The organism is Roseomonas genomospecies 6 (assembly GCF_008365375.1).
Classification (GTDB): Bacteria; Pseudomonadota; Alphaproteobacteria; order Azospirillales; family Azospirillaceae; genus Azospirillum.
The window spans coordinates 56,080-111,835 of record NZ_QOKW01000007.1; the positions used below are offsets into that span (position 1 = coordinate 56,080).

The following is a 55,756-nucleotide window of genomic DNA, read 5'->3' on the forward strand; positions in this document are numbered from 1 at the left end:
CTTCGCGGCGTCCAGGCCGGTCCAGCGGCGGTGGTCGTGGAAGATCCAGGGGTAGATGTGCTGCCCGACCTCCGGATCGACCATGTTGATGGTGATCGTGACGTGGTCGATGTTGTAGTTGGCGATGGTGTCCACATGGTCGGGCAGGGCCAGACCGTTGGTGGACAGGCACAGCTTCAGGTCCGGCGCCTTCTTCGCCAGCATCTCGAACGTCTTGAAGGTGTTCTTGCCGCCCGCCGCGAGGCTGTCGCCGGGGCCGGCGATGCCGATGACGGAGAGCTGCGGGATTTCCTTGGCGACGGCCATGATCTTGCGGATCGCCTGATCGGGGGTCAGCTTCTCGGAGACCACGCCCGGCCGGCTCTCGTTCGAGCAATCGTATTTCCGGTTGCAGTAGTTGCACTGGATGTTGCAGGCCGGCGCCACCGCGACGTGCATGCGGGCGAAATAGTGATGCGCCTCCTCGGAGTAGCAGGGATGGTTCTTCACCTTCTCCCACACCTCCGGCGCCATGTCGGCGGGGCCGTCCGACGACCCGCAGGAGGAGGACGCGCAGCCGGCGGCGGCGGCGGGCGGGGCCTCGGCGGGAGCCTTCAGCTCACCCATGCCCAGGATGCTGTCGAGCGAAATAACGTTGGCCATCGTCCACTCCCTTCCCAGCCGCGCCATCGGCGCCCTTGGTCGGGCTTGTCAAAAGCAAGTTCGGGGCCAACCGGGTGAATTTAGGAGATTCAAAGGGTTATGCCGATGTGTCGGGTCTGCGGACCATGTCGGCATTGCGACAAAGGCGGACAAAGCCAAACAATGGCCGACAAAGCGGAGCGTCTGTCGGGGACCCGACACGGGGTTCCTATGGGGTGAAAGGATGGCGCCAGTTTCCCCTCTCCCGCCCCGGGAGAGGGTGGCGCCAAAGGCGCCGGGTGAGGGTTGCACGAGGATCAGCGCACCCTTTTCGGCGGTACCCTCACCCTCCCGCCGCTTGCGCGGCGGGCCCCTCCCTCTCCCGGGGCGGGAGAGGGTTCATCACACGGTCCCGACCTGGAAGGCCAGGACATGGTCCTCGTCCGGCCGTAGCGGTTCTCCCCCGAAGCCGATCAGCCCGCTGCCGGTCAGCTTCGTCGAATCGCGGCGCAGCAGCAGGGAGGGGGAGTCGCCCGTGCGGATGCCCGTGCGGATAAAGGTGCCGTTGGTCGAATGGTCGGTCAGCAGGAAACCGCCACGGCTGAAGTCGATCACCGCGTGCTGGCGCGAGGTCCGGCGGGAGGGGATGCGCAGGCCGCAAGTCTCGTCGCGGCCCACCGTGACGCGGGGCAGGAGCGGGGTCAGGGTCGCCTCGGCGCGGCGCCCGGACAGGCGCAGGGACGGCAGGCCGCGCCCGCTGCCGTGTTCCGACAGGGTCAGCCCGATGGTCGCGTTGTCCTCGGCCTCCGGCGGGGCGTCGCCGCTGCGGATCTGATGGACGCGGACGGGCGCCGCCTTCCCCTTCACCGCGACGCTGTTCAGAAGGCGCGCCCGCTTTCGCAGGGGAGGGGAGAGCCGGTCGACCAGATCGTCGGTCGCCAGGATTTCGCCGGGGCGGGCGATGGACTCCAGCCGGGCGGCGACGTTGCAGGCGTCGCCGTAGAGGTCACCGGGGCCGGAAATCACCGGGCCGAAATGCAGGCCGGCGCGCAGGCGCAGCCCGAAGTCCCCTTGCCGATCCATCATGGCAAGGGCGGCACGGGTGGCGCCGTCGGTGATGGGGAAGGAGGCCAGCAGCCCGTCACCCAGGCTTTTCACGACCGTGCCGGCGTTCTCCCCGACGATCCGGCCCAAGCTCTCCAGCACCCGCTGGGTCAGCGCCGCCGCCTTCCGGTCGCCCGCCAGTTCATAGAGCAGCGTACTGTCGGCGATATCCACAAAGAGGAGCGCGAGGGGCTTTTCCATCTCGTGCAAAGCTCTGAAGCTGGAGATTGCGGGAGGCGGGGCGCAGCGTACAGCCGGTGGTCCACCTTCATAACACAACCGTTTGTAACGGTCACAGGACCCTTGAGCCACAGGCGGGGCAAGCGTCCTGCGGTTGTCAGACCTCCTGACCGTCCTGGGACCCGCCGTCGAAAGCCGTCAAGGGTGAAGTGATGCCAAAGGCACCTGAAGGCGCCGTTGGCATCACCCTCTCAATCAACGCTAACGCGTTGGCCTATCAGGCATTGCCACCGGCAATGCCCTGCCGGCCCGAGGGATCTGACGGGTTTCACGGTTGGAAAATGATGGAAGTCATCATTTTCCAACCGTATGAGATGTGGATTTTCTCCCTCCTGAACTGCGTCATGGCGTGTCGGCGGCGGCTGGAAGCGCTCCGCTGAGAGCGTCCGCGTCGCAGAGGGATCAGCCTTCCGAGACTGTCCCCGTGCCCTCGTTCCGCGCGCGCTGCTCGGCCAGACGCTGCTTCAGTTCCTTGACGGTGACACCCCCCACCGCGATGTCCTCGTCCGGCAGTTCGTGGATCGACACCAGGAAAAGCTCCTTCGGGATTCCGGTGATCCGCACGGAAACGTCCGTCAACTGCCGGATCAGCTCCGCCTTGACCTCCTTGCTCAGCGCTCCGGATTCAAAAACGATCACAGGCATGGCCTGTCCTCCGACATGGGTGGTCGCAGCGACGGAATGAGAATCCCGGACGCCGCAGGCAGTTATCAAAAGTAGAGAAAATCATCAATCAACACACCCGGCGGCCATGTGACCGTTCGTCTCACGGCGGCCGGTTTGGCCAACTGCTATCGAGAGGCCGCCATCGGGGGTGATGGCGGAGGCACCGGTCGTCAGAAGCGCTTGATCTCGATGTTGTACTTGCGCAGGGCGTAGCTGACCTGACGGGTGGTCATGCCGAGCAGGCGGGCGGCCTTGGCCTGCACCCAGCCGGTGCGCTCCATCGCCCAGAGCAACCGGTCGCGCAGCGATCCGGACTCAGGCTCGTCGAGCGGCACCTCGGCGGCGGGCGGCGGTGCGGCAGCGGGGGGTGGCGGGACCGTGGCAGCGGGAGCGTTCGGCTCGGGCAGGGGCAGCGGGATCAGGGGAACCGGAGCCATCGGCTGGGCGGCGCCGCAGACCGGCGACGGGCCGGCGGAGCAGCCGGACGCGCAGGCGGGCCAAGCCCCTCCGCCGGAACCCACAGGTTCCGGCACCGGGGCCGGCATGGCCGGCGTCTTCGGCGCGTCGGCCGGCGCCGGACCACCGGGGCGTCCCGGAGGCGCGCGATTGATCGCCCCCGGCCCCATGGACGGCGCGAGTCCGCCGACCGAGGCGCCCAGCGTGCGGTACTGGAACAGGACCGAGGAATTGCAGAGGTTCAGGCTGCACGACAGCGACTCCGTGCGGATGACGCCGTCGCGCGACTGGGTGGCCGCGCGCTCGATGCAATTTTCCAGCTCGCGCACGTTGCCGGGCCAGGTGCAGCGGTTCAGCACCTCCAGCGCCTCGTCCTCCATGACGAGGGTCATGCCGTTGTCCTTGGCGAACTTCGCCACGAAATGGCGGGCCAGCGGGCCGATGTCCTGGCGCCGTTCGCGCAGCGGCGGCAGGTGAATGGTCACCACGTTGATGCGGAAATACAGGTCGGCGCGGAACTTGCCGTGGCCGACCGCTTCCTCCAGGTTCAGGTTGGTGGCGCAGATCAGGCGGACGTCGGTCTTGATGGTCTTGGACCCGCCGACCCGCTCGAACTCCTGCTCCTGAAGGACGCGCAGCAGCTTGGCCTGGAAGTTGGGGGAGATGTCGCCGATCTCGTCCAGGAACAGCGTGCCGCCGGACGCCAGCTCGAACCGGCCCTTGTGGTCCTTCTGCGCGCCGGTGAAGGCGCCCTTCTCGTGGCCGAACAGTTCCGATTCCAGAAGCGATTCGGGCAGGGCGGCGCAGTTCACGCGGATGAAGGGGGCGTCCTTGCGCGGCGACATGTTGTGGATGGCCCGCGCGATCAGCTCCTTGCCGGTGCCGCTCTCGCCGCGGATCAGCACGGTGGACTTGAAGGGCGCCACGCGGTGCACCTGGGCCATCACCTCCAGCATGTTGGGGCTGGTGCAGACCACGTCGTTGATCGGGGCGGCGAGGGGCCGCAGTTCCTTCTGCATGCGGAAGGTTTCCCGCATCATGAAGCGGCGTTCCTCCGCCACGGTGCGGTGAAGCCGCACGGTCTGGCCGATCAGGTTGGCGACCATGGTCAGGAAGCGCACGTCGCTGCCGAAATGGCCCTGCGGCCCCTCGTCGGAAATGCGGTCGATGGTCAGCACGCCGACCACCACGCCCGCCGCCTTGATCGGCACGCCGACCAGCGAGGCGACCTGCTCGTCCAGATCCTCGCGCCCTCCGGTGCGGTTCAGGAACAGCGGCTCTTCCGCCAGATTCGGGACGACGACGGGCATGCCGGTCTTCAGGATGCGGCCGGTGATCCCTTCCCCCTCGCGGAATTCGAACTGCGCCGCGGCCTCGTTCGACAGGCCGTTCGCGGCCACCAGGCGCAGCACATTGTCCTCGCCGACCAGATAGATGCGTCCGCGGTGCATCTGGAGCTGGTAGGCCAGCGCGCGGAGCACCTCGCGCAGGGTCTGCTGGAGGTCGAGAGAGGAACCCAGGATCTTGCTGACTTCGTAAATGGTCAGCAGTTCCAGGTTCGATGTGGACTGGCGCATTGCACCCGGCATGATCGACACCCCCTGCTCAACCGGAACTCCGCACGTCCGCGCCTTCCTGCGCGCCCGTCGGCCTGGTTCCGGCACGGCGCCTTGAACCGTTCCTCCCGGGGTGGGGTGTGCGCTCGTTGCGGATCGGCGCCTTTGACCACCGGTGTGTTCGCCGCGGACGGGTCCCGAGGGGAAGCCGTTCGCTCTGCGGACTGTCGAAAGTTTCGGAAACTCTCGCCGGAAAGGCAAGCCCTTTTGCATATCAATTGCTGCGCCGCACAATGACTTAAGGCTGCGGCAGATCGGCGCAGCCCTTGTGGGAACTGGCGTTTCGGGCGCCGCCGATTTAATAACTGACCGGTCAGTAATATTTTCTCCACCTCGGAGACGGCCATGCCGGAAGACGACTCCGCCACCCCGCGCTGGCGCCGCCGGAAGGAGGCGCGCCCCCGGGAAATCGTCGACGCGGCGCTGACCGTGTTCGGTGAACACGGCTTCGCGGCGGCCCGTCTGGAGGACGTCGCGGCGCGGGCCGGGGTCAGCAAGGGCACGCTCTATCTCTACTTCCCGAACAAGGAGGAGCTGTTCAAGGCGGTCGTTCGGGAGGCCATCCTGCCCAATCTAGAGATGGCCGAGCGCCTGCTGGCCGGCGCGCAGGGGCCGAGCTTCGCCGTTCTGGAAACGCTGCTGACCCTGTTCGCGGCGCGCGTCCTGAAGACCCGCGCCGGGGCCATCCCGAAGCTGATCATTGCGGAGGCCGGCAATTTCCCCGACCTCGCCCGCTTCTATCACCGGGAGGTGATCCGCCGCGCCTTCGCCCTTCTGGCGGCGGTGCTGGAACGCGGCATCGCGCGCGGGGAGTTCCGCCCGGTGGACGTCGACTCGACCGTCCGGCTGATCGTCGCGCCGATGCTGATGAGCGCGCTGTGGCGCTCGTCCTTCGAAGCGCTGGAGGACCGCCCGCTGAACGTGACCGCGCTGCTGAACGCCCATCTCGACGCGCTGCGCCGCGCGCTCGCTCCGGAAGGAGGGCCGGCGTCGTGAGCTGGGTCTCCGAAACGCTGGCGGCGGTGCTGGCCGTCCTGGGCTTGGGTGGTGGGAACGCCGTGCCTCTGGCCCACGGCTATGCCGAGGGGGAGTATCTGCGCATCGCGGCCCCGGTGGCCGGGACGCTCGACTCCCTGGATGTCGTGCGCGGCGGGCGGGTGGAGGCGGGAAGCCCTCTTTTCGCGCTCGACCGGACCGCCGCACGGGCGGAGCGCGACCGGCTGGCCGCCGCGCTGGGACAGGCGCGGGCGCAACTCGCCGACCTGCGGATCGGCAAGCGCCCCGACGAACTGGCGGTCGTCGCCGCCCAGCGGGCGCAGGCCGACGCCGCGTTGCGCTATTCCGAAGCGGAACTGGCGCGTCAGCAGACCCTGGTGGCGCGCAAGGTCAGTTCCGACGACCGGCTGGACGCCGCCCGCGCCGCCCGCGACCGGGACCGCGCCCGGCTGGAGGAACTCACCGCGCAGCTTGCCGTCTCCAACCTGCCGGCCCGGCCCGACCAGATCCGCGCGGCTGAGGACGCCGTGGCCCAGGCCGAAGCGGCCCTGGCCCAGGCGGAGAAGCGGCTGGCCGATCTGGCCCCGCTGGCGCCCGAAACGGCGCTGGTGGAGGACACGCTGTTCAACCCCGGCGAATGGGTGCCGGCGGGCGCCCCCGTGGTGTCGCTGCTGCCGCCGGGGAAGCGGAAGCTGGTGGTCTTCGTGCCGGAACCGCTGATGGCCCGCGTCCGTCCGGGGGACCGCCTGCCGGTGCGCTGCGACGGCTGCCCGCCCGGCCTGTCGGCGCGGGTGACCTATGTGGCGCCGCGGGCGGAATACACCCCGCCGGTGATCTACAGCGTGGGCAGCCGGGAGAAGCTGGTCTTCCGGGTGGAGGCGCGGCTGGAGGATGGGGCGTCGCTCAGCCCCGGCCTTCCGCCCGGCCTTCCGGTGGATGTGGAATTGCCTGTGGAACCGCGGCCATGACCGGGGATGCCGCCATCGACGTGTGCGGGCTGGTCAAGCGCTTCGGCGCCAAGACGGTGGTGGACGGCTTCTCCATCCGGGTGCGGCATGGGCAGATCTACGGCTTCCTGGGGCCGAACGGGTCGGGAAAGACGACCACCATCCGCCTGCTCTGCGGGCTGCTGACCCCCGACGCGGGGGAGGGGACCTGCCTCGGGCTCGACATCCGGACCGAGAGCGCCGCCATCAAGCGGCAGGTCGGCTACATGACCCAGAAGTTCAGCTTCTGGGATGATTTGAGCATCGCCGAGAATCTGGATTTCGTGGCCCGCATGTACGGGCTGCCCGACCGGCGGCGGAAGGTCGCCGCGGCGCTGGAGCGGCTGGGGCTGGCCAACCGGCGCGCGCAGTTGGCGGGCGAATTGTCCGGAGGCTGGAAGCAACGGCTGGCGCTGGCCGCCTGCATCCTGCACGAACCGAGGCTGCTGCTGCTCGACGAACCCACCGCGGGCGTGGACCCCAAGGCCCGGCGGGAGTTCTGGGACGAAATCCACCGGTTGGCCGGCGACGGGCTGACGGTGCTGGTCAGCACCCATTACATGGACGAGGCGGAGCGCTGCCACGCCATCGCCTACCTCGCCTATGGCCGGCTGATGACCCAGGGCAGCGTGGAGGAGGTGATCGCCCGATCCGGACTGGTGACCTACGAGGTCGGCTCCCGGGGAGCGGGCGGGCCGGACCTCGCGCGCGTCGAGGCGGCGCTGCGGGGACTCCCGGCGGTGGAAATGGTCGCCGCCTTCGGCACCCGGCTCCATGTCAGCGGCACGGACGGGGTCGAACTGGAAAAGGCGCTGCACCCCTGGTCGGGCGAGTCCGGGCTGATCGTGCAACGGGCCGAACCGACGCTGGAGGACGTGTTCATCCATCTGATGAACCGCAGCACGGACAATTTCTCGTGAAGGCCGTGGCTGCGCAGGGAACGGGAAGGCCGCGGCTCCGGTGCCGACTCCGGTGCCGCGGCCTTCCCGCCTTGCCCGCCGCCTTACTCGATGCTGGCGGAGGTCACGCCGGTGTTCTTGTTCCAGCGCAGCGTCAGCTTGGAGATCTGGCAGAGGTTCAGATCCTGCCAGACCGCCGACTCGCCGTCGTCGTAAATGACCTTCATGTCCCACTTGCAGGTCTTCTCGGCCTTGGCAAAGCTCAGGTCGAACGACTCGCCGTCTTCGAGGACATCACGGCCCAGAACGTCTTCATCCCACTTTTCATTGTCGGACTCGCTGACATAGATGTGCTTCAGCGGGTAGCCCGTCTTGTTCATGATGGTGAAATCCTGCTGCCCGGCCAGGGCAACGCCATGAAACAAGAACATGGCGGCCATCGCGGCAGCGCCCTTAACAAGAATAGACGTCAAGATATGTCTCCAGCATGCGGGTTAACGCTTTTGAACAATGCTTCAGACAATGTTCATATGTCAATGGCCGGCAAATGGTTCGGTGAGACACTGAAGTAAGCGGTTGTGTTTCTGTTTTGAAACACGCCGACCGGAAAGAGGGCGCCATGGCGGGCTTTTCCTTTGCGCGCTTCGTCGCGGTGATGGTGAAGGAGTTCATCCAGATGCGGCGGGACCGGCTGACCTTCGCCATGATGGTCGGGGTGCCGGTGCTTCAGCTCGTGCTCTTCGGCTTCGCCATCAATTCCGACCCGAAGAGCCTGCCCACCGCCGTCCACGCCGCGGATTCCAGCCCCTTCGCGCGCACGCTGGTGGCGGCCATGGCGAACTCCGGCTATTTCGACGTCACCCTCGCCGCCGACGGCCCGGCGGACCTCGACCGCCTGCTGGCGGAAGGGCGGGTGCAGTTCGCCGTCACCATTCCCGTGGGCTTCGCCCGCGACCTGCAACGGGGCGAGCGGCCCGTCCTGCTGGTGGAGGCCGACGCGACCGACCCGGCGGCGACCAGCAACGCGCTGGCCGCGCTGGCCACCATCGCGCGGCAGGCGCTGGACCCCGACCTGACCGGACCGCTGGCCCATCTTCGCTCCACCCCCGATCCCGTGGAGCTGCGCATCCACCGCCGCTACAACCCGGAGGGCATCACCCAGTACAATGTGGTGCCCGGCCTGATGGGCGTGGTCCTGACCATGACCATGGTGATGATGACCGCGCTGGCCGTCACCCGCGAGCGGGAGCGCGGGACGATGGAAAACCTGCTGGCGATGCCCGTCCGCCCCTTCGAGGTGATGCTGGGCAAGATCGTGCCCTTCATCCTGGTCGGCTACATCCAGGTCGTCATCATCGTCCTGGCGGCGCGGCTGCTGTTCGGCGTGCCCATCGTCGGCAGTCTGGCGCTGCTGTCCGCGGTGCTGGTGCTGTTCATCGCGGCCAATCTGGCGGTGGGCTTCACCTTCTCCACCGTGGCGAAGAACCAGCTTCAGGCGATGCAGATGTCCTTCTTCTTCTTTCTGCCGTCGATGCTGCTGTCGGGCTTCATGTTCCCCTTCCGCGGCATGCCCGGCTGGGCGCAGGCGGTGGGGGAGATCCTGCCGCTGACCCATTTCCTGCGCATCGTCCGCGGCATCCTCCTGAAAGGGAACGGCCCGGCGGAGATCGCGGGGGAGGTGCTTTCCCTGCTGGTCTTCCTGGCGGTGGTCACCGTCGTCGCGCTGAAGCGGTACCGGCAGACCTTGGACTGAACATCGACCTGGGGCTGGGCAGTAACCCATGCGGACAGGGGCAAGTCGTAATCGGCTGTGACATGAGCGTGAGCCTCACTTTTCGTTAACGATCATTGGCTCTAATCTTTCCCGATTGGCGGCCCGTGGGGGAAGACGATGCGGCGCTTGGCGGTTGGCCCGACGGTTGGGATGCTTGTGGCCGGGATGCTTGTGGCGGCCTTGATGGCCGCCGGACTGGCCGGTCAGGCCGAAGCCGGATCGCAGCAGAAGAAGAAGCCGGCACCCAACTCCATCGCCTGGAGTCAGGTCGGCGGCCCGGCCATGGGGCCGGCGCAGTCGATCGGCGGCTATGCCGCGGGCTGCGTTTCCGGGGCGCGGGCCTTGCCGGCGGAGGGCACCGGCTATCAGGTGATCCGCCTGTCGCGCCAGCGCTTCTACGGTCATCCGGAACTGATCGACTATCTGAAGGGCTTCGGGCGGAAGGTCGCGGCGGCCGGGCTGGGGACCGCGCTGATCGGCGACATGGGGCAGGCGCGCGGCGGTCCGATGAGCTTCGGCCACGCCAGCCACCAGAGCGGGCTGGACGCCGACGTCTGGCTGCGGCTCGACCATCCTCCGATGGGGCGCAACGCGCGGGAAAGCCTGACGGAAATCAAGTATGTCGATTACGGGCGGGTGCGCGTGACCGAGGACTGGTCGGAACGGCAGGCCCAGCTCGTCCGCATCGCCGCCAGCGACCCGCGGGTGACCCGCATCTTCGTCAATCCGGCGATCAAGCTGGCCATGTGCCGCCATTCCTGGCCGGACCGCGCCTTCCTGCGCAAGCTGCGGCCCTGGCACGGCCATGACGGGCACATGCACATCCGGCTCGGCTGCCCGGCCGGAAGCCCGCAGTGCGAGGAGCAGCGCGACCTGCCCGAGGGCGACGGCTGCGGCGACGAGGTGGAGTCCTGGCTCGGTTCCGTCTACCCGGTGGTGGAGAAGCACAACGGCAAGCCGCAGCCGCGCCACGTCAGCCTGCCGCCCGCCTGCAACGCGGTGCTGCGCGCGCCGGGAACGCGGGTGGCGTCCATGGACGACCCGCATATGGAGAAGGCGGTGCGGTAACGTGCCGCCGGTTTTTGCCCTTGCGCGAACGGGATGCCTGGATAACCTGAAGGTGGAATGAATTCGATCGCATTGCGGGACATTCCTTTCCGCCACGCGAAAGAACCGGTCGTCCGACGGTCCAGGCAGCGGGGCAGGCGTGAAGGCGCAGGCGTGAAGGCAATGAGCGACAGAAGCGACAACGATCACGCGGGGGCGCCCCGAATCACGCTCAAGACCCGCCTCCACGCCTGGTGGGAGGGCTACGACCTCTCCGGCCTGAAGGGCAGGGGCGGCGAGGACGGCGCCGCGCCGCAACCCGCAACCGAGGCCCAGCCGCCCGCCCCGCGCCAAGGAAGCGGACTCAACCGCTGGGGAAAGCCCCTGTGGACCGCCACGCGGATCGAGGTGGCGGAGAAGCTGTGGGGCGAGGGCTTCAACACGCCGGGCGGCCACGACCACATTCCCTATCTGGTGAAGCCGCTGGGCCTGAACCCGGCGATGAGCGTGCTGGACCTGTCCGCCGGCCTGGGCGGCACCAGCCGCACCATGGCGAGCAAGTACGGCTGCTGGGTCACCGGGCTGGAGGCGTCGGAGTTCCTGGCCAAGGAGGGGATGGTCCGCTCCTTCAAGGAGGGGCTGGAGAAGAAGGCCCCGATCGAGACCTACGACCCGGAGAATTTCAGCTATCCCAAGCGCGTGGACGCCATCGTCTACAAGGAGGGGATGTTCTCCGTCCACGGCAAGGACCAGCTTTTCGACGGGATGGAGCTGGCGTTGAAGCCGCGCGGCCATCTGCTGATGACCGATTACGTGATCGACCCGGCGCTGGCCGGGGCCAAGGCCGTCCAGGCGTGGTGCGACAAGGAACCGATGCGCCCGCATCTGTGGTCGAAGGACCAGATGGCCGCCGCCTTCGCCCAGCGGAACCTGGACCTGCGCATCGCCGAGGACATCACCGACACCCACCGCGGCCTGATCCTGTCGGCCATCCAGGGCTTGGTCGAGCATCTGGAGCGCCATCATCTGGACCACGAGACGAAGGTCGTCGTGATGGACGAGGTCGAACTGTGGGTCCGCCGCGTTTCCGCCATCGAGGCGGGCATGAAGGTCTGCCGCTTCTACGCGCTGAAGCCGGCGGAATGACGGTGACGAGGAACCCGCGCGCCCGCAAACGCAACCGCGACGGGGGCCGTTGACAGAGGGGGTGCGCCGCACTATGGTGCGCGCCTTCGATCGAGCCGCCGACCGACCAGGATGAAGAACTATGAAGATCGTTAACTCTCTGAAGTCGATGAAGACGCGCCACAAGGCCTGCCGCGTGATCCGCCGCAAGGGCCGCGTCTACGTCATCAACAAGCAGAACCCGCGTTTCAAGGCCCGCCAGGGCTGAGACCGGCGGCCGGGTCCGCCCGGCCGACGGAGCATCGGGTTTCTCGCAAGAGCCGCGCCTTTCGGGCGCGGCTCTTGCGTTTTGAGGCTCCTCCGGCGTTTTGGCCGGGTCCGCCCGGCTTGTGTCCCTCCCGCCCGCAATGATACCACTGGTGACGGAATGCTTCCGGAGCCAACCGGTGCGAATCAAGGGGGAGGATGGCCGGCCATGCGAATGCCCGCGCCCGACGACGGCGTCATCGCGCGCCGCCGCGAGATCATCGCAGCGCTGCGAGCCATCGTGCCCGGCGAGGGCGTGATCGTCGATGAAAGCGAACTGCGCGCCTATGAATGCGACGGGCTGACCGCCTACCGCCAGCTTCCCATGGTCGTGGTGCTTCCCGGCACGACGGAGCAGGTCAGCCGGGTGCTCAAGACCTGCAAGGAGATGGGGGTGAAGGTCGTGCCGCGCGGCGCCGGCACCTCCCTGTCCGGCGGGGCGCTGCCGCTGGCCGACGGCGTGCTGCTGGGCATGGGCAAGTTCAACCGCATCCTGGACATCGACTTCGCGAATCGCTGCGTGGTGACCCAGCCGGGGGTGACCAACCTCGGCATCTCCAACGCGGTGGCTCATGAGGGTTTCTATTACGCCCCCGACCCCTCCAGCCAGATCGCCTGCACCATCGGCGGCAACATCGCGGAGAATTCCGGCGGGGTGCACTGCCTGAAATACGGGCTGACCACCAACAACGTGCTGGGCCTGGAGATGGTGCTGATGGACGGCACCATCCTGCGGCTGGGCGGCAAGCATCTGGAGGCCGGCGGCTACGACCTGATGGGCGTCGTCACCGGCTCCGAAGGGCTGCTGGGGGTGGTGACGGAGGTCACGGTGCGCATCCTGCGCAAGCCCGCGACCGCGCGGGCCGTGCTGATCGGCTTCCCGACCAGCGAGCAGGGCGGCGACTGCGTGGCCGCCATCATCGCCGCGGGCATCATCCCCGGCGGCATGGAGATGATGGACAAGCCGGCCATCCACGCGGCGGAGGATTTCGTCCATGCCGGCTACCCGCTGGACGTGGAGGCCCTGCTGATCGTGGAGCTGGACGGCCCGGCGGCGGAGGTGGACCATCTGATCGACCGGGTGGCGGAGATCGCGCTTTCCAAGGGCTGCTGCTACTCCCGCGTCTCGACCTCGGAGGAGGAGCGTCTGTCCTTCTGGGCCGGGCGCAAGGCGGCCTTCCCGGCGGTCGGGCGCATCAGCCCCGATTATTACTGCATGGACGGCACCATCCCGCGCAAGGCGCTGCCCCTGGTCCTGCACCGCATGCAGGAGATGTCCGACCGCTACGCCCTGCGGGTCGCCAACGTCTTCCACGCAGGGGACGGCAACCTGCACCCGCTGATCCTCTACGACGCCAACAAGCCGGGCGAGCTGGAGCGGGCGGAGGCCTTCGGCAACGACATCCTGCGCCTGTGCGTGGAGGTCGGCGGCGTGCTGACCGGCGAGCATGGCGTGGGGGTGGAGAAGCGCGACCTGATGACCGACCAGTTCGACGCGGTCGATCTGGACCAGCAGCAGCGCATCAAATGCGCCTTCGATCCCGACGGGCTGCTGAACCCCGGCAAGGTCTTCCCCAAGCTGCACCGCTGCGCCGAACTGGGCCGCGTGCATGTTCACAAGGGGGAACTGCGCTTCCCCGACCTTCCCCGCTTCTGAGCCCCCGATTTTGAGCCCCCGATTTTGAGGCTGCACGCATGACCGTGACCACCTTCAAGCCCGAGACGGCGGCCCAGGCCGCCGACGCGGTGCGCTGGGCCCTGTCGGAAGGGACGCCGCTGGACGTCGCCGGTTCGGGGTCCAAGCGCGGACTCGGGCGCCCGATCCAGACCGCCTACACGCTGGACCTGTCCGGCCTGTCCGGAGTCGTCGCCTACGAGGCGGAGGAGTTGGTGCTGACCGCCAAGGCCGGCACGCCGATGGCCGAGATCCTGCCCATGCTGGCGGAACGGCGTCAGCAACTCGCTTTCGAGCCGCAGGACCTCGGCCCGCTGTTCGGGCAGCCGGAGGGGCAGGGGACTCTCGGCGGGGTGATCGCCAGCGGTCTGGCCGGGCCGCGCCGGATCAGCGCCGGCTCCGCCCGCGACCACACGCTGGGGATCGAGGGGGTGAACGGGCGCGGCGAACTCTACAAGGGCGGCGGCAAGGTGGTGAAGAACGTCACCGGTTACGACGTGCCCAAGCTGATGGCCGGGTCCTTCGGCACGCTGACCGTGCTGACCGAACTGACGGTGAAGGTGCTGCCGGCGCCGGAGGATGGGCGGACGCTGCTGCTGGCCGGGCGGGAGGATGCCGGGGCCGTGGCGGCGCTGACCGCGGCGCTGCAAAGCCCCTACGAGGTGTCGGGCGCCGCCCATCTGCCCGCCGGGGTGGCGGCGCGCTCCCATGTGGGGGCGGTCGCCGGGGCGGGCGGGGCGGTGACTCTGGTGCGGGTGGAGGGCTTCGGCCCGTCCGTCGCCGCCCGCGTCGCCGCGCTGAAGGAGGAGCTTGGCGCCGACGCGGTGCTGGACCGGGAGGAGTCTGTTGCGGTGTGGAGGGAGGTCCGGGACGTGGCGTACTTCTGCCCTGCTCCCTCCCCTGCGTCAGCGGGGGAGGGCCGGGGTGGGGGCGCCGACTCCCGCCACGTCTGGAAAATCTCCGTCCAGCCTTCCGAAGGGCCGCGCGTGGCGGAGTCGATCCGCTGGGCGCTGGACGCGGAGCTGTATTTCGATTGGGGCGGCGGGCTGATCTGGGCGGCGGTGGTGCCGGCGCCGGATGCCGCCGCGGTGATCCGTGGCGCGCTGGGCACCGCCGGCCACGCGACGCTGGTGCGCGCGCCCGAGGACGTGCGCACCGCGGCGGAGGTCTTCCACCCGCTGCCCGATCCGGTGATGGCGCTCAGCCGCCGGGTGAAGGAGAGCTTCGACCCCTGCGGCATCCTGAACCCCGGCCGCATGTACGCGGGAGTGTAAGGCATCCATGCAGACGAACTTCACGCTCACCCAACTCGCCAACGCGGATTACCGGGATTCCGAGTCGATCCTGCGCAAATGCGTCCATTGCGGCTTCTGCACGGCGACCTGCCCGACCTACGTCCTTCTGGGCGACGAGCTGGACAGCCCGCGCGGGCGCATCTACCAGATCAAGGACATGCTGGAGAAGGGCGGCCCGCCCACCGAGCATCAGGTGAAGCACATCGACCGCTGCCTGTCCTGCCTGTCCTGCATGACGACCTGCCCGTCGGGCGTGAACTACATGCATCTGGTCGATCACGCCCGCGCCCATGTGGAGGCGACCCACGCCCGCCCGCCCGCCGACCGGGCCATCCGCGACCTGCTGGCCCGCGTGCTGCCGAACCCGCGGCTGTTCCGCCTCGCCCTGATCGCCGCCTGGTTCGGCAAGCCCTTCGCCGGGGTGCTGCCGGGGCGGCTCGGCGCGCTGCTGGCGCTGGCGCCGAAGTCGGTGCCGGGGCCGAGCCACAGCGACCGTCCGGGCAGCCATCAGGCGGTCGGGCCGCGCCGCAAGCGCGTCGCCCTTCTGGTCGGCTGCGCCCAGCAGGTGCTGGCCCCGCAGATCAACGAGGCGACGATCCGCCTGCTGAACCGCCACGGGGTGGAGGTGGTGGTGGCCAAGGGGGCCGACTGCTGCGGCGCCCTGACCCATCACATGGGCAAGACCGACCTGAGCGACGCCGCGGCGCGGAAGACCATCGACGCCTGGATCGCCGAGATGGACGGGGAGGGGCTGGACGCCATCGTCATCAACGCCTCGGGCTGCGGCACCTCCGTCAAGGATTACGCCTTCCAGTTCCGCGAGGACGCGGAGTATGCGCCCAAGGCGCTGCGCGTGGCGGCCATCGCCCGCGACGTGACGGAGTTCCTGGCGGAGATCGGCCTGACCGCTCCGGTGGTGGAGACGGGGCAGGCCATCGCCTACCACTCCGCCTGCTCCATGCAGCACGGCCAGCGCATCAAGGACCCGCCCCGCGCCCTGCTGCGCGGCGCCGGATTCCAGGTGAGGGAAGTCCCGGAGGAGCACATCTGCTGCGGCTCCGCCGGCACCTACAACATGCTCCAGCCGGAAATCGCGGTGCAGTTGCGCGACCGCAAGGTCCGCAACATCGAAAGCACGAAGGCCGACGCCATCGCCGCCGGCAACCTGGGATGCATCACCCAGATCGGCACCGGGACCGGGCTTCCCATTGTCCATACGGTGGAACTGCTCGATTGGGCGACCGGCGGGCCGAAGCCCGACGCGCTGCGGGACAGTCCGGCCTTCTCCGGCCCGGACCGCTCGCCGGGTGCTGCGGTGCGCGCGGCGGAGTAGGTCCACCGACCCGCTTGGACTTTTCGCGCCGTATGGCTAGGTTGACGCCAAAGGGACGAAGAGGCGCTCAGTGGACACCGGTTTGAAGGACGGCGGGTTCAAGGACGGCAGCTACCGCGGCGGCGGTTATGGAATCGGGCGGCGGCTGTCGGCCTGGGGGGTGCATGCCTTCACCGGCAGCGGCGTGGTGCTGGGTCTGCTGGCGCTGCTCGCCGCGGTCAACGGCGAGGCCAAGGCGTGCCTGGGCTGGCTGGGGCTGGCGCTGGTGGTCGACGGGGTGGACGGCACGCTGGCCCGCCGCGCCTCGGTGAAGGAGGTGCTTCCGGGCATCGACGGGTCGGCGCTCGATCTCGTGATCGACTATCTGACCTACGTCGTCGTTCCGGCGGTCTTCATGTACCGCTTCGGCCTGCTTCCCGACGGGTTTGGCGTGGCGCTGGCCGCCTTCATCATGATGACCTCGCTTTATTGCTTCTCGAACACCGGCATGAAGAGCGGCGACAACTATTTCGTCGGCTTCCCGGCGATCTGGAACGTGGTCGCGCTCTATCTGTGGCTGCTGGCGCTCGACCCGTGGGTCAACACCGCCGTGGTGCTGCTCCTCGGCCTGCTCACCTTCACGACCGTCAAATTCCTGCATCCCTTCCGGGTGCGCCGCTGGATGCGCCTGAACCTTCTGGTCAGCGGCGCGTGGCTGGCCTCCAGCGCGGCGCTGGTGGTCCTGTATCCGGACCGGCCCGACGCCGTCTGGGCCGTCTGGCTGGCCAGCAGCGCCTACTACGCCGCGATCTGCGTGTGGCGGACGCTGCGCGGCCCGGCGGCGGCGTGAGGAGGCATCAGGGCTTTTCGGGAGCGGTCTCCCGGTTGATGTCGTCCTTGGCGTCGCGGGCCTTCTGCTGGATGGCCGAGCCGGCGTCCTGCATCATGCGGCCGGCCTCGGCGCCGATGCCCTTGGCGGCTTCGCCCACGCGCTCAGCGGTCTGGTCCACCGCGCGCCCGATCTCCTGGCCGGTCTTCTCCGCCGACTGCTGGTCGTCGCAGGCGGCCAGCAGCGGCAGGGCCAGGAGCGGAAGGGCGAGGACGGCGGCGCGAATTCCGTTGCGATGAGTGCCATTGCGGCGGGCCATGGAACCGGTCTCCACAGTTGATCCATGGAGGGGTAACGGTTCGCGGGGGCTGTTGGTGCCCGCCCTCCATCAAAAGCGGTAGGATGCGGTGATGGCGACCACCGGCCAGAAGCGCGCGGGGCGGATCGAATCCTCCACCTCGCGGCGCTGATCCTCAAGCACGGCGGCGATGGCGGGGGTGGTCGCCACGCCGGGGGCGGTCAGGCTGACGCGCGGGCTGCCCTGGAACAGCACGCCGAGATCCACGCCGATGCTGAAATTCGGGCTGAACGCCGTGCCGTTGTAGCCGATCCCGACATAGGGGGCGAAGCGGTCGAACTTGGCCTCGCCGGTGAGCTGGCCGGCCTGCTGCGGCGTGACCACCACCCCGCCGAAGCTGCGCGGGCCGGACAGGGTGCCGGTCAGGTCGGCCTTGTTGTAATTGATCCGCGCGCCGCCGGTCAGGCGGAAGCCGGTGCCGGCGACGGGGTAGACGTCCAACACCGCGCCGAAGCTGCGCAGCTTCACATCCAGATCGTAGTCGACGCCGGAGATGCCGCGGTCGGTGCTGAAGGTGAACATGTTGCCACCCAGGCGCACCCCGAACATCGGATTCATCCGGTAGCCGGCCTCCAGCCCCAGGCCGAGCGTGCTGGCCTGCGCACCGACGTGGAAAGGCGAATCCAACGGGCCTTCCATCGTCTGGGCGGTCGCGACGGTGGTTCCGGCACAGGTGAGGGCGAAGGCGAGAAGGGCGGCGGTGCGCATGCGGCGTTTCCCCTGAGGCGTCTCGATCGGACGGGGAACGCGGGCCAAACGCAAAGGTTGCGGCCGGCGGGATGCGCCGGCCGCGTTTCAGTTGGCTGTGGCTGAAACGCCACAGCGTCGGGTTGCTGCTCGTTTAGAACTGATCCTCGCTCAGCGCCATCACCGTGCGGTGGGCGGTCAGGATCGGCAGCAGCAGGCCCGGCCCCTGGGCCAGGATCTGCTCCGCGTAGAAGCGGGCGGTGACCAGCTTGGCCTCCAGGAAGGGGGCGTTGGCGCCGGGTTGGCGCAGCCCCTCCAGCGCCTTGGCGGCGGAGCGGGCGAGCATCCAGCCACCGGCCACCGTGCCCCACAGCTTCAGATAGTTCACGGCCCCCGCCGCGGCGGCGCGCAGGTCGCCGTCGGCCTGCGTCTTGACCACCCAGGCCACCGCCTGCTCCAGCGCGTCCAGACCGGCGGACAGGTTGGTGCGGATCGCCTCCACGTCGTCGCCGGGGATGCTCTCCAGCTCCGCCACCGTGGTCCGCATCTCCGCGATGAAGGTCCGGGCCGACTCGCCGCCGTCGCGGCCCGTCTTGCGGAAGGTCAGGTCGTTGGCGTGGATGCCGTTTGTGCCCTCGTAGATCGGGGTGATGCGGGCGTCGCGGTAATGCTGGGCCGCTCCCGTCTCCTCGATGAAGCCCATGCCGCCGTGGATCTGCACGCCGGTGGAGGCCACGTCGCAGCCGATGTCGGTGCTCCACGCCTTCACGATGGGGGTCAGGATGTCCACGCGGGCGGTGGCGGCGGCGCGGGCCGCGGCGTCCTCGTGGTGGCGGGAGATGTCGAGCTGCGTGCCAGCGTAGAGAGCCAGAGCGCGGGCGGCCTCCGTCTTGGCGCGCATGTCCAGCAGCATCCGGCGCACGTCCGGATGGCGGATGATGGCGACGCCGGAGCCCTTCGGGTCGGCCAGATCCTTGCTCTGCACGCGGGACTTGGCGTAGTCGCGGGCCTGCTGGTAGGCGCGCTCGGCGATGGCGACGCCCTGGATGCCGACGCCGAGGCGGGCGTTGTTCATCATGGTGAACATGTATTCGATGCCGCGGTTCTCCTGGCCGACCAGGAAGCCGATGGCGCCGCCGTTGTCGCCGAAGGCCATCACCGCGGTGGGGCTGGCCATGATGCCCAGCTTGTGCTCCAGGCTGGCGCAGCGCAGGTCGTTGCGCTCGCCCGGCGTCCCGTCCTCGTTCGGCAGGAACTTCGGCACGATGAACAGGCTGATGCCCTTGATCCCCGGAGGCGCGTCGGGCAGGCGGGCCAGCACCAGATGGACGATGTTGTCCGTCAGGTCATGCTCGCCGTAGGTGATGAAGATCTTCTGGCCGGTGATGCGGTAGGTCCCGTCCTCCGCCCGCACCGCGCGGGTGCGCACGGCGGCGAGGTCGGAGCCCGCCTGCGGCTCCGTCAGGTTCATGGTGCCGTTCCACTCGCCGGCGATCATCTTCGGCAGGTAGAGCGCCTTCTGCTCCGCGCTGGCGTGCTCGGTCAGCAGATCGACGGCGCCCTGAGTCAGCAGGGGGCACAGGCCGAAGGACAGGTTGGCCGCCTGCCACATCTCGTTCACCGCGAAGGCCACGGTCCAGGGAAGGCCCTGCCCGCCGTACTCCGGCTCGAAGGGCAGACTGTTCCAGCCGCTCTCGGTGAACTGGCCGTAGGCCTCCTTCCAGCCGGTCGGCGTGCGGACCACGCCGTTCTCCAGGACCGAGCCTTCCTTGTCGCCGACCCGGTTGAGCGGGGCGAGAACGCCGGAAGCGAACTTGCCGGCCTCCTCCAGCACGGCGTCCACCAGATCGGGAGCCGCCGAATCGCAGTTCGGCAGCGCGGCGATCGTTTCGAGGCCGACCACCTCGTTCAGGACAAAGCGGAGGTCATCGACCGGAGCGGTGTAGGGAATCATGGATGGAGCGGCCTCCCGTGACCCGATTGACGTGGATGCTTTATGGGCGGTTTACGTGCGCGTCACCATACCGTACCGAATGGTGCATGGCGAGCCTCACCGTCGGGCATGGATATTGGCATCTGGGTTGCGGTGCGAACAGCGCGGCTGCGACGCAGGAGAGGGGGCCGCACTTGGCATCCCGGTTGCAAGAGTGGGACAGCACCGCTCACAGGGGTTCCTCCCATGACCATCGCCACCGCCCTTGCCCGTCAGGCCGAAACCGCCGTCCAGGCCGCGAAGACCACCCGCGGGCCGGCCAATGTGGAGGCGGCGGTCCGCAACGCCAGCGCCAAGACCGGGGTCGATTTTTCCTACCTCATGGAAAAAGCTGCCGTGGAGAGCGGGTACCGGACGGACGTGAAGTCCTCCTCCTCCTCGGCGACGGGGCTCTACCAGTTCATCGACAGCACCTGGCTGGCGACGATGCGCGACCATGGCGCGGATCACGGCTATGCCAAATACGCCAACGCGATCCAGACGCGCGGCGACGGGCGCCCTTATGTCGCCGATCCGGAGCTGAAGCGCGAAATCCTGGACCTGCGCAAGGACCCCGCCGCCTCCGCCCTGATGGCCGCGGAATACACCCGCGAGAACAAGGAGTATCTGGAGGACACGGTCAAAGGGAAGATCGGCTCCACCGAACTCTATATGGCGCATTTCCTGGGGGCGGGCGGCGCGGCGAAGTTCCTGAACGCCATGCAGGACAACCCCAACCGCGCTGCCAAGGAGCTGTTCCCCGACGCCGCCGCCGCCAACAAGGCCGTGTTCTTCGACAAGGAGACGGGCAGGGGCAAATCGCTGAAGGACATCTACGACCGCTTCGCGACGAAGTTCGCGGAAACGCCCGCCGCCGATTTCGCGCCGGCCCAGACCGCCATCGACCGGGTGCGCCGGCAGGACATGCCGGACGGCTTCACCACCCAGGTGCCCAGCATGCCGCAGAAGGCACTGAACGGCACGCCGCTGTCGATCTACCACGTTCTGGCCCTGAACGCGCTGGAGACTCCGGACGAGGTGGACAGCATCACCGGCAAGCCGGCCCGTGGCCGCCGCCAGGACGGCGAGGACAAGGACAACCGCCGCATGCGCGACCAGCCGGTCCGCACGGATCAGAACGAGCATACGGGGCTCGGCCTCGGGCTTGGCCTGTCCAAGGTGGTCGGGCAGACGACGACCGGGGCGGAGACGGGCAAGGCGGCCTGATCGGCTGAACGCCGGGCTAAACGTCCTTGAGCCGTTCGCGGGCGTCCGCTGCGATGGCCGCGAACACCCGGCGGTCGCCGGGCAGCAGCGCGTCGGCGGTCAGCCGGCGGTGCGGCTCGAACCGTAGGCCCGCCTGCCGCGCCGCCGCGGCACTCCCCCAGAAGGCCGGCGGTGCGTGGCACAGGGCGGCGGCGTGGAGCGGCTCGCGCAGCCGCACCTCCCGCAGCACGTTGGTCAGGTCGAAATCGACGACGCTGCGCCGCCCGCCGGGGCCGGTCAGGCGAATCCAGGCGTGGAAGGGAAAGGCTTCGGCCTCCTGCCGAGGCTGCTTCGGATCGGGAGGGCGGACGTCGGCGGGCGCCGCCGGATAGCCGAACCAGCGCGCCCGGCTGTGGACGTCATGCTTGCGGAAAGCCACGCGACCCAGCGCGACCTCCGCCCGCCCATGGCCCAGCGCCTCCAGCAGCATCGCCCCGGCGAAGGCATAATACTGGCAGCCGCCCAGCCGATGCGTGTGGACCAGTTCGCGGTGCAGCGGGTGGGCGGTCACGGCCCCATGCACCGCCCGCCGGATGCGCTCCCGCTCCGGCGGCAGACCCTCGGATGTGGAGGTGCCGTCCACCGGCGCCGTCTCGGCCTCGCCCAGCATCAGGCGCATCCACGCCGACATCGCGAGAAGCATCGCTTGCCCCCTGTCCACGGTCGATGGACCGGCGTCGCCGGCTCCCGTGCCGATGTGAACAGCGCAGGTGGGCCAGTGGTTGCCTTGAAGGGCCGGAGAGGAGTCAGGCGGCGCGGGCTTCGCCACGAAGAGCGCGCAACGCGGCAAGCGCCTCTGCAATCACGTCGGGATGCCGGGATGCGTATTGGATGTCGTAGCCGACCGGTTCACCGTCCTCGCCAAGGTCGATCACCAGATCGCGGGCGTCGTCGATCCGGCTGTCCACCCCTGGGCCGGGGCGGACCTTGACATACATGCTGTCCGTGTCCGGGTCGTAAAGAACGGGGCTGTGGGGGTCGGTCATGGTTCGAAATCCCGATCCGGAAAGGCGTTGTGGACGGTCTCGCCATCCTCCAGCGTCACGACTCTAACATAAGACCGCAGGTGTGCGACCCAACCCCAGTATCGCACGCGGCCACCCGGCTCCCGTTGCCGTTTCACCGGATTGGACAGCACGGCGAGCACATCCAGCGGATCGATGCCGCGCCGTTCCGGCTTCGCCATGACCACCAAGGCGAAATAGCGGGTCCGCCAGAAGGGCGGCGGCGGAAGACGGGACGGTTCCTCCGCCATCGCGGCGCCCCTTACGGCAGCATCTTGCCGGGGTTCAGCAGGCCCTTGGGGTCGAGCGCCGCCTTCATCGCGCGCAGCAGGTCGAACTCGACCGGGCTCTTGATGACCGGCATCTCGTCCTTCTTGAAGCGGCCCACGCCGTGCTCGGCGGAGATGGAGCCGTCCAGGTCGAAGATGACCTCGTTCACCACATGGCAGATCTCGTCCCAGCGGGCGAGATAGGCGGCGGTGTCCGCACCCTCCGGCTGGCTGAGGTTGAAGTGGATGTTGCCGTCTCCGACATGGCCGAAGGGGGTGGGGCGGATGCCGGGGCAGGCCGCGGCCACGGCGGCCTCCGCGCGCTCGATGAACTCGGCGACGCGCGACACCGGGACCGACACGTCGTTCTTGATCGAGCCGCCCTCGAACTTCTGCGCCTCCACGATGGCCTCGCGGATGAACCAGAGCTGGTTGGCCTGGGTCTCCGACTGGGCGATGGTGGCGTCGGTGGCAAGCTCCGCCTCGAAGGCCTCTCCCAGCGCCGCCTCGACATTCTCGCGGAAGGCGTCGGACTGGGTGCCGGCGGTCAGCTCGGTCAGCACGTACCAGGGCGACGGCTCCGACAGCGGGTCGATGGTGCCGGCGACGTGCTTGAGCGCGAACTCCAGGCAGCGGCGCGACATCAGCTCGAAGGCGGCCACGGCGTCGCCCGACGCCGCGCGCAGGCGGGCCAACAGCTCGATGGCGGCGGCGGGGCTGGGCACGGCGATGAAGGCCGTCTCCGACTGGCGCGGGCGCGGGTAGAGCTTCAGCACCGCGGCGGTCACGATGCCCAGCGTGCCTTCCGCTCCGATGAACAGGTGCTTCAGGTCGTAGCCGGTGTTGTTCTTGCGCAAGGAGCGCAGGCCGTTCCAGACGCGCCCGTCGGCCAGCACCACCTCCAGCCCCAGCACGAGGTCGCGCATGTTGCCGTAGCGCAGCACGTTGATGCCGCCCGCGTTGGTGGAGATCAGCCCGCCGATCTGGCAGGTGCCCTCCGCCCCCAGGCTCATCGGCAGCAGGCGGTCCTTGTCCTTGGCGGCCTCCTGCGCGGTCTTGAGCACGACGCCGGCCTCCGCCGTCATGGTGTAGTTCAGCGTGTCGATGCCGCGAATCCGGTTCATCCGCGACAGGCTGAGGACGATCTCGCGCCCTTCCTCATAGGGGATGGAGCCGCCGACGAGGCTGGTGTTGCCGCCCTGCGGGACGACCGGGATGCCGGCCTCCGCGCAGATCGTCACGACCGCCGCGACCTCCTCGGTGCTGGCCGGGCGGACCACCGCCGGACTGTTGCCCTTGAAGCGCCCGCGCCATTCCGACAGGTAGGGGGCCATGTCCTCCGGCGCGGTGAGAAGGCCGTTCAGGCCGACGATAGTGCGAATCCGGTCAAGGGCGGCGATGGAGGCAGCAACGGTCATGGAGCGTAGCTTCCGGGCTGGTGGGCAACAATGCTGCGAACTGATAACGCCGAACGCAACGGTTTTCCAGCCGGACGACGGCACAAACTTCGCGCGCCGACATAACCATATGGCTTTCCAGTTTGAGTAAATTTTTGAAAAGGACGCGCGAAACTGCCCAACCTTTAGTCTACTTACGGATGCAAATCCATTAGCGTTGTCTCTTAAAGTTAGTTATAGTTGGCTCCGTTATCCGAAGGAGGCATTTATGGATGATCGCATACACGAGAACGACGTAGTCCTTCCCGCGCTCAGGGCTCTTGCGGTCGCGCCTAACGGACAGCTATCGACCACCGCATTGAAGAAAAAATTGATCGCCTATTTTCAGCCAGATGGAGAGGATGCGGAGCCGTTGCGAAACCGAAACGATGTGAAGTTTACTCAAATTGTCCGTAACCTTAAATCGCACAAAAAACTTGAGAGGAACGGTTGGGCAATTGAGGTTCCTGGCGGATTTCAGATTACGGAGGCTGGAAGGGCATATGTCGCCTTAAATTCTTAGAGTGCAGATCAAAACCTCTGATGGACCGAGCAAAATCAATGTCTCTAGCCTATGGAGATGGGGTTTTGATCCGCGCTCTTAAAACTCGTCAGAATTCACTCAGAAGTGGACTAAGTTGAAGTCTTTGCAGGCAGGTACTTTAACTGAATTCTCAGGACTGGTTTTTGTGTCCAGGGCTAATCCAGCCGATGCGGCTTTCGCCGGTGCACTCCTTATCCCAAACAAGCCAAGCGTAGGCCGTCGTTCCTGAACCCTTCCGTTCGGCGTTCTTAGGGTAAAAGGTAATGCGCTCGCTAAATACCCATACTCTGGATGGAGGGGTAGGGTCAAAAATTCGGCGGAATCGTTCGTTACCTTCTAGAAATGCTAGCCGTAAGAGTAGGGCAAGTTTATAACGGCACTTGCGCAATCCGTGAAGTACAAATTCCCCAGCAAGATTGTACGGAGGGTTGGTTATTATATTATCAGAAACGCGGTTTTCTGTCAGAAAGTCAATTCCTGGGGTGCCAAACCCTCGGTCAAATTTATCAGAGCTGAATACGTTGTGTCCGTGCTGTTCAAGGGCTTGAGACATGGCTCCATCGCCACAAGCGCATTCCCAAATTTCCCCCGTAAACTTCTCGTAATCTAAAAGCGCTAACGTAGCCCAAGGTGGAGTTGGGTAGAATTCCTCAGAGTGCCCATCTATGACGCGCTTCGTAACAGGCTGAGTAGTTGATTTCAGGCTGTAATTTCGCGATGAGAATTCTATGTCAGAAGGTGTCCAGATAAGTGTTTTATCTTGCTTCTTCATATGAGCGGCCTTATAGAATTTGGTATATCCAAATATTGATTGAATTCACCGAAAATGTCAATGGAAGTCTTGAGTTTGTGCGTTTAAGATGCCATTGTAAATAGCTAGGTATAGTGGGGTTTGATTGAGCGCTGATTTACGGGGCAGTGCAAACCCATGCTCTAACCGATTGAAACTGGGCTGAGTCTTGCGATCCTTCAGCCCAGCGATTACGCGTTGTCTGGGACGCGCCATCACCCCCGCGGCGCCGCCGCCCGCCGCAGGCGGTCGTTGATGGCGACACCCAGCCCCTCGTCCGGGATCGGCATCACGGCGATGGCGCGCGCACCCTCCTGATCGAGCGCGCGGAGATGGGCGAACAGGTTCGCCGCCGCCTCGTTCAGGTCACCCTGAAGGCTCAGGTTCAGCCGGGCCTTGCCGCCGCGGATGAAGCGGTCGGGGCCGAAGGTGAGGAACGCCTCGTCATCCCCGGCGCTCGTGGCGTTCAGCCGCACGGGCGCGTCGGGGGCGTAGTGGCTTTCCAACTGGCCGGGGGACTTCGGGGCGTCGGGGTTGCCGGCGGACAGCAGGACGGGGCCGATCAGCCGCTCGATCTCCTCGCGCAGCACCGCGCCGGGGCGCAGCAGCACCGGGGTCTCGCCGGTCAGGTCGAGCACGGTGGACTCCACCCCGACCTGGCACTTTCCGCCGGCCACCACCATGCTCACCCGGTCGCCCAGGCTTTCGATGACGTGGTGCGGGGCGGTCGGGCTGACCGCGCCGGAACGGTTGGCGCTGGGTGCGGCGATCGGCTTCCCGGCGGCCTTCAGCAGGGCCTGCGCCACCGGATGGCCGGGCACCCGCACCGCCACGCTGTCCAGCCCGGCGGACACCAGAAGCGACAATCCGGACTCGGCCCGGCGGGGCAGCACCAGGGTCAGCGGGCCGGGCCAGAACTGGTGGGCCAGTTCCACCGCGCGCTCGTCGAGCACGGCGATGGCCTCGGCGGACTCCAGGTCCGGCACATGGGCGATCAGCGGGTTGAACTGCGGGCGGCCCTTGGCGGCGAAGATCGCGGCCACGGCCCGGTCGTCGGTGGCGTCCCCGCCGAGCCCGTAGACGGTCTCGGTCGGGAAGGCGACCAGTTCGCCGTTGCGCAGCGCCTCGCCGGCGCGGGCGAGGCCGGCGGGCGTGGCGGGGATGATGTCGGGATGCTTTTCGGTCACGGGGCGTTTTGTAAAGCGTCGGGGGATGAAGTCAATTCGCGCGGTTGCGCCGGCTCTGTCCAAGCCTTATGACGGGTACGCGCGATAAACAACCAAATGATGGGTGTGGGCATGGCGGGCAAGGTCTTCACCGTGGCGCAACAGAAGGGCGGGGCCGGCAAGACCACGCTGGTGGCTCATCTCGCCATCGCCTGGATGCAGCTCGGCCGGTCGGTCGCCACGGTCGACATCGACCCGCAGGGCAGCCTGACCCGCTGGCACGAGGTGCGGGCGGAGGCCACGGGCGGAGAGCCCGGCTTCACCCATGTCCAGATCACCGGCTGGCGCACCCAGACCGAGGTGGAGAAGCTGGCCCGCGGCCACGACATCGTGCTGATCGACAGCCCCCCCCACGCCCAGACGGAGGCGCGGATCGCCGTGCGCGCCGCCAGCCTCGTCATCGCCCCGGTGCAGCCCAGCCCGATGGACCTGTGGGCGGTGCAGCCGACGCTGGACCTCGCCGCGCAGGAGAAGCGCCGCCTGCTGCTGGTGCTGAACCGCGTGCCGCCGCGCGCCCGCATCGCGGACGAACTCATCGCGCGGGTCCGCGAACTCGTGAATCCGCCCGCCGTCGACATCGCGGAGGCGCAGATCGGCAACCGCACGGCCTATGCCGGCACCCTGCTGACCGGCCTGTCGGTAACGGAGGCCGCGCGCCGGACCCAGGCCGCGGCGGAGATGCAGGCGCTGGCCGAGGAGATCCTGCGCCGGGCGGCGTGAGGCGGGCTCTTCCCTACTTCTCGAACGTCCCCGGCGACGGCGCTTCCTTCCCGTCGCCCCCGTTGCCCAGGAAGAACAGGTTGCGCAGGAAACCCGGCGCCAGCATGGCGAGCGGGTTCACCGTCACGTCCGGGTCGGCCAGCGGGCCGCGGACGTGCCAGGTGGCGCTGAAGATGCCTTGCCCTTCGCCGCCGCTCAGCGCGTCGCCCAGCAGCGGGATTTGGCCGATCAGGCGGTTCAGCCCATAGACAGGCACGATGGTGCCGCGCAGGTTGGCGGTGTCCGTCTCGATGTCCACCTCCCCCGACAGGGTCAGGCCGAGCGCGGAGCCGGAGGTGCGCAGATCCTTCACGGTCAGCAGGCGCCCCTCCTTGCGGTAGTCGCTGACCGCCCGCCCGAACCGGATGCCCTTGCCGCCGCCCATCAGTTCCGCGAAGCCGGAGGGGGAGATGGCGTTCAGGATGCGGGCCAGGACCGGCGGATCGACCAGCGCGTAGTCCTTCAGCTCCATCCGCCCCTCGATGGCGGCGTCGGCCCGCGGCTCCACCGTGCGTCCGGTGATGGTGAGAGCGCCGCCCTGCACCCGGTCGTTGATGTCGAGCGCGCGGAAGGTCTCGCCCGCGTCGCTGGCCGTGATGGCCACGTCGTGGAAGCCCTGGGCGCCCGGCAGGTAGCGCAGCGACACCGCCCCCTCGCGGCCCGCCCGCGCCGTCACGTTCAGGTTCGTCCAGGACAGGCTGTCCCGTTTGATCCGCCCGGCCACGTCGGACAGGTGCCGGCCATCCCCGAAGACGACGCGGTTCAGCCGCAGGTCGAAATCGAGGGGCAGCGGTTTCTCGTCGTCCGGACCCGGCTTCTTTCCGCCGGGCGGGTCGGCCTTGCCGGCCAGCACGCGGGCGTCCAGGCTCTGGCCCGTGATGGTCCCGGAATAGCCGGCCTTGCCGCCATCATGGACCGTCACGTCGGCCTTCAGGTCGGTCTGGCCCACCGACAACTGGCTGACCGCCACCTTGGTGACCGCCATGGTCTGGGGGGCCAGATCGACCACCGCCTGGGCGCGCAGGCCCCCGGCATCGACGGACAGGCCGGTGACGCGGGTCACCCGGTCCTTCTGGAACTCCAGCGCAAGCTTGCCCGTGCCGGGGACGCCGGGCCTCTTCTCCCAGCCCAGCTCGTCGATGCGCAGATGGGTCTTTTCCAGGTTCAGCCCGGCGGTCAGCCCGAAGCGGCGGCGCTGGTCCACGGTGAACAGCACGTCCGCCCCCATCGGCCCCGCGACATGCTCGCCGAGGTCGATGCCGTGGCTGCGCAGATCCTTCGCGTCCACGTCGCCTTTCACGGCGATGCGGGTGCGCGGCCCCTTGGCGGTGGAGGTGAACTGCTCCTTCCAGTCGATGCTGACGGGGATGCCGTCCAGTTTGGTGTTGCCCTTCACCGTCATGGCGTTCATGTCGAGCGCCAGGGTCAGGTCGCCCTCCGTCGCGGTCAGCCCGGCGGCGACCTTCTCCACCCCCACGCCGCGCAGCTTCGCCGCGACGTTCAGGTCCAACTGCTCCACCTTCAGATCGACCAGCAGCGGGAACTGGAAATGGAGCTGCGCGTCGGCCTGCCCCTGCGTCCGCTTCGGATCGAGGTCGAGGCGGCTGGGATAGCCCAGCGGCGGGCTGTCCAGAACCGTCAGGATGGTGCGCACCGGCCCGCGGACCGGGACGCGGATGTCCATGGTCTCCTGCCCGGTGTCCAGCCCGCCGATGACGACCGTGCCCTCGCCGAGCTGGACGTCGTCGATCCGCCCACCCTTGGTCTGGATGGTGAAGGTCTTGCCGTCGGTGGACACCTCCGCCGACAGGCCGGTCACCTTGGGCAGGGGATGGAAGTAATCCACCGTCATGCCCTCGGCCTGGATGCCGGCGTGGAAATGCGTCAGGTCGATCGCCGCGAGGTCGGCCAGCGGACTGGCGGCGCTGACCGTGGCCCTCGCCTCCGGCACGATGCCGTGCGACAGGTTGGTGGTCACCCATTCCCGCGCGTTCTTCCCCAGCCCCAGCGGCCACAGCCGGGGCAGGTCGTCCGCCGGCACCTGCCGCGCCGTCACGGCGGCCTCGACGGACAGCCGGGCGCCGGGCGTGTCGGTGGGCGTGTTGGCGGGCGTGTCGGGCTGCGCGATGGTGGCGCGCGCCGTCCCCTCCACGGTCGGCCCGCCGAGGTCGAGCGCCAGCCGCTCCACCTCCAGCCGGCCCGAGGCGCGGTCCCCGGCCATCGTCAGCGCCGCGGAGGCGACGGGCAACGGTTCCGGGAACAGCTCCGGATGGACGACGAGGCCCTCGCCGGCCTTCAGATCGGCCCGCCCGCTGCGCGGCTGCCAGCCGGCGTCCAGCTCCACGCTCGCGGCCCCGGACAGGGGAAGCCGTGCTGCGGCCAGCGGAGCCAGCGCCGGGGCGAGCCCGGCCAGTTCGGCGGGAACCAGCCCGTCCAGCCGCGCCGCGACCGACGTGCCCTTGCCCGGAACCTGCGTGCCGTCCAGGCCGAGGGAGGCCCGATTGCTCCCCACCGTCAGGCCCAGGTGCAGGCTGCCGTCGCGCCGGTCGCCGCGTTCCCGCAACTCGGCGCGCCCGGTCAGTTCCAGCCCCTCCAGCGCGAGGTCCAGCCGGTCCAGCTCCGCCCGCCGGCCCGGCACGTCGAGGCTTCCACGCAGCCGCATGCGCTCAACGCGGTAGGGATCGGGGCGCAGGGCGGGCAGGCTCACCGCTCCGGCGCCGCCATGCAGGTCGAAGCCGAAGCGCACCGGGTCGAGCCGCGAATCCAGCGTGGCGTCGATCCGCCCGCCGAGGGGCACCGTCACCGCGGACAGCGGCGCCAGCATCGGGCCGATCTTCGCCAGCGCCGCGGGCTGCAAGCCTTCGAAGCGGGCGGCCAGCGCGGTCACCGAATCGGTCATGCGGTGGCTGCCCGACGCCTCCACCGCCGCCGTCCGCCCGTCGAGGTCGAGCAGCAGTTGCGCCCCGCCGACGATCTCCGTCGCGTCGCGGCTCAGCACGATGTCGGCGCGGCTGGCGTGCCAGGACAGGCCCAGCATGCGGTTCGTCACCGTCAGGTCGGCGCCCATGACGGTCAGCCGCCGCAGAAGCCCCAGCGGACGGCCGATGTCCGGCGGCTGCAACAAGGTGGAAACGATCTCCCCCGCGAAGTCGGGGCCGCCCGCCGGCTCCTCCTTCTCCGGCTGGCCGGGGGCCGGGAGCGAGCGCACGTCGAAGTCCAGGCTGCCGTCGGCCCGGCGCACCACCTGGAGGCGCGGGCGCACGAGATCGAGCCGCGTCGGCGACAGCTTGCCCTGGAACAGCGCCCGCACGGAGAAGCCGACGCCCAGCTCCGGCACCGCCGCCAGCTCGTTTCCATCGGCGTTGACCGCGTGCACGTCAATGGCGCGCAGGTCCAGCCGGGTCAGCCCGTCGCTCTCCTCCTCGTCCACCCAGGACAGGACGAGCTGGCCGACATCGACGCGGTAGCGGCCCTGCGGGTCGCTCAGCGCGCGCTCCACGTAAGGGGTCAGCGGATCGAGCGCGATCGGCCCCTGGGCCAGCCGCCACGCGAACAGCCCGCCCGCGGCGCCGACGACGGCCACCGTGCCCGCGGTGGTCCAGGCCAGGATCTTGGCGGTGCGCCGGATCACGGACGCTGTTCCGGCGCAGAGCCCGGCCCAGACCCCGGCGCACACGGTGCCGACGATTTGTCACGGTTGACCGCAACGGCCGGACCGCGCACCTTCCTGCTCAGTTCTTGTGCAGGGATAGCCGCGATCATGCCCACCACCACGCTGCCGAAACCCTTCGATCCCGCCCTCGCCGAACGCGGCCTGGAGCGCTGGCGCCAGGAGGCGGCAAACGCCGACGACGAGTCCGGCCATGAGTCCTTGCGCGCCTGGGCGGAAGCGTACGCCGATTCGGCGGAGGGCCGGGCGCTGATCGACGCGGTGTGCGGCAACAGCCCGTATCTGGGCCAGATCCTGACGCGCGAGCTTCCCTTCGTCCGGGAGTTGGTGACGCAGGGGTACGGCGATGCCTTCGCCGCGCTGCTGCGGCGGCTGGAGGCCGATTGCGCGGAGGAGCGCAACATCGACCGGCTGATGACGGCCCTGCGCGTCGCCAAGCGGCGGGCCGCGCTGCTGATCGCCATGGCCGACATCACCGGCGCGTGGGAGCTTGAGGCCGTCACCGGCGCCCTGTCCGACATCGCCGAGACGTCGGTGCGGATGGCCGCAAACCACCTGCTGCGCCGCGCCGCGGAGGCGGGCACGCTGACGCTGCCGGAACCGCAGCGGCCATGGGTCGGGTCGGGCCTGATCGTGCTTGGCATGGGCAAACTTGGTGCGCGCGAACTCAACTATTCCAGCGATATCGACCTGATCGTCCTGTACGACGACGCCGTCGTGCAAACGCCCCAGCCGGACAACCTCGCCCGCACGTTCATTCGTATCGCGCGCGATCTTGTCCGCATTATGGATGAACGGACCAAGGACGGCTACGTCTTCCGTACAGATCTGCGGCTGCGCCCCGATCCGGGAGCCACGCCGCTGGCGGTTTCCGTCTCGGCGGCCGAAATTTATTACGGCAGCGTCGGGCAGAACTGGGAACGCGCGGCCATGATCAAGGCCCGCCCCATCGCCGGGGACCCGGAGGCGGGGGCGCATTTCCTGCGCTTCCTCGAACCGTTCGTGTGGCGGCGCCATCTCGACTTCGCGGCCATCCAGGACATCCATTCCATCAAGCGTCAGATCAACGCCCACAAGGGCCACCGTGAAGTGACGGTGAACGGCCACGACATCAAGGTCGGCCGCGGCGGAATCCGCGAGATCGAGTTCTTCGCCCAGACCCAGCAACTCATCTTCGGCGGACGCGACATCCGCGTGCGCATCGCCCCCACGCTGCTGGCGAACAAGGCGCTGTGCGAGATCGGGCGCGTGCCGGAGGCGGCGGTGGAGGAGTTGGAGGAGGCCTACCGCTTCCTGCGCCGGGTCGAGCACCGCATCCAGATGACCGACGACCGCCAGACCCACCAGATCCCGGCGGACGACGAGGGGGTGGCGCATCTGGCGACCTTCCTCGGCTACGCGGCGGTCGAGGACTTCCGCGCCGAGCTGCTGGCCCAGCTTGGCCGGGTCGAGGACCGCTACGCCGAGCTGTTCGAGGAGGCGCCGTCGCTGTCCGGTCCCGGCAACCTCGTCTTCACCGGCACCGACGACGACCCCGGCACGGTGAAGACGCTGGCCGGCATGGGCTACCGCGACCCCAGCCGGGTCATCGCCGTGGTGTCCACCTGGCACCGCGGGCGCTACCGCTCCACCCGCTCGGGCCGCGCGCGGGAGCTGCTGACCGAGCTGGTGCCGGCCATGCTGAACGAGCTGGCGAAGACGCCCGCCCCGGACGACGCGCTGGTGAAGTTCGACAGCTTCCTGGAGCGGCTGCCGGCGGGCGTCGGGCTGTTCTCGCTGTTCATCGCCAACCCCTGGCTGCTGGCCCTGGTGGCGGAGATCCTGGGCACGGCCCCTCAACTGGCCGAGACGCTGTCGCGCAACCCGTCGCTTCTCGACGCCGTGCTGTCGCCCGACTTCTTCGACCCGCTGCCCGACGCGGAGGGGCTGACGCCGGAGTACAAGCGCTTCATCGCCGGGGCGCACAACTTCGAGGATGTGCTGACCCTGTCGCGGCGCTGGACCAACGACCAGCGCTTCCGCGCCGGGGCGCACATCCTGCGCGGCATCACCGACGGCGACCGCTGCGGTCCCTTCCTCGCCGATCTGGCCGACGTGGTGGTGCCGGAACTGGCCGCCCGCGTGGAGGAGGAGTTCGCCGCCCGCCATGGCCGCATCCCCGGCGGCGCCTGGGTGGTGGTGGCGATGGGCAAGCTGGGCAGCCGGCAGCTCACCATCACCTCCGACATCGACCTGATCGTGGTCTACGAGGTGCCGCCCGGCACGCGCCAGTCGGACGGCGTCAAGCCGCTGGCCCCCAACGAGTATTACATCAAGCTGACGCAGCGCCTGACCAACGCCATCACCGCCCCGATGGCGGACGGGCGGCTGTACGAGGTGGACATGCGGCTGCGCCCGTCGGGCAACGCCGGGCCGCTCGCCACCGCGTTGGACGCCTTCACCGCCTACCAGACCAAGGACGCCTGGACGTGGGAGCACATGGCGCTGACCCGCGCCCGCGTCATCGGCGGCAATCTCGGCGGCGACCCGGCGCTGGCCCGCAAGGTCGAGTCGGCCATCCGCGGCGTGCTGACCGGCCCGCGCGATCCGGCGAAAGTGCTGTGGGACGTGGCCGACATGCGCCGCCGCATCGACAAGGAGTTCGGCACCGCCAACCCGTGGAACGTCAAATACGCCCGCGGCGGCCTGATCGACATCGAGTTCACGGCCCAGTACCTCCAGCTTCGCCACGGGCACGACCACCCGGAGATCCTGTCCATCGCCACCAGCCGCGCGCTGCTCAACGCCGCAGGCGCCGGGCTTCTGGCGCCGGAGGTGGCGGAGGAGCTGGTGGCGACGCTGAAGCTGTGGCGGCGGGTGCAGGGCTTCCTGCGGCTGACCACGGACGGCGTGCTCGATCCCCGGCAGGTGTCGCCCACGCTGCGGGAGGGGCTGTCCCGCGCCGCCTTCCCGGACGAGGAGCCGGCGGTTGACTTCGCGGCGCTCGACAGCAGAATCCGGGACATCGCCGCCCGCGCCCACCGCCATTTCGTGGCGCTGGTCGAGGAACCGGCGTCAAGGCTGCCTCCCCCAGAGACCAAAGAAGAAGCCAAACTCCCATGAGCGAAGCCCAGAACGCCGCCATCGAGGCCGGCACCCCCGCCCCGGATTTCACCATGCCGACCGACGGCGGCGGCAGCGTCACGCTGTCCGCCCTGAAGGGCAAGCCGGTGGTGCTGTATTTCTACCCGAAGGACGACACGTCCGGCTGCACGTCGGAGGCCTGCGGCTTCCGCGACCAGTTCCCGGACTTCAGCGGGCTGGACGCCGTGGTGATCGGCGTGTCCAAGGACAGCGTGGCCAGCCACGACAAGTTCAAGGCGAAGTACGAGCTGCCCTTCACGCTCGCCTCCGACAAGGAGACGGGTGTCGCCGAAGCCTACGGCGTCTGGGTCGAGAAGAGCATGTACGGCCGCAAGTACATGGGGCTGGAGCGCGCGACCTTCCTGATCGACAAGGACGGCGTCGTCCGCAACGTCTGGCGCAAGGTGAAGGTCACCGGCCATGTGGCGGCGGTGCTGAAGGCGTTGCAGGCGCTGTGACCGCACGGGTTTCCCCTCTTCCCGGTGGGAGAGGGGAAACCGGTGGAGTCGCTGAAGGTCAGACCGCCTTGACCAGCGCGTGGCGCTTCTTGCCGGCGCTCAGCTTGATGACGCCGTCGGCGTTCAGGTCGGCGGTCGTGGCCTTGGCGGACTCGTCGGCGATGGCCGCGTCGTTCATCTTCGCGCCCGCGCCCTTGATGAGGCGGCGCGCCTCGCCCTTCGAGGCGGCCAGACCGGCGGACACCAGCAGGTCCACCACCGCGACGCCGGCCTCAAGCTCCGCGCGGGGCAGGTCGATGCTCGGCAGGCCCTCGGCGGCGGCGCCCTGCTCGAAGGTGCGGCGGGCGGTCTCGGCGGCCTCCAGGGCAGCCTCCTCGCCGTGGGCGAGCTTGGTCACCTCGTGGGCCAGGATCTTCTTGGCCTCGTTGATGTCGGCGCCCTGGAGCGCCTCCAGCCGCGCCACCTCGTCCAGCGGCAGCTCGGTGTAGAGGCGCAGGAAGCGGCCCACGTCCGCGTCCTCGGTGTTGCGCCAGTACTGCCAGAAATCATAGGCGCTGAGCTTGTCGGCGGTCAGCCAGATGGCCCCCGCGGCGGTCTTGCCCATCTTGGCGCCCGAGGAGGTGGTCAGCAGCGGCGTGGTCAGGCCGAACAGCTCCGCCCCATCGGTGCGGCGGCCCAGCTCCACGCCGTTGATGATGTTGCCCCACTGGTCCGACCCGCCCATCTGGAGCACGCATTTCTCGCGCCGGAACAGCTCCACGAAATCGTAGGCCTGGAGAATCATGTAATTGAATTCCAGGAAGGTCAGCGGCTGTTCGCGGTCCAGCCGCAGCTTCACCGACTCGAAGGTCATCATGCGGTTGATCGTGAAATGCCGCCCGATGTCGCGCAGCAGCGGGATGTATTTCAGCTCGTCCAGCCAATCGGCGTTGTTGACCATCACCGCGTCGGTCGGCCCGTCCCCAAAGGACAGGTAGCGCCCGAAGATGCGCTTGATGCCCGCCATGTTGGCGTTGATGAGTTCGTCGGTCAGGAGCTGGCGCGCCTCGTCCTTGCCGGAGGGGTCGCCGATCTTGGTCGTCCCGCCGCCCATCAGAACGATCGGCTTGTGGCCGGTCTTCTGCAGCCAGCGCAGCATCATGATCGGCAGCAGGCTGCCCACATGCAGGCTGTCCGCCGTGCAGTCGAAGCCGATGTAGGCGATGATCGGCCCCTTCGCCGCGCGCTCGTCGAGCCCGGCGAGGTCTGTGCACTGGTGGATGAAGCCGCGTTCCTGCAGCGTGCGGAGGAAATCCGATGTCAGCGTCGTCATGGCCGCGATCCGGCTGTCGTGGTAGGGTCCAGGGTCGCGTCTGTTAGCATGGAACGCGCGGCCCCACAATTCTCGGGGCCGGATTCGGCAAAGGAACGGGGCCCAAGGGAGCGAGGCAGGGGAATGCAGACGGTCGTCGGGCTGATGAGCGGCACCTCCATGGACGGGATCGACGCGGCGCTGGTCCGCACCGATGGCGAATGCCGGGTGGAGCCTCTGGCCTTCGTCACCATCCCCTATGAGGACGGCTTCCGCGCCGCGCTGCGCTCCTGCCTGGGCGGCAAGGGGCCGGTGGAGGCGGTGGAACGGGCGCTGACCGACGCCCACGCCGACGCGGTGCGCCGCCTGCTGGCCGAGGCCGGGGCGGAGGCCGCCGCGGTGGACCTGATCGGCTTCCACGGCCAGACGATCTTCCACGACCCGGCGCGGCGCCGCACCTGGCAGATCGGCGACGGCGCGCGGCTGGCGCGGGCGACCGGCATCGCCGTGGTCAACGATTTCCGCACGGCGGACGTGGCGGCGGGCGGGCAGGGCGCCCCGCTGGTGCCGCTGTTCCACCGCGCGCTGGCCGACGCCCTGCCGCGGCCTCTGGCCGTGCTGAACATCGGCGGGGTCGCCAACGTCACCTGGATCGGGGAAGGCGTGGACGACGTGATCGCCTGCGACACCGGGCCGGGCAACGCGCTGGTGGACGATTGGGTGCTGTCCGGCCAGGGAGCGCGCTACGATTCCGGCGGTTCGCTGGCGGGGCGGGGCGCGGTGGACGAGGATGTCTTGGCGTCGCTGCTCGCCCATCCCTACTTCGACCTTCCGGCGCCGAAGTCGCTGGACCGCGACGCCTTCGACCCGGCGCCCGTCCGCGGGCTGTCGGTGGAGGACGGGGCGGCGACCCTGACCGCCTTCACCGCCGCGTCGGTCGCCCGCATCGTCCCGCATCTGCCGCAAGCGCCGCTGCGCTGGCTCGTCTGCGGCGGCGGGCGGCACAACGCGACGCTGATGGTGATGCTGGCCGACCGGCTGGGCGTTCCCGTCGATCCGGTGGAGGCGGTGGGCTGGAACGGCGACGCGCTGGAGGCCGAGGCCTTCGCCTATCTGGCGGTGCGCAGCCGCAAGGGCCTGCCGCTCAGCCTTCCGGCCACCACCGGCGTGCCCCAGCCGATGACCGGCGGGCGCTTCCACCCGGTGGGGTGAAACAGGGCGCCTACGGGCGCGTGCGGGTGTTGTCGGTGCAGTTGTCGGCGTGCCGGCACCAGTTCCCCAGGCCGCTGGCGATCTGTGCGTTGGTGCAACCGGACAGCAGAGCCGCTACGACACCGGCGACGGCGGCGAGGCGGAGGATCGTCACGCTGTTCACTCCGCCACTCATTCCGCCACGGCGGCGACGGGGTTGCCCATCGCGCGGTCCAGATAGTCGTCCACCTGCACCGCCAGATCGTCGCTGCGGTTGGCGAAGAAATGGTTGGCGCCCGGCACCACGCGGTGGTCGATCCGGATGTCCTTCTGGTGCGACAGCTTGGTGACCAGCTTGTTCACCGCCGCCCCCGGAACCAGCTCGTCCTTGTCGCCGTGGATGATCAGGCCGGAGGAGGGGCAGGGCGCCAGGAAAGAGAAGTCGAACAGGTTGGCCGGCGGAGAAACCGACACGAAGGCGTCGATCTCCGGGCGGCGCATCAGAAGCTGCATGCCGATCCAGGCCCCGAAGGACACCCCGGCGACCCAGCAGACCGGGGCGTTGGGGTTGTAGGTCTGGAGCCAGTCCAGAGCCGCCGCCGCGTCGGCCAGTTCCCCCTCGCCCTTGTCGTAGGCGCCCTGGCTGCGGCCCACCCCGCGGAAGTTGAAGCGCAGGGCCGAATAGCCGCGCTTCGTGAAGGACTGGAACAGGGTGAAGACCACCTTGTTGTTCATGGTCCCGTTGTGGTGCGGGTGCGGATGCAGAAGCAGAGCCACCGGCGCGTTCGGGATGGTGCCGTGGGTGTAGCGACCTTCCAGCCGACCGGCCGGACCATTGATCATCACTTCAGGCATGGGAACGGCGATCCTGACGCGAATATAAGGTGATCCGAACCACCGGAAGGCCGGAGATCGGGCGCCATGGCAAGCGGACGTGGTTGCCCATGGACAGGCATGGATTTTTCGCACACAATTCTTGACCGTTTTGCTTGGTCATCATATATGCGTCGATGCGTCCTTCAAGGGCAACCCGCGCGACCGGCGAGGCACGGGTCGAGGTGTCTTGCGAAAGATCACCTCTTCCGGCAAGAGGGCGGACTATACCACGGCGGGTGTTCCGGTGTTCAAGCATCTTCGCGAAGAGATCGACGGTATCATGGCCCGCGACCCCGCCGCGCGGTCGCGGGCGGAGGTCGCCCTGTGCTATCCGGGCTTCCACGCCATCGTCATGCACCGCGTCGCGCATTACTGCTGGGATCGCGGCTGGCACCTCGTGGCGCGGGTCGTGTCGCAGATCGCCCGCGCGCTGACCGGCATCGAGATCCATCCGGGCGCGACCATCGGGCGCCGCTTCTTCATCGACCACGGCATGGGCGTCGTCATCGGCGAAACCGCCGAAATCGGTGACGATGTGATGCTGTATCATGGGGTTACGCTGGGCGGCACCTCGCTGAACCAGGGCAAGCGCCACCCCACGCTGGAAAGCGGCGTGATCGTCGGCGCGGGCGCCAAGGTGTTGGGCGCCATCACCATCGGGCGCGGCGCCCGCGTCGGCGCGAACGCCGTGGTGGTGGCGGACGTGGCGCCGGGAATCGCCGTGGTCGGCATCCCGGCCAAGGCCGTGGTGACGCGCGACCGCGCCGAGGCGCAAAAATTCATGCCCTACGGCACGCCCTGCGGCGACATCCCCGACCCGGTGGCGCGCGCTCTGAATGGGCTGCTCGATCAGGTGTCCACCCTGCGCCGACGGGTGGAAGAGCTGGAATCGGAACGCGGCGGCGCCCATAATTCGTCTGTATACGAAACGAACGGCGTTCCCAACGGGAGCGCCCGGCACGACAATGGAGTGCGCGAGCCGGTGTCCACCGAAGGCGGGCCGGCCGCGTCCTGTTGACCAAACACAAACACGAGGCTTGGCGCCGATCCGCTGGACGGTCGGGCCGGGGTGAAGGAAGGGTAAGGAGGGTAAAATGAGACTCAGCACCAAGGGACGCTATGCCGTCATGGCCATGGTCGATCTTGCTGCCACCAGCCAGGGGAGCCCCGTCGCCCTTGCCGACATCGCGGACCGGCAGGAGATTTCGCTCTCCTACCTGGAGCAGCTCTTCGCCAAGCTGCGCAAGGGTGGCCTCGTGAAGAGCGTGCGCGGTCCCGGCGGTGGTTATCTGCTGGCCCATCCGGCGGACGCGACCCGCGTGTCCGACATCATCCTGGCGGTGGACGAGCCGATCCGCACGACCCGCTGCGCCAACGGCACGCCGCAGGGCTGCCGCACCAACCGGTCGCGCTGCCTGACTCACGACCTGTGGGAGGAGCTGGGCAACCAGATCCACATGTATCTCAGCTCGGTCACCGTGGCCGACGTGGTGGAGCGCCGGATCATCGGCACCAGCAGCCTGACCATCCGCGGCCCGCAGCCGGCGGACGAGGGCGCGGCGGTCGCGGCGGAGTAAGGGACCCGCGCCCGACCTCGATGACCCGCGTCTACCTCGACCACAACGCTTCGGCGCCGCTGAAGCCGGCGGTGAAGGCGGCGATGATCCAGGCGATGGATCTCGCCGGCAACCCGTCGTCGGTGCACGGCTTCGGCCGCGCGGTCCGCCGCGCGGTGGAGGAGGCGCGCGCCCAGGTCGCCGCCCTGGCCGGCGCGCGGCCCGCCCAGGCCGTCTTCACCGGCAGCGGGACGGAAGCCAACAATCTGGCGCTGCGTGGCTTTCCGGGACGGCGCGTCGTCACCTCCGCCATCGAGCATGATTCGGTGCTGGAGGCGGTGCCTGGAGCAGCGCGCTGTCCTGGCCGCATCCCGGTGGACCGTAACGGCGTCGTGGACCTCGCCGCGCTCGACCGCCTGCTGGCCGACGGAGACGGCCCGGCGCTGGTCTCCCTGATGCTCGCCAACAACGAGACGGGCGTCATCCAGCCGGTCGCCGAGGCCGCCCGGATCGCGCACGCCCACGGTGCGCTGCTCCATTGCGACGCCGTGCAGGCGGCGGGACGGCTGCCCCTGAACCTGAAAGAATTGGGTGCGGATCTGCTGACCCTGTCGGCCCACAAGATCGGCGGCCCGGCGGGCGTGGGCGCCCTGATCCTGGCCGATGGGCTGGAGGTGGAGGCGCTGGTCCGTGGCGGCGGGCAGGAGAAGCGCCGCCGCGCCGGGACCGAGAACGTCGTCGGCATCGCCGGTTTCGGCGCCGCCGCCCGCCTCGCCCGCGAGGAGCTTCCCGACACCGCCCGCCTGACCGCCCTGCGCGACGAGCTGGAGGCGCTGGCGCTCGCCGCCGTTCCCGGCGCTCGGGTCATGGGGGCCGGAGCGCCGCGGGTCGGCAACACCAGCAACCTGCTGCTGCCCGGCGTGGCGGGGGAGACCCAGGTGATGGCGCTGGACCTCGCCGGGGTGGCGGTCAGCGCCGGTTCGGCCTGCTCCAGCGGCAAGGTGAAGCCGTCCCACGTCCTGGCGGCGATGGGCGAGGACCATAGCGACGCCGCCTGCGCGATCCGCGTCAGCCTGGGCTGGGACAGCGGCCGGGAGGCGGTGGAACGCTTCGCCGCCGCCTACGCCGCCATGGCCGGGCGGCTGGCGCGTGCGCCTGCGGCGTAACGGCCCTCCATGACCGCCCGCTTCGTCCGCGGACCTTGCGGGGTTGCGCGGCGCCCCGCTTCTGGGTATCACCCGGCCCATCGCACGGCGATCCGCCGGTCCCGTGGCCTTCCTGTGCAGCGCTTCAACGGACGGCAAAGATGACGACATCCGATTCCGGTCCGCCGCAATTTCCCAAAGGGGGGCCTCCCAAGGGAATCGCCGGGGCCATCGACGGCGATCTGGAGCCCTGCTGGCTGTGCGGCCGTTCGGTCGCCGCGCGTGCGATGTTCTGCCATTCCTGCGGGGCGGTGCAGGCGCCGCGCCCGCTCGACCATTTCACCCGGCTGGGCCTGGAGCGCCGCTTCGACATCGAACCGGAGGCGCTGGCCCGCCAGCACGCCGGTTTCTCCCGCGCCATGGACCCGGAGCGCTTCGCCGCCCGCGGCGCCCGCCAGCAGGCCAACGCCCGCGCCCAGGCCGATGCGCTGACCGAGGCTTATGAGACGTTGCGCGATCCGGTGCGCCGCGCCCGCTATCTGCTGGAGCTGCTGAACGCCCCCGCCGCGTCCATGTCCGCGGATGAGGACGAGGAGGTGGCGGCGCTCGCCCAGCGCCTGGATGCCGCTCCGGACGTGGCGGCGGTGGACCGGCTGGCCCACGATCTCGGTCAGCGTGTGGAAAGCTGCATCAAGTATCTTGCCATTGCCTTCCGCAACGGGCAGACCGACAACGCCGCGCGCATCCTCGCGCGGCTGGAGCGGTTGGAGGCGCTGGCGGCCGAATCCCGGACGCGGCGCGCTGGTCTCGCTCCGAAGAGTCCATGATCATAACCACGGCCACACCGACGCCTTTGTTCAGGAGAGCACCCCAATGCCCAAGATGACCTTCATCGAGCCGAACGGCACCCGCCGCGAGGTGGACGCCCCGCTCGGCCTGTCCGTGCTTGAGGTCGCGCACAAGAACGGCCTGGACCTGGAAGGCGCCTGCGAGGGCTCGCTCGCCTGCTCGACCTGCCACGTCATCGTGGAGCCGGAGTGGTTCGACGTGCTGAACGAGGCGTCGGAGGACGAGGAGGACATGCTCGACCTCGCCTTCGGCCTCACCAAGACCTCGCGCCTGGGCTGCCAGATCATCATCAGCGAGGAACTGGACGGCCTGACCGTGCGCCTGCCCGGCGGCAGCAACAACGCCATGCGCTGACCCCCGCCGCGGCGCCTCCAGGGGTGGCCGCGGCCCGCATCCACCACCGGGAGACCGGCGCGCCACCCCGCCCGCGGGGACGGCGGCCCGGTTCCCCGGTGGTGAATTTTTTTGGAACCAGCCCATATAGGGCGTCATGAATTCCCTCGGCATTTCCAAGCGTCCCCAGGACACCCGCGTGGTCGTCGCCATGTCCGGCGGCGTCGATTCCTCCGTCACCGCCGCGGTGTTGCGGGAGGAGGGCTACGACGTGGTCGGCATCACGCTCCAGCTCTACGACCACGGCATCGCCCTGCAGAAGCCGGGCGCCTGCTGCGCCGGGCAGGACATCTACGACGCCCGCCAGGTGGCCGACCGCATCGGCATCCCGCACTATGTGCTGGATTACGAGGGCAAGTTCTCCCAGGACGTGATCGACGACTTCGCCGACACCTACCTGCGCGGCGAGACTCCGATCCCCTGCGTGCGCTGCAACCAGCGGGTCAAGTTCCGCGACCTTCTGAACACCGCCCGCGACCTCGGCGCCGACGCGCTGGCGACCGGCCACTACGTGCGCCGCGTCCAGGGGGCGGGCGGGGCGGAGCTTCACCGTGCCATCGATCCGGGCCGCGACCAGAGCTATTTCCTGTTCGCCACGACGCGGGAGCAGTTGGAGTTCCTGCGCTTTCCGCTGGGCGGCCTGACGAAGCCGGAAACCCGCACGCTGGCGGAGAAGCACGGTCTGGAGGTGGCGGCCAAGCCGGACAGCCAGGACATCTGCTTCGTCCCCAACGGCTCCTACGCCGACGTGGTGGCGAAGCTGCGCCCCGGCTCCGTCGAGCCCGGCGACATCGTCCATGTGGACGGGCGCGTCCTGGGCCGCCACCGCGGCGTGGTCCACTACACGGTGGGCCAGCGCAAGGGTCTGGGAATCGGCGGCATCCGGGGCGAGGAGGAGCCGCTGTTCGTCGTCCGCCTGGAGCCCGGCCAGCGCCGCGTCGTCGTCGGCCCCCGCCGCGAGCTGGCGCGCAGCGTGGTGACGATCCGCGAGGTCAACTGGCTCGGCCCCGATCTCGCCCCCGGCGAGGGGCTGGAGGTGGAAGTGAAGCTTCGCTCCGCCCAGCCGCCGGCCCCGGCGGTGTGGCGCCCGGGTCCGGAAGGCACCGCGCAGGCCGAACTGCACGAGCCGCAATACGGCGTGGCCCCCGGCCAAGCCTGCGTCGTCTACCAGGGCGACCGGGTGCTGGGCGGCGGCTGGATCGCCGGCACGGGAGCCTGACGAAAACTTCGCAGAAAAGTGAAATTTCAGCGTTGACACCCCGATCCCGCTGGAATACATAAGCGGCCCCGGCACGAACCGCGGCGGCCAACACCGAAACGGACCGCGCCGGACCATGATGGTAAGCCACGATGGCAGCGTAGCTCAGTGGTAGAGCAGGGGAATCATAATCCCTTGGTCGGGGGTTCAAATCCCTCCGCTGCTACCATCATTGCAGTCCTCCCGACTGCACTGGAAGCCCCGCACAGGATAACCTGCGCGGGGCTTATCAGTTTTTCGATCAGCCCGAACGCCTTGACTTGGGTCTGGCCCCGCCGCTCCTCGGGATGCACATCGACGCGGGCGATCAGAGCCCGGACGGCATTCATCGCTTCCTGACGAGCGTCGTCGTTCACGAAGGCGTCCTCGCCCAGCCGGGCGATCTGCTTGTCGGGAACGGCCGTGACGATGCCTCCCGGCGGCGTTCCGGTGGTCACCAGGACGTCACCGAGGCGGAGCAGAGCCTTTTGGCCACCTTGCCGGCGTTGCTCTCGACCTCGTAGAGCCGATGGAGCCAGCCGCCACGCCGTCTTGCCGTCGATGGCGATCACCTCGGCGGGGGCGTCGGTCAGGGCGGCGACCCAGGCCACGAAGCAGCGCTGGAAGTGCTCGGCGTCCAGCGTGGCGAAGATGTCGCCCAGTTGGTCATGCGACGGAGTTCCGTGGGCAAAGGCCCGGAACCGGCGCAGAAACGCCAACTTTCTCGTCCCAAAGCGGGCGACTGTGTCGATGCCCAGGCGCCGCATCGATTCAGAACTCCGACCCGCTGTCACGCACTCCTCCACCCGATTGCCCCGTTCCCCCGGCCAACCCCCTTAGGCAGTCCCCGTTGCTTTCGCGCGGGGCATCTGTTAAGCCGCGCCGTGCCTCACGGACGCGAGAACTCATGGCCTTCCCCTTGTCACAGCGCGACTCCGCACGGGGAATTCCCGATGCGGTTCTGGCGGGTCTGGCCGGCGTGACGGCGGCGGCGCTCGGCCCGCTGGCGGCCATGGCGCCGCGCGGGCTGCCGGTTTGGGCCATTTTGATCGCTCTGATCGCGCTGGCCGGGTTGACCCGCCGCGGCGCCCTGGGACGGTTGCAACGGGCGATGCCCGGCACGGCGGTGGTCCTGGCCTTCCTGGCGCTGGCTTCCCTGTCCATCCTGTGGAGCCCGTCGCCGCGTGCCGGCCTGACGGTGGTGGAAATCGGCTACATCGGTCTCGGCGCGCTGGCGGGCGGAGCGTGGCTGTCCTCCCTGCCGGGGGTGGAGGCGCGGCGGCTGACCGGCCTGTTCCTTTTTGGGATCTTTGCGGGCGTCCTGCTGTTTGCGGTGGAAGCGGCGCTGGATTTTCCGCTGCACCGTTGGTGGAACCACGTCCCCGCGGGCGTGGAGATCGCCGAGAGCAACGTGCCGAAGCGCACCGCGGTGCTTCTCTGCCTGCTGGTCTGGCCGGCGGCCATGGCGCTCGACCGGGCCGGGCGGCGCGGGGCGGCGTTTCTGCTTCCGGCGATCTTCGCGGCGGCCTGCCTTCTGCTGACCAGCCGGTCGGCCATGCTGGGGGTGGCCGCCGGCGGCGCGGCCTTCGCGCTGGCCCTCCGGTCGCCGCGGCTGGTCCGCGGGGCCTTGGCGGCGGTCCTGACCGTCGCCTTCGTCTTCGTCCTGCCGCTGGTGCTGCTGTTCGACCGTGTGCTGAACCTGGACGGGGCCGATTGGCTGTTTCCGTCGGCCCGGCACCGGGTGGAGATTTGGGGCATGGCCGCCGACCGCGCGCTGGAAACGCCTTTTGTCGGGCAAGGCATCGACGCCTCCCGCGCGCTGGACCCGGAAAGGGCGGTGTCCCGCTTCGGTACGTTGACCGACAGTCTGCTGCCGCTGCACCCCCACAACGCCTTTCTGCAAATCTGGCTGGAACTGGGCGCCTTGGGGGCGGCGCTGGCGCTGGCGGCGGCGCTGCTGCTCCTGCTCGGCACGGGGCGGTTCGAGCGGCGGCTGCAACCCTTCGCGCTGGCGCTCTTCGCCTCCGGCCTCGCCATGGCGAGCACGGCCTACGGCATCTGGCAGGCGTGGTGGATGGGCGGGATGCTGGCCGCCGGGCTGATGCTGCGGCTGGCCGCCCGCACCCCGGCGGGTGGCGAATGACGGTGGCGAGCGGCAATGGGAGCGGCCCCGAGAGCGGCCCCGAGAGCGGCAGCAGGGCGCGCCGCCGCGTCCTGGTCATCAAGCTGGGAGCCTTCGGCGACTTCTTCCTGGCCCAGACCGCCTTCTCGGCGATCCGGCGGCACCACGGCGGCGACCATCTGGCGCTGCTGACCCTGCCGTCCCTGGCCCCGCTCGCCCGCCTCAGCGGCCTGTTCGACGAGGTTCTGGAGGACCCGCGCGAGCGGTCCATCGGCGCTTACATGCGCATCCGCCGGCTGCTGCGCGCCGGACGCTTCGACCGGGTCTACGACCTCCAGGCGCAGCGGCGCACCGACCGCTATTGGTGGCTGCTCGCTCCCGGCCCCTGGCCGGAATGGTCGGGAACGGCCTGGGGCGCCTCGCATCGCGACCATTATCCGGGCCGCCGCAAGGTGCCGGTGATCGAACGCTACACCCGGCAACTGGCCCCTTTCGGCATCGTGCCGGACGCGGTGCCGGACCTGTCCTGGCTCGACGCCGACACCAGCGGATTCGGCATCCCGGCGCCCTACGCTCTGCTCATCCCCGGTTCCTCCCCCGGACGGCCCGACAAGCGCTGGCCGTTGGAGCGCTACGGCGAGCTGGCGCGGGCGCTGGCCGCGCGCGGGATCACGCCGGTGGTGCTGGGAACGGCCATCGAGGCGGAGCTTGCGCAGGCCCTCGCCGCCGCCTGTCCGCAGGCGGTGGACCTGACCAGCCGGACCAGCGTGCCGCAGATCGCCGGGCTGGCCCGCCGGGCCTGGGCGACGGTGGGCAACGACACCGGTCCGACCCATCTGGTCGCCGCCATCGGCTGCCCGACCCTGGGGCTGTACTGTGACGCCTCCGTCCCCATCCACGCCAACGGGCCGCGCATGGTCATCCACCACCGGCCCGTTTTCGCGGACATGGATGTGGCGGGCGTGCTCGCGGCCATGGACGATCTGACCCGCCAACGCCCGAACGACTGACCCGCTCAGCCCGAGCGGGCCGGTGGGGACCGGAGCCGGGCCAACGCCCAGCCGGCGGCATCGCGCACCACCTCGCTCAGGTCGTCCAGCAGGCGTTCGGCCACCTGCTCGGCCACCGCGACGTGGCGGGCGTCGCCGCTGTTGCCCAAGGCCACCAGCACGTTGCGCACGAAGCGGTCACGCCCGATCCGCTTGATGGGGGAGCCGCTGAAGACCTGCCGGAAACCCGCGTCGTCCAACTGCGCCAGATCGGCCAGACGCGGCGCCGTCAGCTCCGCCCGCGGCAGGAAGGCCGCCTCGCGGGAGCGTTGGGCGAACTTGTTCCAGGGGCAGGCGGCCAGGCAATCGTCGCAGCCGTAGATGCGGTTGCCCATCAGCGGGCGCAGGTCTTCGGGGATCGGCCCCTTGTGCTCGATGGTCAGGTAGGAGATGCAGCGCCGCGCGTCCAACTGGTTGGGGGCCGGAAAGGCGGCGGTGGGGCAGGCGTCCAGACAGCGGCGGCACTGGCCGCAGCGGTCCACCCCCGGCGGGTCGGGCGGAAGCTCCAGCGTCGTGTAGACCTCCCCCAGGAACAGCCAGGAGCCGTGGGTGCGCGACACGAGGTTGGTGTGCTTGCCCTGCCAGCCCAGCCCGGCCTTCTCGGCCAGCGGCTTTTCCATCACCGGGGCGGTGTCCACGAAGACCTTCAGCTCCGCCTTGAAGCGGTGGGCCATCCATTGGCCCAGCGTCTTCAGCCGGCCCTTGATGAGGTCGTGGTAATCGCGGTTCCGCGCGTAGACCGACACGATTCCCCGGTCGGGATGCGCCAGCAGGGCGCGCGGGTCCTCCGCCGGGGCGTAGCTGGTGCCGAGCGCGATGACGGTGCGCGCCTCCGGCCACAGGGACTGGGGATGGACGCGGCGGTCGGCCTTGTCCTCCATCCAGCCCATGTCGCCGTGCCGCCCCTGGCGCAGGAACTCGGCCAACCGCTCCTTGGCCTCCTCGCCCAGCTCCGCCCGCGCGAAACCGACCGCGTCGAAGCCCAGCGACAGGGCGCGGTCGCGGATCGCTTCACGGATGGAGGTGTCTTGGTCGGGCATGGTGGTGTTTTGACCGTGTGGGAGGCGGAAGCGCCCCTCTCCCGTCCCGGGAGAGGGAAGGGACCCGCGCACCACGCGGGAAGGGTGAGGGTGCCTCCGGGGATCAGCGCCCCGATCCTTGCGCGACCCTCACCCGGCCGCTTCGCGGCCACCCTCTCCCGGGACGGGAGAGGGGGCAGAGTGAATGAGGATCAGCCGCGGCCACGGTAGGTCTGGACGTCCTGCGGCGGAATCCACACGCCCTTCGGCGGCTCGCCGGTGGCGTAGAACACGTCGATGGGGATGCCACCGCGCGGGTACCAATAGCCGCCGATGCGCAGCCACACCGGCTTCAGCTCCTCCACCAGACGCTTGCCGATGCCGACCGTGCAGGCCTCGTGGAAGGCGCCGTGGTTGCGGAAGCTGGTCAGGAACAGCTTGAGCGACTTCGACTCCACCAGCCAGTCGCCGGGCACATAGTCGATGACCAGATGGGCGAAATCCGGCTGGCCGGTGATCGGGCAGAGCGAGGTGAATTCCGGCGCGGTGAAGCGCACGACGTAGCTCTCACCGGGGTTCGGGTTCGGCACGCGCTCCAGCACCGCCTCTTCCGGCGTCTTCGGCTGGACCGTGGCGCCGCCGAGCTGCGTCAGGCCGGAATAGATGCTCTCAGACATCGATCGATTCCTTTTTCGCGGGCTTTGCCGGCTTGGCCGGCTTCACCTTCAGGGCGGCCAGAGGGTCCTCGGTCGCCGGGACGTCGCCTTCGTTCAGGCGGGCCTCCAGCGCGCCCGCGACCTCTTCGAAGCGGCCCTCCTCGATGGCCTGCCGAAGCTCGGCCATCAGGTCCTGGTAGTAATGCAGGTTGTGCCAGGTCAGCAGCATCGGCCCCAGCATCTCGCCCGCCTTGAACAGGTGATGCAGATAGGCGCGGCTGTGGTTCCGGCAAGCCGGGCAGCCGCATTCCTCGTCGAGCGGGCGCTCGTCGTGGGCGTGGCGGGCGTTGCGGATGTTGATGGTGCCGCGCCTCACGAAGGCCTGACCCGTGCGGCCCGAGCGGGTGGGCATCACGCAGTCGAACATGTCCACGCCGCGCCGCACCGCCCCGATCAGGTCGCTGGGACGGCCCACGCCCATCAGGTAGCGCGGGCGATCCTTGACCATCAGCGGCTCGGTGAAGTCGAGCACGGTGAACATCGTCTCCTGGCCTTCGCCGACGGCCAGCCCGCCGATGGCGTAGCCGTCGAAGCCGACGTCGGTCAGGGCCGCCACGCTCTCCGCCCGCAGGTCCGCGTAGACACCGCCCTGCACGATGCCGAACAGGCCGTAGCCGGGCCGCTCGACGAAGGCGTCCTTGCTGCGCTTCGCCCAGCGCATCGACAGGCGCATGGAACTTGCCGCCTGGGCCTCCGTCGCCGGGAAGGGGGTGCACTCGTCCAGGCACATGGTGATGTTGCTGTCCAGCAGATGCTGGATCTGGATGGAGCGTTCCGGCGTCAGGTGGTGCTTGCTGCCGTCGAGGTGGGATTTGAAGGTCACCCCCTCCTCGGTCATGGTGCGCAGGTCCGACAGGGACATGACCTGGAAGCCGCCGCTGTCCGTCAGGATCGGCTTGTCCCAGTTCATGAAGCGGTGCAGCCCGCCCAACTGGCCGACGCGCTCCGCCGTGGGGCGCAGCATCAGATGGTAGGTGTTGCCGAGCAGGATTTCCGCGCCGGTGGATTTCACCGCGTCGCTGGTCATCGCCTTGACCGTGGCGGCGGTGCCCACGGGCATGAAGGCCGGCGTGTTGATGACGCCGTGCGCGGTGGACACCCGCCCGCGCCGGGCGCGCCCGTCGGTCTTCAGAAGCTCGAACCCGATCCCGGTCATCACACCCTCCGGAGCAGCGACGCATCGCCGTAGCTGAAGAAACGGTAGCCCTGGCCGATGGCGTGCGCGTAGGCCGCCTTCATCCGGTCCATGCCCGCGAAGGCGCAGACCAGCATGAACAGGGTGGAGCGGGGCAGGTGGAAGTTGGTCACCAGAAGGTCCACGATCTTGAAGCGGTAGCCGGGGGTGATGAAGATGTCGGTGTCGCCGCTGAAGGGCCGGATCGTTCCGTCCTCCAGCCCCGCCGTCTCCAGGATGCGCAGCGCCGTGGTGCCGACCGACACGATCCGCCCGCCCGCGGCGCGGGTGGCGTTGATGGCCTCCGCCGTCTCCGCGGAGACTTCGCCCCACTCGCTGTGCATCCGGTGGTCGGCGATATCGTCCACCTTGACCGGCAGGAAGGTCCCGGCCCCGACATGAAGCGTCACCGGCACGCGGCGGATGCCGCGCGCGTCGAGCGCCGCCAGAAGCTCCGGCGTGAAGTGCAGCCCGGCGGTGGGGGCGGCCACGGCGCCCTCGCGCGCGGCGAAGACGGTCTGGTAGTCCGCCGCGTCCTGCTCGTCCGCCGCGCGCCGGATGTAGGGGGGCAGGGGCATCCGGCCATGGCGGTGCAGCGCCTCCATCAGCGCCGCCCCGCCCTTGGAGAAGCGCAGCCGCACCTCCATGCCGTCCTTGGCGACGACCTCCGCGGCGAAATCGTCCGCGATGGCGATCACGTCGCCGGGCTTCAGCCGTTTGCCGGGGCGGGCGAAGGTCGCCCATTCCCGCTCGCCCTCGCGCTTGTGGAGGGTGATCTCCACCCGCACCTCGCCGCGCCGGCCATCGAGGCGGGCGGGGATGACGCGGGTGTCGTTCACGACCATCAGGTCGCCCGGCTCCAGCAGGGCGGGCAGGTCGCGCACGATGCGGTCGTGCAGACGCTCCGCCACGTCCAGCAGACGGGCGGCGTCACGCGGCTTGGCCGGATGCTCGGCGATGCGGTCCGGCGGAAGGTCGAAGTCGAAATCGGCGGTCTTCATGGGAGCCGCTCGTATAGACCAAAGCGGTGGGACGGGGGAAGCATTACGAGTCGGCACTTATTCGGGCAGGGGGAGGCCCTGGGCGGTCAGGGAGGCGGTCTGGCGGGCGTGCAGGGCGTCCACGTCGAAGCCCTGGATCATCTCCTGGAACAGCCGGTACCAGTTCACCTCGGCCTGGAGACGCAGGAAGACGGAGCCCAGACCGATGGCCGCGCGGTCCATGAAGACGAACTCCCGCGGCACCTCCACCCCGCCGACGCGGCGCAACTCGGCATGGACCTTGGCGGCGGTCTCGCGGCCATAGTGGCCGGAGTTGGTCTCCTCGATGCGGCGGCTGCGGTCGTCCATGATCGGGGCGTAGACGAAGCGCGCCCAGATGTTCAGGACGTCCACCAGATCCTTGGACGGGTTGGCGAAGCCCCAGGTGCGGTAGGCCTCCACCGCCTTGTCCTGGTTGCCGTTCTTCAGCGCGTCGTAGAGGTCGATCACGCCCTTCACGAAGCGGGCCGGGAAGACGCGGACGCAGCCGAAATCCAGCAGGTTGATGGAGCGGTCGGGCCGCACCGTGTAGTTCCCCAGATGCGGGTCGCCGTGGATGATCCCGTAGCCGTAGAAGGGCACGTACCAGGCACGGAACATGTTCATCGCCAGCTCGTCGCGTGCGTCCGGGTGGTCCTTCACGAAGTCGAGGATCTTGCGCCCCTCCACCCATTCCAGCGTCAGCAGGCGTCGGGTGGACAGCTCCGGCACCACCGCCGGAACATGGACGCCGGAGGTGTCGGCCAGCATGGCGCGGTAGAGGCGGGCGTGCTTGGCCTCGCGCTCGTAATCCAGCTCCTCGCGCAGGCGAGCGCCGATTTCGGCCTGGATTTGTTTGGTGGAGATCGCGCTGTCGGTGCGTTCGAAGATGGCGAAGATCAGGCCCAACTGGCGCAGGTCCGCCTCCACGGCGGAGGCCATGTCCGGGTACTGGAGCTTGCAGGCGAGATCCCGCCCGTCCGGCCCCACGGCCCGGTGCACCTGCCCCAGCGAGGCGGCGGCGGCGGCGTTATGCTCGAAATGCTTGAAGCGCTTGTGCCAGTTGGGACCGAGTTCGCTGGCCATGCGGCGTTTCACGAAGGGCCAGCCCATGGACGGCGCGTCGGCCTGAAGCTGCGACAGTTCCTGCACATACTCGCGGGGCAGGGCGTCGGGGATGGTGGACAGCAGTTGCGCCACCTTCATCAACGGCCCCTTCAGCCCGCCCAGAGCGGCGCGCAATTCGGCGGCGTGGCGATCCCGCTCCAGGGGGATGCCCAGCACCCGTTCTCCGGCGAAACGGGCCGCAAGGCCCCCCACGGCGGTTCCAACCCGCGCATACCGCGCGATCCGGCCGCCAAGCCTGTTCTCATCCGTGTTCGGCATGCCGAATAGGTGGGTGCGGCGAGGCCGAAAGGCGAGTCCCACGCTGGACGGAACCGGAGCGTGCCGGCGCCGTCACCCGCCCGGTGCGATGTTCTGGTTCACGCAGAACAGGTTGCCGGGATCGTACGCCGCCTTCAGCGCCCGCAGGCGTTCGTAGTTCGGCCCATAGGCGGCCTGGACGCGCTGTTCGTCGTCGGTCACGAAGTTCACGTAGACGCCGCCCGTCGCGTAGCGGGCGGTCCGGTCGGAAACGCCGCGCGCCCATTGGATGCAGGCGCTGTCCTCCGGCGGGGTGTTCCAGCGCGCGTGGACGTTCATCACGAACACGGCGTCGCGGTGCGGGTAGGCGGTGGCGTCCGCCGGCACGCGGTTGGCCGCGGCACCGAGCAGGCCGACGAAAATCTCGCAGTGGTCGGAGGGCAGCCTCCCGGCCTCCTCGACCAGCAGGTCGATCAGCCCGTTCTCCAGCCCGGTGAAGTTCTGCGATTTCCAGTAGTTGCGCGCCCCCGGCACCAGAAGCGGGTCGAAGGCCGCCTGCCACGCCGCGTAGGGCATGAGGCCGACATGCTCCCCGACGGGCGTGCCCAGCGACAGAACGGGCTCCAGAGCCTTACGGGCCGCCGCCTCGTCGCCGCCGGCATGGAAGACCGGCATCACCACCACCGTCTTGCCGTGCACGTCCGGCGGCAGGAAGGGCAGGGGCGGGGCCTTGCGCAGGACGACCCAGGCGGTGGCCTCGTCCGGCAGGGCCGCCGTGGCGTCGCGGTAGCGGCGCATCAGGTCGCCGGCTCCCTCGAAGGGATGGACGACCAGCCCGGCAAAGACCATCGGCCCCACCGGATGAAGGCGGAAGGTGAAGGAGGTGACGATGCCGAAATTGCCGCCGCCGCCGCGGATGGCCCAGAACAGGTCGGCGTTCTCGTCGGCGCTTGCCCGCAGGAACTGGCCGTCGGCGGTGACCACGTCGGCGGACAGCAGATTGTCCACCGTCAGCCCATGCTTGCGCGTCAGCCAGCCGAAGCCGCCGCCCAGCGTCAGCCCGGCGATACCCGTGGTGGAGTTGATCCCGACCGGCACGGCCAGCCCGAAGGCTTGGGTTTCCCGGTCCAGGTCGCCCAACGTGGCGCCGGGTGCCACCCGCGCGGTGCGGCTGACCGGATCGACGTGGACGAAGCGCAGGGCGCCGAGGTCGATCAGCAGTCCGCCGTCGCACAGGGAGTTTCCCGCGATGTTGTGACCACCGCCACGCACGGAGACCAGCAACCCGCTCTCCCGCGCGAAGCGCACCGCCTGCATGACGTCGGCGGCCCCGGCGCAGCGGACGATCAGGCCGGGCCGGCGGTCGATCATGGCGTTCCAGATCGTCCGGGCCTCCTCGTAGCCCGCCGTCTGCGGGGTCAGCAGCGGGCCGCGCATCCGGGCCGCAAGATCGTCGATGGCCTGTTGGGAAAGGATCGTCTCCCGCCGGTCGGCGGTGCGGAGCGTGACGTCACCCATCGGGCACCTCCCCGTCAAAGCAGCAACTTTCGCGAATAAATTCGCTGCGAAAGGGCAACAACGATAAAGCGCTGCCCCAGCGCAGGCCATTCGGGAAAGGGCTTCCGCCGGTGTTCTTCCGGACGGGGACACTCCTCAATTCGGTGTCCGTGCGGCTTTGTCGGGGGAAAGCGGCGGGTCAGCCGCCCTGGCTGCGAATCCAGGCGGCGGTGGCGCTGTCCATGGTGTTCTTGTGGTTGATGAACCACTCCGGCACCACCTCGGTCAGATAACCGCGGACCAGCGCGAGGTTGCCAGCGGCCATGCGCTTTGCGATGCCCTCCAGCTCCAGCCGGACGCGGTTGTGCTCGTGCACATGGATGGGCGTCGGCGGGAAGCCGTACTGGTGCATCAGCTCCTCCTCGCGGGCCAGATGGTCGCGGAGGTGCTGGGCGAAGGCGTTGAAATGGGCGGGCAGGTCGGCGTCCGGCGCCTGGGCGGCTTCGGCCAGAAGCTCGATGGTTTCCTTGTGGTCGGCGTCGATGATGGCATTGCCGACTTCCAGGGACTCGTCCCAGGCGGGGATGGAGAGGGTGGGCATGGGTGGCCTCCGAAGGGATCGTTGGAGGCCACCATACCCATCCATGGCGTAAGGACTCTTGACGTCCGTCAAGAAATTCCCGTCAGCTCTGCTTTTCCAGTTCGTCGACGAAGCCGCGGATGACGTTCAGGCCCTTCTGCCAGAAGGCGGGGTCGCTGGCGTCCAGCCCGAAGGGGGCCAGAAGCTCCTGATGGCGCAGCGTGCCGCCCGCCGACAGCATCGCCAGATACTTCTCCGCGAACCCCTTCTCCGACTCCTGATAGACCGCGTAGAGCGAGTTCACGAGGCAGTCGCCGAAGGCGTAGGCGTAGACGTAGAAGGGCGAGTGGATGAAGTGCGGGATGTAGGACCAGTAGTTCCGGTAGCCCTCGTCGAAGCGCAGCGCCGGGCCGAGGCTTTCGGTCTGCACCGCCATCCAGATCTCGCCCAGCCGCTCCGCCGTCAGTTCGCCCTCGCGGCGTTCGGTGTGGACGCGGCGCTCGAAGTCGAAGAAGGCGATCTGGCGGACCACCGTGTTCAGCATGTCCTCCACCTTGGAGGCCAGCATGATCTTGCGGCGCTTCGGGTCGGTCTCGCGGTCGAGCAGGGCGCGGAAGGTCAGCATCTCGCCGAACACCGACGCGGTCTCCGCCAGCGTCAGCGGCGTGTCGGACAGCAGGTGCCCCTGACCGCCGGCCAGGATCTGGTGCACGCCGTGGCCCAGCTCATGCGCCAGCGTCATCACGTCGCGCGTCTTGCCCTGGTAGTTGACCAGCAGATAGGGGTGGACGCTGGGCACCGTCGGGTGGGCGAAGGCGCCCGGCGCCTTGCCGGGGCGCACCGGCGCGTCGATCCAGGCGTTGTCGAAGAAACGCTTGCCCAGCGCCCCCAGCTCCGGCGAGAAGCGCCCGTAGGCGCCCAGCACGAGGTCGCGCGCCTCGTCCCAGCGGATGCTGCGGTCGGCGTCGTCGGGAAGCGGCGCGTTGCGGTCCCAATAGTCCAGATGGTCCTGCCCGAACCACTTGGCCTTCATCGCGTAATAACGGTGGGACAGGGCCGGGTAGGCGTCCTTCACCGCCGCGGCCAGGGCGTCCACCACCTCGTCCTCGACGCGGTTGGACAGGTTGCGGGCCGACGTCGGCGCCTTGTAGTTGCGCCACTTGTCGTCGATCTCCTTGTCCTTGGCCAGCGTGTTGGTGACCAGTGCGAACAGGCGGATGTTGTCGCCCATGACGCGGCCGATCACCGTACCGGCCTCCTTGCGGACCGCCTGGTTGCGGTCGGACAGGCGGTTCAGCGCCTCCGCGCAGGTCAGCTCCTTCCCGCCGATGGGGAAGCGCAAGCTGGCGATGGTCTCGTCGAACAGGCGGTTCCAGGCGGCGCGCCCGACCACATGCTTCTCATGGAGCAGCCGCTCCACCTCGTCGGAAAGCTGGTGCTCGCGGAACAGGCGGACGTCGCGCAGCCAGGGGGCGTAGCGGGCCAGTTCCTTCGACGCCTTCAGCTTGGCGTCCAGGACCTTGTCCTCCAGCCGGTTGATCTCCAGCGTGAAGAAGACGAGGTGGGTGGAGATGCCGTTCACCCGCTCCTGCGCCGACTGGTAGAACTTGGCGATGGCCGGGTCGGTCATGTTGCCGTTGTAGACCAGCCCGGCGTAGGACATCACCCGCGACAGCACCTCGTCGATGCGTTCATACTCGCGGATGGCGGTGGCGAAGGCGTTGCCGTCCAGCCCGGCCAGCTTGCCGGCGTAGGTGGCGTGAAAGTCCTTGGACGCGCCGTCCATCCGGTCCAGGTCGGCCTTCAGCTCGGCCGATTCCATGCCCGGATAGAGGTCGGTCAGGTCCCAGGAGGGCAGGGCGCCGAGGTCCGGGCCATCCCCGGTGGCGACCAGGGCGGTATCGGGCATGCCGGTCTGCGGACCGCCAAGGTGAATGCCAATCGGGTGCCGGGCGGCGTTGCGGGTCATCGATCCCTCCGTTCTGTGCTTGGAAGGGGATATAAGCGCCGCGCCTGTTTGGGGGAAGACCACGTCGGGAGGCGCGTCAGGTCGCCGGGCTTTCCTGCGCGCGGCGGATCGCCGCCTCCACGCATTGCAGATGCAGCTTCTTGCGGGCGAGCTGGCGGGTCCGCCGCTCCTCCAGATCGGTGGTGGGCATCGCCTCGAT

52 protein-coding genes, 1 tRNA gene and 1 pseudogene (2 of these 54 running past the window's edge) are annotated in these 55,756 nt (G+C 68.9%); 26 read left to right on the forward strand and 28 right to left on the reverse strand.

All coding sequences use genetic code 11. The features are described 5' to 3' along the window. The 4 genes from nifB to nifA form a co-directional block, all read right to left on the reverse strand. Positions 1 to 642: the 5' portion of a nitrogenase cofactor biosynthesis protein NifB gene (gene nifB, locus DS843_RS11225; protein ID WP_149468977.1), read on the reverse strand. 915 nt of this gene lie to the left of the window's left edge; only the first 642 of its 1,557 coding nucleotides appear in the window; the start codon lies at positions 640 to 642; its stop codon lies beyond the left edge, outside the window. Between the two features lie 381 nt (positions 643 to 1,023). After that, entirely contained in the window at positions 1,024 to 1,926 is a 903-nt protein-coding gene (locus tag DS843_RS11230; RefSeq protein ID WP_149468978.1) for an adenylate/guanylate cyclase domain-containing protein, read from the reverse strand. A gap of 441 nt (positions 1,927 to 2,367) precedes the next feature. Continuing rightward, positions 2,368 to 2,610, reverse strand: a complete 243-nt coding sequence (gene dmpI, locus DS843_RS11235; protein WP_149468979.1) for a 4-oxalocrotonate tautomerase DmpI — start codon at positions 2,608 to 2,610, stop codon at positions 2,368 to 2,370. Positions 2,611 to 2,801: 191 nt separating this feature from the next. Further along, on the reverse strand, positions 2,802 to 4,676 hold the full coding sequence (gene nifA, locus DS843_RS11240; protein ID WP_149468980.1) for a nif-specific transcriptional activator NifA: 1,875 nt from the start codon (positions 4,674 to 4,676) through the stop codon (positions 2,802 to 2,804). A 372-nt stretch (positions 4,677 to 5,048) separates the two neighbouring features. Between nifA and DS843_RS11245 the strand changes: the two genes are divergently transcribed. From DS843_RS11245 to DS843_RS11255, 3 genes are read left to right on the forward strand one after another with little or no spacing between them, the layout of a single operon-like run. Then, positions 5,049 to 5,699: a TetR/AcrR family transcriptional regulator gene (locus DS843_RS11245; protein ID WP_149468981.1), complete on the forward strand. Its 651-nt coding sequence runs from the start codon at positions 5,049 to 5,051 to the stop codon at positions 5,697 to 5,699. Next, entirely contained in the window at positions 5,696 to 6,667 is a 972-nt protein-coding gene (locus tag DS843_RS11250) for an HlyD family secretion protein (protein ID WP_149468982.1), read from the forward strand. Before DS843_RS11245 ends, DS843_RS11250 begins: the two co-directional genes overlap by 4 nt. After that, entirely contained in the window at positions 6,664 to 7,605 is a 942-nt protein-coding gene (locus DS843_RS11255) for an ABC transporter ATP-binding protein (RefSeq protein ID WP_149468983.1), read from the forward strand. Before DS843_RS11250 ends, DS843_RS11255 begins: the two co-directional genes overlap by 4 nt. A gap of 83 nt (positions 7,606 to 7,688) precedes the next feature. Here the strand turns inward: DS843_RS11255 and DS843_RS11260 are convergent, their stop codons facing one another. Beyond that, on the reverse strand, positions 7,689 to 8,057 hold the full coding sequence (locus DS843_RS11260; RefSeq protein ID WP_286192051.1) for a hypothetical protein: 369 nt from the start codon (positions 8,055 to 8,057) through the stop codon (positions 7,689 to 7,691). 146 nt (positions 8,058 to 8,203) lie between these two features. On the opposite strand from DS843_RS11260, the gene DS843_RS11265 reads away from it, so the two are divergent. The 8 genes from DS843_RS11265 (at position 8,204) to pcsA (ending at position 16,968) form a co-directional block, all read left to right on the forward strand. Further along, the gene (locus tag DS843_RS11265) at positions 8,204 to 9,337 is read left to right on the forward strand and encodes an ABC transporter permease (protein WP_149468984.1); all 1,134 of its coding nucleotides are present in this window, start codon (positions 8,204 to 8,206) and stop codon (positions 9,335 to 9,337) included. Positions 9,338 to 9,541: 204 nt separating this feature from the next. Next, a complete protein-coding gene (gene mepA / locus DS843_RS11270; RefSeq protein WP_286192052.1) occupies positions 9,542 to 10,426 on the forward strand; it encodes a penicillin-insensitive murein endopeptidase in 885 nt (294 codons plus the stop codon). Positions 10,427 to 10,588: 162 nt separating this feature from the next. Next, on the forward strand, positions 10,589 to 11,551 hold the full coding sequence (locus tag DS843_RS11275) for an SAM-dependent methyltransferase (RefSeq protein ID WP_149468986.1): 963 nt from the start codon (positions 10,589 to 10,591) through the stop codon (positions 11,549 to 11,551). A 121-nt stretch (positions 11,552 to 11,672) separates the two neighbouring features. Next, complete coding sequence (gene ykgO / locus DS843_RS11280) at positions 11,673 to 11,798, forward strand: type B 50S ribosomal protein L36 (RefSeq protein WP_012973122.1); 126 nt, start codon at positions 11,673 to 11,675, stop codon at positions 11,796 to 11,798. A 207-nt stretch (positions 11,799 to 12,005) separates the two neighbouring features. After that, positions 12,006 to 13,493, forward strand: a complete 1,488-nt coding sequence (locus tag DS843_RS11285) for an FAD-linked oxidase C-terminal domain-containing protein (RefSeq protein WP_149468987.1) — start codon at positions 12,006 to 12,008, stop codon at positions 13,491 to 13,493. A gap of 38 nt (positions 13,494 to 13,531) precedes the next feature. Continuing rightward, the gene (gene glcE / locus DS843_RS11290) at positions 13,532 to 14,785 is read left to right on the forward strand and encodes a glycolate oxidase subunit GlcE (protein WP_149468988.1); all 1,254 of its coding nucleotides are present in this window, start codon (positions 13,532 to 13,534) and stop codon (positions 14,783 to 14,785) included. 7 nt (positions 14,786 to 14,792) lie between these two features. After that, on the forward strand, positions 14,793 to 16,139 hold the full coding sequence (gene glcF, locus DS843_RS11295; RefSeq protein WP_149468989.1) for a glycolate oxidase subunit GlcF: 1,347 nt from the start codon (positions 14,793 to 14,795) through the stop codon (positions 16,137 to 16,139). A gap of 70 nt (positions 16,140 to 16,209) precedes the next feature. Then, complete coding sequence (gene pcsA / locus DS843_RS11300; protein ID WP_286192053.1) at positions 16,210 to 16,968, forward strand: phosphatidylcholine synthase; 759 nt, start codon at positions 16,210 to 16,212, stop codon at positions 16,966 to 16,968. Positions 16,969 to 16,975: 7 nt separating this feature from the next. Here pcsA and DS843_RS11305 read toward each other — a convergent pair whose 3' ends face one another. The 3 genes from DS843_RS11305 to DS843_RS11315 all read right to left on the reverse strand — a co-directional run bounded on the left by DS843_RS11305 (position 16,976) and on the right by DS843_RS11315 (position 19,946). Beyond that, on the reverse strand, positions 16,976 to 17,266 hold the full coding sequence (locus DS843_RS11305) for a hypothetical protein (protein ID WP_149468990.1): 291 nt from the start codon (positions 17,264 to 17,266) through the stop codon (positions 16,976 to 16,978). 69 nt (positions 17,267 to 17,335) lie between these two features. After that, a complete protein-coding gene (locus DS843_RS11310) occupies positions 17,336 to 18,013 on the reverse strand; it encodes a hypothetical protein (RefSeq protein ID WP_149468991.1) in 678 nt (225 codons plus the stop codon). Positions 18,014 to 18,146: 133 nt separating this feature from the next. Then, entirely contained in the window at positions 18,147 to 19,946 is a 1,800-nt protein-coding gene (locus DS843_RS11315) for an acyl-CoA dehydrogenase (protein ID WP_149468992.1), read from the reverse strand. 225 nt (positions 19,947 to 20,171) lie between these two features. Between DS843_RS11315 and DS843_RS11320 the strand changes: the two genes are divergently transcribed. Then, positions 20,172 to 21,191 (forward strand): lytic transglycosylase domain-containing protein, encoded by a 1,020-nt coding sequence (locus tag DS843_RS11320; RefSeq protein WP_149468993.1) that lies wholly within the window; start codon positions 20,172 to 20,174, stop codon positions 21,189 to 21,191. 16 nt (positions 21,192 to 21,207) lie between these two features. On the opposite strand, the gene DS843_RS11325 is transcribed toward DS843_RS11320, so the two are convergent. The 6 genes from DS843_RS11325 to DS843_RS11350 all read right to left on the reverse strand — a co-directional run bounded on the left by DS843_RS11325 (position 21,208) and on the right by DS843_RS11350 (position 26,460). Further along, positions 21,208 to 21,873 carry a hypothetical protein gene (locus tag DS843_RS11325; RefSeq protein WP_149468994.1) on the reverse strand — a complete coding sequence of 222 codons (666 nt, stop codon included), beginning with the start codon at positions 21,871 to 21,873 and terminating at the stop codon, positions 21,208 to 21,210. Between the two features lie 103 nt (positions 21,874 to 21,976). After that, positions 21,977 to 22,216 carry a DUF2283 domain-containing protein gene (locus tag DS843_RS11330; protein ID WP_149468995.1) on the reverse strand — a complete coding sequence of 80 codons (240 nt, stop codon included), beginning with the start codon at positions 22,214 to 22,216 and terminating at the stop codon, positions 21,977 to 21,979. After that, a complete protein-coding gene (locus DS843_RS11335) occupies positions 22,213 to 22,485 on the reverse strand; it encodes a hypothetical protein (RefSeq protein WP_149468996.1) in 273 nt (90 codons plus the stop codon). Before DS843_RS11335 ends, DS843_RS11330 begins: the two co-directional genes overlap by 4 nt. 11 nt (positions 22,486 to 22,496) lie before the next feature. Next, positions 22,497 to 23,921, reverse strand: coding sequence for an FAD-binding oxidoreductase (locus DS843_RS11340; protein ID WP_149468997.1), 1,425 nt, complete (start codon positions 23,919 to 23,921; stop codon positions 22,497 to 22,499). Between the two features lie 692 nt (positions 23,922 to 24,613). After that, positions 24,614 to 25,255, reverse strand: a complete 642-nt coding sequence (locus tag DS843_RS11345; protein WP_149468998.1) for a hypothetical protein — start codon at positions 25,253 to 25,255, stop codon at positions 24,614 to 24,616. A gap of 233 nt (positions 25,256 to 25,488) precedes the next feature. Then, positions 25,489 to 26,460, reverse strand: coding sequence for an L-threonylcarbamoyladenylate synthase (locus tag DS843_RS11350; protein ID WP_149468999.1), 972 nt, complete (start codon positions 26,458 to 26,460; stop codon positions 25,489 to 25,491). Between the two features lie 96 nt (positions 26,461 to 26,556). On the opposite strand from DS843_RS11350, the gene parA reads away from it, so the two are divergent. Continuing rightward, positions 26,557 to 27,219: a ParA family partition ATPase gene (gene parA / locus DS843_RS11355; RefSeq protein ID WP_475849091.1), complete on the forward strand. Its 663-nt coding sequence runs from the start codon at positions 26,557 to 26,559 to the stop codon at positions 27,217 to 27,219. Positions 27,220 to 27,232: 13 nt separating this feature from the next. Here parA and DS843_RS11360 read toward each other — a convergent pair whose 3' ends face one another. Continuing rightward, positions 27,233 to 30,889 (reverse strand): YhdP family protein, encoded by a 3,657-nt coding sequence (locus DS843_RS11360; protein WP_149469000.1) that lies wholly within the window; start codon positions 30,887 to 30,889, stop codon positions 27,233 to 27,235. A 129-nt stretch (positions 30,890 to 31,018) separates the two neighbouring features. On the opposite strand from DS843_RS11360, the gene DS843_RS11365 reads away from it, so the two are divergent. Together DS843_RS11365 and bcp are read left to right on the forward strand one after the other, a co-directional pair. After that, positions 31,019 to 34,030 (forward strand): bifunctional [glutamine synthetase] adenylyltransferase/[glutamine synthetase]-adenylyl-L-tyrosine phosphorylase, encoded by a 3,012-nt coding sequence (locus DS843_RS11365; RefSeq protein ID WP_149469001.1) that lies wholly within the window; start codon positions 31,019 to 31,021, stop codon positions 34,028 to 34,030. Then, complete coding sequence (gene bcp / locus DS843_RS11370; RefSeq protein WP_149469002.1) at positions 34,027 to 34,509, forward strand: thioredoxin-dependent thiol peroxidase; 483 nt, start codon at positions 34,027 to 34,029, stop codon at positions 34,507 to 34,509. The genes DS843_RS11365 and bcp overlap by 4 nt, the downstream gene beginning before the upstream one ends. A 58-nt stretch (positions 34,510 to 34,567) precedes the next feature. On the opposite strand, the gene tyrS is transcribed toward bcp, so the two are convergent. Next, entirely contained in the window at positions 34,568 to 35,821 is a 1,254-nt protein-coding gene (tyrS, locus tag DS843_RS11375) for a tyrosine--tRNA ligase (RefSeq protein ID WP_149469003.1), read from the reverse strand. Positions 35,822 to 35,944: 123 nt separating this feature from the next. Here tyrS and DS843_RS11380 point away from each other — a divergent pair, with 123 nt between their 5' ends. Continuing rightward, positions 35,945 to 37,012, forward strand: a complete 1,068-nt coding sequence (locus tag DS843_RS11380; RefSeq protein ID WP_149469004.1) for an anhydro-N-acetylmuramic acid kinase — start codon at positions 35,945 to 35,947, stop codon at positions 37,010 to 37,012. A gap of 10 nt (positions 37,013 to 37,022) precedes the next feature. On the opposite strand, the gene DS843_RS31155 is transcribed toward DS843_RS11380, so the two are convergent. Both DS843_RS31155 and DS843_RS11385 read right to left on the reverse strand, forming a co-directional pair. Then, positions 37,023 to 37,166 carry a hypothetical protein gene (locus DS843_RS31155; protein WP_167525267.1) on the reverse strand — a complete coding sequence of 48 codons (144 nt, stop codon included), beginning with the start codon at positions 37,164 to 37,166 and terminating at the stop codon, positions 37,023 to 37,025. A gap of 17 nt (positions 37,167 to 37,183) precedes the next feature. Continuing rightward, positions 37,184 to 37,846: an alpha/beta hydrolase gene (locus DS843_RS11385; RefSeq protein ID WP_149469005.1), complete on the reverse strand. Its 663-nt coding sequence runs from the start codon at positions 37,844 to 37,846 to the stop codon at positions 37,184 to 37,186. A gap of 265 nt (positions 37,847 to 38,111) precedes the next feature. On the opposite strand from DS843_RS11385, the gene cysE reads away from it, so the two are divergent. The 8 genes from cysE to DS843_RS11430 all read left to right on the forward strand — a co-directional run bounded on the left by cysE (position 38,112) and on the right by DS843_RS11430 (position 43,571). Further along, entirely contained in the window at positions 38,112 to 38,885 is a 774-nt protein-coding gene (gene cysE, locus DS843_RS11390) for a serine O-acetyltransferase (RefSeq protein ID WP_286192054.1), read from the forward strand. A 76-nt stretch (positions 38,886 to 38,961) separates the two neighbouring features. Next, positions 38,962 to 39,444 (forward strand): Rrf2 family transcriptional regulator, encoded by a 483-nt coding sequence (locus tag DS843_RS11395; protein ID WP_014239836.1) that lies wholly within the window; start codon positions 38,962 to 38,964, stop codon positions 39,442 to 39,444. Positions 39,445 to 39,464: 20 nt separating this feature from the next. Then, positions 39,465 to 40,589: a cysteine desulfurase family protein gene (locus DS843_RS11400; protein ID WP_149469007.1), complete on the forward strand. Its 1,125-nt coding sequence runs from the start codon at positions 39,465 to 39,467 to the stop codon at positions 40,587 to 40,589. A gap of 140 nt (positions 40,590 to 40,729) precedes the next feature. Further along, entirely contained in the window at positions 40,730 to 41,395 is a 666-nt protein-coding gene (locus tag DS843_RS11405; protein WP_149469008.1) for a molecular chaperone DnaJ, read from the forward strand. A gap of 46 nt (positions 41,396 to 41,441) precedes the next feature. After that, positions 41,442 to 41,771, forward strand: coding sequence for a ferredoxin family 2Fe-2S iron-sulfur cluster binding protein (locus tag DS843_RS11410; protein WP_149469009.1), 330 nt, complete (start codon positions 41,442 to 41,444; stop codon positions 41,769 to 41,771). 136 nt (positions 41,772 to 41,907) lie between these two features. Further along, on the forward strand, positions 41,908 to 43,029 hold the full coding sequence (gene mnmA, locus DS843_RS11415; protein WP_149469010.1) for a tRNA 2-thiouridine(34) synthase MnmA: 1,122 nt from the start codon (positions 41,908 to 41,910) through the stop codon (positions 43,027 to 43,029). A 133-nt stretch (positions 43,030 to 43,162) separates the two neighbouring features. Beyond that, positions 43,163 to 43,237, forward strand: a tRNA-Met gene (locus tag DS843_RS11420). A 118-nt stretch (positions 43,238 to 43,355) separates the two neighbouring features. Then, entirely contained in the window at positions 43,356 to 43,571 is a 216-nt protein-coding gene (locus DS843_RS11430; RefSeq protein ID WP_149469011.1) for a hypothetical protein, read from the forward strand. Between the two features lie 15 nt (positions 43,572 to 43,586). Here DS843_RS11430 and DS843_RS11435 read toward each other — a convergent pair. Beyond that, a pseudogene (locus DS843_RS11435) lies at positions 43,587 to 43,814 on the reverse strand (transposase family protein); the annotation flags it as partial. A 140-nt stretch (positions 43,815 to 43,954) separates the two neighbouring features. Between DS843_RS11435 and DS843_RS11440 the strand changes: the two are divergent. Together DS843_RS11440 and DS843_RS11445 are read left to right on the forward strand one after the other, a co-directional pair. Beyond that, entirely contained in the window at positions 43,955 to 45,190 is a 1,236-nt protein-coding gene (locus DS843_RS11440; protein ID WP_149469012.1) for an O-antigen ligase family protein, read from the forward strand. Beyond that, positions 45,187 to 46,179, forward strand: a complete 993-nt coding sequence (locus DS843_RS11445) for a glycosyltransferase family 9 protein (RefSeq protein WP_286192055.1) — start codon at positions 45,187 to 45,189, stop codon at positions 46,177 to 46,179. Before DS843_RS11440 ends, DS843_RS11445 begins: the two co-directional genes overlap by 4 nt. Positions 46,180 to 46,184: 5 nt before the next feature. On the opposite strand, the gene queG is transcribed toward DS843_RS11445, so the two are convergent. The 9 genes from queG to DS843_RS11490 all read right to left on the reverse strand — a co-directional run. After that, entirely contained in the window at positions 46,185 to 47,258 is a 1,074-nt protein-coding gene (queG, locus tag DS843_RS11450; RefSeq protein WP_149469013.1) for a tRNA epoxyqueuosine(34) reductase QueG, read from the reverse strand. 191 nt (positions 47,259 to 47,449) lie between these two features. Continuing rightward, positions 47,450 to 47,914 (reverse strand): preQ(1) synthase, encoded by a 465-nt coding sequence (gene queF, locus DS843_RS11455; protein WP_149469014.1) that lies wholly within the window; start codon positions 47,912 to 47,914, stop codon positions 47,450 to 47,452. Beyond that, positions 47,907 to 49,109: a tRNA guanosine(34) transglycosylase Tgt gene (tgt, locus tag DS843_RS11460; protein WP_149469015.1), complete on the reverse strand. Its 1,203-nt coding sequence runs from the start codon at positions 49,107 to 49,109 to the stop codon at positions 47,907 to 47,909. Before tgt ends, queF begins: the two co-directional genes overlap by 8 nt. Continuing rightward, a complete protein-coding gene (gene queA, locus DS843_RS11465; protein ID WP_149469016.1) occupies positions 49,109 to 50,128 on the reverse strand; it encodes a tRNA preQ1(34) S-adenosylmethionine ribosyltransferase-isomerase QueA in 1,020 nt (339 codons plus the stop codon). Before queA ends, tgt begins: the two co-directional genes overlap by 1 nt. A 57-nt stretch (positions 50,129 to 50,185) precedes the next feature. Beyond that, entirely contained in the window at positions 50,186 to 51,532 is a 1,347-nt protein-coding gene (locus DS843_RS11470) for an ABC1 kinase family protein (protein WP_149469017.1), read from the reverse strand. Between the two features lie 72 nt (positions 51,533 to 51,604). Further along, complete coding sequence (locus tag DS843_RS11475) at positions 51,605 to 53,029, reverse strand: FAD-binding oxidoreductase (RefSeq protein WP_149469018.1); 1,425 nt, start codon at positions 53,027 to 53,029, stop codon at positions 51,605 to 51,607. 178 nt (positions 53,030 to 53,207) lie between these two features. Further along, a complete protein-coding gene (locus DS843_RS11480; protein ID WP_167525268.1) occupies positions 53,208 to 53,609 on the reverse strand; it encodes a bacteriohemerythrin in 402 nt (133 codons plus the stop codon). A gap of 82 nt (positions 53,610 to 53,691) precedes the next feature. Continuing rightward, on the reverse strand, positions 53,692 to 55,497 hold the full coding sequence (locus DS843_RS11485; protein ID WP_149469145.1) for a M3 family oligoendopeptidase: 1,806 nt from the start codon (positions 55,495 to 55,497) through the stop codon (positions 53,692 to 53,694). 136 nt (positions 55,498 to 55,633) lie between these two features. Continuing rightward, a protein-coding gene (locus tag DS843_RS11490) for a hypothetical protein (RefSeq protein ID WP_149469020.1) crosses the window boundary here: on the reverse strand, positions 55,634 to 55,756 show its end. 234 nt of this gene lie beyond the right edge of the window; 123 of the gene's 357 nt are visible here — the last part of the coding sequence; its start codon lies off the right edge, out of view — the gene reads right to left on this strand; the stop codon is at positions 55,634 to 55,636.

What these genes read in the sequence shown, in the direction of transcription:
- DS843_RS11230 (WP_149468978.1), bottom strand. Translation starts at nt 1,926, where the DNA reads ATGGAAAAGCCCCTCGCGCTCCTCTTTGTGGATATCGCCGACAGTACG.
- dmpI (WP_149468979.1), bottom strand. Translation starts at nt 2,610, where the DNA reads ATGCCTGTGATCGTTTTTGAATCCGGAGCGCTGAGCAAGGAGGTCAAG.
- nifA (WP_149468980.1), bottom strand. Translation starts at nt 4,676, where the DNA reads ATGCCGGGTGCAATGCGCCAGTCCACATCGAACCTGGAACTGCTGACC.
- DS843_RS11245 (WP_149468981.1), top strand. Translation starts at nt 5,049, where the DNA reads ATGCCGGAAGACGACTCCGCCACCCCGCGCTGGCGCCGCCGGAAGGAG.
- DS843_RS11255 (WP_149468983.1), top strand. Translation starts at nt 6,664, where the DNA reads ATGACCGGGGATGCCGCCATCGACGTGTGCGGGCTGGTCAAGCGCTTC.
- DS843_RS11265 (WP_149468984.1), top strand. Translation starts at nt 8,204, where the DNA reads ATGGCGGGCTTTTCCTTTGCGCGCTTCGTCGCGGTGATGGTGAAGGAG.
- mepA (WP_286192052.1), top strand. Translation starts at nt 9,542, where the DNA reads ATGGCCGCCGGACTGGCCGGTCAGGCCGAAGCCGGATCGCAGCAGAAG.
- DS843_RS11275 (WP_149468986.1), top strand. Translation starts at nt 10,589, where the DNA reads ATGAGCGACAGAAGCGACAACGATCACGCGGGGGCGCCCCGAATCACG.
- ykgO (WP_012973122.1), top strand. Translation starts at nt 11,673, where the DNA reads ATGAAGATCGTTAACTCTCTGAAGTCGATGAAGACGCGCCACAAGGCC.
- DS843_RS11285 (WP_149468987.1), top strand. Translation starts at nt 12,006, where the DNA reads ATGCGAATGCCCGCGCCCGACGACGGCGTCATCGCGCGCCGCCGCGAG.
- glcE (WP_149468988.1), top strand. Translation starts at nt 13,532, where the DNA reads ATGACCGTGACCACCTTCAAGCCCGAGACGGCGGCCCAGGCCGCCGAC.
- glcF (WP_149468989.1), top strand. Translation starts at nt 14,793, where the DNA reads ATGCAGACGAACTTCACGCTCACCCAACTCGCCAACGCGGATTACCGG.
- DS843_RS11305 (WP_149468990.1), bottom strand. Translation starts at nt 17,266, where the DNA reads ATGGCCCGCCGCAATGGCACTCATCGCAACGGAATTCGCGCCGCCGTC.
- DS843_RS11310 (WP_149468991.1), bottom strand. Translation starts at nt 18,013, where the DNA reads ATGCGCACCGCCGCCCTTCTCGCCTTCGCCCTCACCTGTGCCGGAACC.
- DS843_RS11315 (WP_149468992.1), bottom strand. Translation starts at nt 19,946, where the DNA reads ATGATTCCCTACACCGCTCCGGTCGATGACCTCCGCTTTGTCCTGAAC.
- DS843_RS11320 (WP_149468993.1), top strand. Translation starts at nt 20,172, where the DNA reads ATGACCATCGCCACCGCCCTTGCCCGTCAGGCCGAAACCGCCGTCCAG.
- DS843_RS11325 (WP_149468994.1), bottom strand. Translation starts at nt 21,873, where the DNA reads ATGCTTCTCGCGATGTCGGCGTGGATGCGCCTGATGCTGGGCGAGGCC.
- DS843_RS11330 (WP_149468995.1), bottom strand. Translation starts at nt 22,216, where the DNA reads ATGACCGACCCCCACAGCCCCGTTCTTTACGACCCGGACACGGACAGC.
- DS843_RS11335 (WP_149468996.1), bottom strand. Translation starts at nt 22,485, where the DNA reads ATGGCGGAGGAACCGTCCCGTCTTCCGCCGCCGCCCTTCTGGCGGACC.
- DS843_RS11340 (WP_149468997.1), bottom strand. Translation starts at nt 23,921, where the DNA reads ATGACCGTTGCTGCCTCCATCGCCGCCCTTGACCGGATTCGCACTATC.
- DS843_RS11345 (WP_149468998.1), bottom strand. Translation starts at nt 25,255, where the DNA reads ATGAAGAAGCAAGATAAAACACTTATCTGGACACCTTCTGACATAGAA.
- parA (WP_475849091.1), top strand. Translation starts at nt 26,557, where the DNA reads ATGATGGGTGTGGGCATGGCGGGCAAGGTCTTCACCGTGGCGCAACAG.
- DS843_RS11365 (WP_149469001.1), top strand. Translation starts at nt 31,019, where the DNA reads ATGCCCACCACCACGCTGCCGAAACCCTTCGATCCCGCCCTCGCCGAA.
- bcp (WP_149469002.1), top strand. Translation starts at nt 34,027, where the DNA reads ATGAGCGAAGCCCAGAACGCCGCCATCGAGGCCGGCACCCCCGCCCCG.
- tyrS (WP_149469003.1), bottom strand. Translation starts at nt 35,821, where the DNA reads ATGACGACGCTGACATCGGATTTCCTCCGCACGCTGCAGGAACGCGGC.
- DS843_RS11380 (WP_149469004.1), top strand. Translation starts at nt 35,945, where the DNA reads ATGCAGACGGTCGTCGGGCTGATGAGCGGCACCTCCATGGACGGGATC.
- DS843_RS11385 (WP_149469005.1), bottom strand. Translation starts at nt 37,846, where the DNA reads ATGCCTGAAGTGATGATCAATGGTCCGGCCGGTCGGCTGGAAGGTCGC.
- DS843_RS11395 (WP_014239836.1), top strand. Translation starts at nt 38,962, where the DNA reads ATGAGACTCAGCACCAAGGGACGCTATGCCGTCATGGCCATGGTCGAT.
- DS843_RS11400 (WP_149469007.1), top strand. Translation starts at nt 39,465, where the DNA reads ATGACCCGCGTCTACCTCGACCACAACGCTTCGGCGCCGCTGAAGCCG.
- DS843_RS11405 (WP_149469008.1), top strand. Translation starts at nt 40,730, where the DNA reads ATGACGACATCCGATTCCGGTCCGCCGCAATTTCCCAAAGGGGGGCCT.
- DS843_RS11410 (WP_149469009.1), top strand. Translation starts at nt 41,442, where the DNA reads ATGCCCAAGATGACCTTCATCGAGCCGAACGGCACCCGCCGCGAGGTG.
- mnmA (WP_149469010.1), top strand. Translation starts at nt 41,908, where the DNA reads ATGAATTCCCTCGGCATTTCCAAGCGTCCCCAGGACACCCGCGTGGTC.
- DS843_RS11430 (WP_149469011.1), top strand. Translation starts at nt 43,356, where the DNA reads ATGCACATCGACGCGGGCGATCAGAGCCCGGACGGCATTCATCGCTTC.
- DS843_RS11440 (WP_149469012.1), top strand. Translation starts at nt 43,955, where the DNA reads ATGGCCTTCCCCTTGTCACAGCGCGACTCCGCACGGGGAATTCCCGAT.
- DS843_RS11445 (WP_286192055.1), top strand. Translation starts at nt 45,187, where the DNA reads ATGACGGTGGCGAGCGGCAATGGGAGCGGCCCCGAGAGCGGCCCCGAG.
- queG (WP_149469013.1), bottom strand. Translation starts at nt 47,258, where the DNA reads ATGCCCGACCAAGACACCTCCATCCGTGAAGCGATCCGCGACCGCGCC.
- queF (WP_149469014.1), bottom strand. Translation starts at nt 47,914, where the DNA reads ATGTCTGAGAGCATCTATTCCGGCCTGACGCAGCTCGGCGGCGCCACG.
- tgt (WP_149469015.1), bottom strand. Translation starts at nt 49,109, where the DNA reads ATGACCGGGATCGGGTTCGAGCTTCTGAAGACCGACGGGCGCGCCCGG.
- queA (WP_149469016.1), bottom strand. Translation starts at nt 50,128, where the DNA reads ATGAAGACCGCCGATTTCGACTTCGACCTTCCGCCGGACCGCATCGCC.
- DS843_RS11470 (WP_149469017.1), bottom strand. Translation starts at nt 51,532, where the DNA reads ATGCCGAACACGGATGAGAACAGGCTTGGCGGCCGGATCGCGCGGTAT.
- DS843_RS11475 (WP_149469018.1), bottom strand. Translation starts at nt 53,029, where the DNA reads ATGGGTGACGTCACGCTCCGCACCGCCGACCGGCGGGAGACGATCCTT.
- DS843_RS11480 (WP_167525268.1), bottom strand. Translation starts at nt 53,609, where the DNA reads ATGCCCACCCTCTCCATCCCCGCCTGGGACGAGTCCCTGGAAGTCGGC.
- DS843_RS11485 (WP_149469145.1), bottom strand. Translation starts at nt 55,497, where the DNA reads ATGCCCGATACCGCCCTGGTCGCCACCGGGGATGGCCCGGACCTCGGC.